The following is a 57,671-nucleotide window of genomic DNA, read 5'->3' as shown; positions in this document are numbered from 1 at the left end:
TCCACGGCAGCAGCGTCAGCTCCTGGAACACGGTCCAGACGCCGTGGCGATGCGCGGCGTCGGGACTGTCGAGTTCGACAGTCCCTCCCGCTAGCCGCACTTCGCCGGCGTCCGCGCGCAGCCGTCCGCCGAGGATCTTGATCAGCGTGCTCTTGCCCGCGCCATTCTCCCCGACAAGGGCATGCACTTCGCCGCGCCTCGCAGAGAACGAGGCGCCGGCCAGGGCCTGGACCCCGCCGAAGGCCCTGGACAGCTTGATGCCTTCGATCGCCGGAGCGGTGGGCCCGCTTGCGGTGGCAGGCCCTTCGCTCATGCCGACGGCAGGTTCACATTGAGTTCACCCGAGCACGCCTTTCCGTCGGTGGCGGCTTCCACGCACAGTTTCACCGTCGCGTTGGGGCCGGCGTCGGTAAAATCGGTAAAGAAACTGTCGGGAAGTTTTTCGAACACCGTCTCGCCCTGCTTGACCGTATCGTTGGTCACGAACGGGAAGGGGATCGTGATGTCCTTCTTCGGATACTTGTTGGCGAGGATGCGCCGCGCCAGCTCCAGCGAGATCACGGACAGGAAAGGCGGCTGGCCGATGGAAAGCCCGTCTACCTTGTGGTCCATGTAGCCGAGCATGAACTTGCGGAATCCGTTCTCCGCTTCGCCTGCCGTGGGCGGCAAGGGCCGCTTGGCGGAGATGAAAGCCTTCAGCACGCCGTCGGTTCCGCCCTGGCACCAGATGCCATCGATCTGCGGCAGAGACGGCAGGATCGCGGCGGTGTTTCTTTCGGCGGTCGCCGAGTCCCACATGCCGGTGTAGCGGTTGACGACCTTGATATCGGGGTGCTGTGCCCACACCGCTTCGGCGCCCTTGTTGCGGTCCTCGTCGACGGTCGTGCCGGCGACGCCGGTGACCATGATGACGTTGCCTTTTCCGTTCATCTTTTTCACGAGAAATTCGGCGAGCTGCTTGCCGAAGGCGACCTGATCGGTGTTGACCTTCAGCACCGAAGGCGCGGTAACGACGTTGTCGAACGAGACGACAACGATGCCGCGCTCGGTCGCTTGCGTCAGGATGCCATTGAGCCCGGTCGGGGATGCCGCGTTGACCACGATCGCATCGACCTTCTTGGCGATCAGGTTCGAAATCTGCTGCGACTGCTTGCTGACGTCGTTGCCCGAGTTGAACCACGAACCCTCGACCTCGGACTTGAACGGCTCCATCTGGAGAGCGGCCTTGAACACGTTCTCCATTTCGATGCGCCACTTGTTCCCGATGAAGGAATTGGAAAGCGCGATCTTGAATTTCTTGTCCGGAGCTGCCGATGCCAACCGCGGCGACAGCAGCACGCCGCCTGCCGCCCCGGCGCTGATAAGACCTGCCGCGCCGAGGCCAAGGGCCCCGCGTCTGGTGAATTGTCCAGTCATTGTTTTCTCCCTTTTGCGTTCGCTCGATTTTTTTCTGTCCGCCCGTGAAAGCGGGCCTGGATCGCCATCGGCTTCCGGGATCGCTTTCGCGCGCGGTCTTGAGCACTCAACACGCTAGTGCGGTGAATTTGAAGTTCCTGTCAGTTTTGCGGTAACCTCGTCATAGGAACTTCAAATTCCAAACCGCACTAGAATCATGTAATCGGCTAGTGCTCCTTTGATTCCGAAGTTCGTAAACGTGGAGCCGCAATATGATACGAACTTCGGAATCGGAGCACCAGCCGCGCCTTGTCGGCGCGCAAATTTGTCCCGGCAAGACCGTCGCCAATCGTTTCATTTGGCGAAATGGCGATTGGGAGCTTGCCGAGGACGACGCAATTCTGCGCCCAATTAGGTGAGGGCGCCACCCCAAAGACGGCGAACTCCTTAGGAACAAATCGTGCGCTGCGATCACGAAATCGCGCGCGTCGTGGCGAAGGCCCGCCCATCGTCCGTCGGCCTCTTCCGTCGTGCCGGCTCGAGGCCGGGACGACAGTTCAGGACACGCCTCCACGTTCCCGCGCCGCAAACGCGGCCGGATCGTGCGCTCATCTCGCGCCCAAGGAGGGCGTGGGGAATGCCGGGTGCTCAGCGCACCCACGGCCTCGTGTGTAAAAAAGTAGAACACACGAGTTAGTCACCGCAGGTCGCCGGTGCAGTCCGGCATTCCCGCACACGAATGGTTTTAACGGCTTGCTTCGTGATCTCCCCGGTGATCGGGCTTTCTTGCCACCGTCACTCCTGAGAAGCGTTAGCTTCCCAAGAGCTTGAGACCAGCGTCGAGGTCTCAGGACCACACGACTTCGCCGTCCGCCTTGTGCGCGCTTCGTCCATCGCGCCAAGGCGTCCATCGCATCCCCGCCCAACGTTCGTGACGATCGCGAAACGCCCCTGATGCGGGCGGGAACGGCGCGGCTTATGCCGCTGATTTTAGCGAAGTGGAAAGGGGATTATTTTTGCGGAGTGGGCTGGACAGGATTTTGATGATTTGCCCGTCGGGCAAATCAGCGGGTCGATGTCCGCTCAGGCATCACTTCGATGATGGGCCGGAAGCTGTCGTCTTGATGCTTTGGCCTGCTGCAGCATATCGCTCTATCATGTATCCAGCCCAATGGAGATTCGAACATGTTTCTGAGATTGCGGCAGTTGTGTCTGGTTGCTCACGATCTGGAGCCGGTGGTCGAAGATCTAATGGCGGTTTTCGATATCGAGGTATGCCATCGCGATCCTGCGGTCGCCAAGTACGGTCTCCGCAACGCGCTGCTTCCGATCGGCAATTCGTTCGTCGAGATCGTGGCGCCGACGAAGGACAAAACGGCAGCGGGTCGTTATCTCGATCGTCGGAAGGGGAATGGCGGATACATGGTCATTCTCGATACGGACGAACTGGACCGATGGCAAAAGCATGTTGACGCTATCGACGTTCGCATCGCGACGCGCCTGGCGTCGGACGGGTATCGTGGATTGCAACTGCATCCCCGCGATACGGGCGGCACGCTTCTCGAAATCAATTGGTCGGACGGAGGCGCCGGCGTCAACGCTGCCTATCATCCTGCCGGTCCTGGTTGGCACGCTTACGTGCGGACGACGGTCGTCAAAGCCATCATCGGCGCCGAACTGCAAAGCGATCATCCGGAGAGGCTCGCCGCGAAGTGGAGCGTGATATTAAGAAAGCCGGCTCGGCCGATCGACGGTCAGTGGCGGATCGACGTCGATAATGCCGGTCTTCGGTTTGTCCCGGCACGGGACGGTCGAGGCGAGGGACTGAGTGGCATCGATCTCCGGGTCACTGAACGGGCTCGGGTGCGGGATATGGCCAGGAGGCGTGGACTTGCCGTTACCGACGGGGCAGTCCTCATCGGCGGTGTTCGGTTCAATCTGACCGAAACCAAAGGCTAAGCCACCTGGATGCCAGATGGCATCGGTCGTAGCCAGGCCCCGGTCGCCTTGGGCCCGGAAGTCGTTTCGGAAGGATAAAAGGGCGCCTTTTGACGAAGGTCGAATGATGGCACTGGCGTTTCGGTTCGCAAGCGGCGGCGGAATCGGTATGCTGCCGGCCGACAAGCGGTCTCGGATTTCACCCGAGGAGAGAACCGCCGGGCAGGGTTGAGGCAGTGGACGTTCGTGCGCTACGGTCTTTAACTCCCAGCCTTGGGGAATGCGCCGGCCCTAGTACCGCCGATCTGAAGTCCCTGCACCACAAGGGACGAATTCGATCAGGGACTTCAGATCGATAAAGCGGTACTAGAATCAATAGGGATTACTGGCAAATATTAGATTCTAGTGAAGTTTAGGATTTGACATTCGCGTTGCGAGATCACGGCCGGATGGGGGAGCGAATGTCAAGCCCACTTCACTAGTGCGGTGAATTTGAAGTTCCTATCAGTTTCGCGGTGACCTCGTCATAGGAACTTCAAATTCTAAACCGCACTAGAATCAAATAATTGGCTAGTGCTCCTTTGATTCCGAAGTTCGTAAACGTGGAGCCGCAATATGGTACGAACTTCGGAATCGGAGCACTGGTGTAGCGACTCTGACGTTCCTTTCAGTGTTGCAGCGAGTTCTCCGAAGGAACGTCAGAGTCAAAGCCACACTAGAATCATATGGTTGCTAGTGTCCCTTTGGTTCTGACATTCGTAAACGAACCCGCCGCGATATGATACGAATGTCAGAACCGGGACACTAGCGAGATCTGGCATGATTGAAGGCATATCGGCGCCCTTTATCCGCTTTCCGATCGGCACGTCGTTGCTGATGGCGGGCATCCTGTTCATCGGTCTTGTCTCCTACCCGCTGCTGCCTGTCGCGCCGCTGCCGCAGGTCGACTTCCCGACCATCCAGGTCAATGCGAGCCTGCCCGGCGCGAGCCCCGAAACCATGGCCTCGTCGGTGGCGCAGCCGCTGGAACGGCAGCTGGCGCAGATACCCGGGATCGCGCAAATGACCTCGACGAGCTCGCTCGGGTCGACCGCGATTACCATCCAGTTCGACCTCAACCGCAGCATCGATGCCGCCGCCAACGACATCCTCGGCGCGATCAATGCCGCGAGCGGCCAGCTGCCGAAGAATCTGCCGTCGCCCCCAACCTATCGCAAGGTCAACCCGTCCGACGCGCCGATCATGCTGTTGTCGGCGACCTCGGACACGGTGCCGCTGATCCACCTGAGCGATGCGATCGACATCCAGCTCGGACAGCAGATCAGCCAGATCTCCGGGGTCGCGCAAGTGTATATCGGCGGTCAGCAGAAGCCGTCGATCCGGATCCAGGTCGATCCCGCCAAACTGGTCGCGAAGGGCCTGTCGCTCGAGGACGTGCGCATCCAGCTCGCGGCCAATACCGTCGACAGCCCGAAGGGCAACATCGACGGACCGAAGCGGGCCTTTACGATCTACGCCAACGACCAGCTGCTCGACGCCGACAAGTGGAACGACACCATCATCGCGTACCGCAATGGCGGGCCGTTGCGGGTTCGCGATATTGGCCAGGCCGTCGCGGCGCCCGAGGACATGAAGCAGGCTGCATGGGCGGACGGCAAGCGCGGCGTCTTCCTCGTCATCTTCAAGCAGCCCGGCGCCAATGTCATCGACACCGTCGACAAGATCAAGGCGCAGTTGCCGCGCCTGGTGGCGGCTATACCGCCCGCGATCAAGATCAAGATCATCAGCGACCGCACGCTGACGATCCGTGCCGCGGTCGAAGACGTGCAGATCACGCTCCTGATCACGATCTTCCTGGTGATCATGGTGATCTTCATCTTCCTGCGCAGCTTCTGGGCGACGGTGATTCCCGCGGTCACCGTGCCCCTGGCGCTGCTCGGCGCCTGCGCGCTGATGTGGGTGTTCGGCTATACGATCGACAATCTGTCGCTGATGGCGCTGACGATCGCGGTAGGTTTCGTGGTCGACGACGCCATCGTGATGCTGGAGAACATCACCCGCTACGTCGAGCATGGTGAAAAGCCGCTCGCGGCGGCATTCAAGGGCGCAAGCGAGATCGGCTTCACCATCGTCTCGATCAGCGTGTCGCTGGTCGCGGTCCTGATCCCGCTGCTGCTGATGGGGGGCGTCATCGGCCGGCTGTTCCGCGAATTCGCGGTGACGCTGGCGATGGCCATCTTCGTGTCGATGATGGTGTCGCTGACGTTGACGCCGATGATGGCCTCGCGCTTTCTGCGCGCCCACAGCGAGACCCGGCACGGGCGGTTCTACCAATGGAGCGAACGCCTGTTCGATCGGATGCTGCATGCCTACGAGCGTGGCCTCGATCTCGCCCTCGGCTGGCGCAGGACAACGCTTGCCATATTCTTCGTCACCGTCGGGCTTTCCGTCTACCTCTTCACGATCATTCCGAAGGGTTTTTTTCCGCAACAGGACAATGGCTTTCTGACCGGAGTTTCCCAAGCGTCGCAGGATATCTCCTTTGAGGCGATGAAGCAGCACCAGGAGCAGCTCAACAAGATCGTTCAGGAAGATCCTGCCGTCGAAGGCATAGCGATGTTCATTGGTGGCGGCGGCACGGCGCTCAATTCGGGGAGGTTGTACATCACGCTCAAGCCGCACGACGAGCGTGACGCCGACGCCCAGCACATCATCGCGCGGCTGAGGCCGAAGCTTGCGAAGGTCGAGGGAGCGACACTCTATATGCAAGCCACGCAGGACGTGCGCCTCGGCGGCCGCGCCACGCGAACCCAGTTCGAATTCACGCTACAGGACGCCAACCTCGACGAGTTGAACCAGTGGGGGCCGAAAATCCTGGCCAGGATGGAGACCCTGCCGCAATTGCGCGATGTCGCGACCGACCAGCAGACCGAGGGAACGACCCTGCAATTGGAAATCAATCGCGACACCGCAGCACGCTACGGCATCACCCCGCAGCTGATCGACGACACCCTCTACGACGCGTTCGGCCAGCGCCAGATCACGCAATATTTCACCCAGCTCAACAGCTATCACGTGATCGAGGAAATCCTGCCCGAGCTGCAGGGCAGGATCGACACGCTGGACAAGCTTTATATCCGTTCCCCGATCAGCAATGCTGAGGTGCCGCTATCGGTCTTCTGCAAATGGACCAGCGTGCCGGTGCGGCCGCTCGCCATCGCCCACCAGGGACAGTTTCCCGCCGTCACCATCAGCTTCAATCTCGCCCAGGGGGTTGCGCTCGGACAAGCGACCGGCGCCGTGCAGGCCGCGATGGATACAATGGGCGCGCCGGCGACGCTGAGCTCGAGCTTCCAGGGAACGGCGCAGGCATTCCAGCAGTCGCTCGGCACGGTGCCGCTGCTGATCCTCGCTGCACTGGTGGTGGTCTATCTGATCCTTGGCATACTCTATGAGAGCTACATCCATCCGCTGACGATTCTTTCGACGCTGCCGTCAGCCGGCGTCGGCGCGCTGATGATCCTGATGGCCTTCGGCTTCGATTTCAGCCTTATTGCGCTCATTGGAATCATTCTGCTGATCGGCATCGTCAAGAAGAACGGCATCATGATGGTCGACTTCGCGATTGCCGCGGAGCGGGACCAGCATCTCACGCCGCAGCAGTCGATCCGGCAGGCCGCCATCCTGCGCTTCCGTCCCATCATGATGACCACGATGGCGGCACTGCTCGGCGGCGTACCGTTGATGCTCGGCACCGGCACCGGATCGGAGATCCGCCAGCCGCTTGGCTATGCCATGGTCGGCGGCCTGGTCGTCAGCCAGGCGCTGACACTGTTCACGACGCCGGTGGTCTATCTCTATCTCGATACGTTCTCCAACGCGCTGTCGCGCTGGACCCGGAGCAGGAGGCCCGATGACTCCGGAGCGGAGGATGACATCGAACACGCCGCGGAGTAGCGGCGCCGCAGGCCCCACACCGGTCAGCAGGAAATGCGCTGAAGTTCACAAGCGAGCAGCCGATGCGCCAGCCGCCGGCGCCTGCACGCCGACACGTTCGCCCGCGCTGAACGCGATCTCCTGATAGCCCTTCTCGGCGACGTCGTTGGCGATCGCGCGAAATTTCGGCGTGCCGCCGTTGTAGAGGAAGTAGCGGATGGTGCCTTCCTCGTGGCCGGCGACGTTGGAGTTGTAGCCGGTGAACCACGACTTGGCCTTGCGCATCAGCATGATCTCGTAGGTCTTGGCGACGTAGGCGGTCCAGCGCGCCTCGGCCTCGCGGCTGGCGTCGGCGCGGGTGTAGCCGCGATCGCGCATATATTGCAGCAGGTCCGTGCACCAGTTGACGTTGTTCTCGATTCCGCGCGGGAAATTCGTCGAAGCGGATGCGCTTTGCGGACCCGTCGGCATCAAGAGGTTCGGAAAGCCGTGGATCAGCAGACCAAGGAAAGTCGACGGCGCATCCTTCCATTTTGCCGCCAGCCGTTCGCCGCCGACGCCGCGGATATCGATCAGATCGAAGGCGCCGGTGATGGCATCAAATCCGGTGGCGTAGACGATGATGTCGAATTCGTAGTCGCGTTCCGTCGTGCGCAAGCCGTTCCCGGTGACGCGAACGAGCGGTGTTTCGCTGAGATCGACGAGGTGTACGTTGTCGCGGTTATAGGCCTCGAGATACTTCGTCTCCAGCGGAAGGCGCTGCACGCCAAAGCCGTGATCCTTCGGAATCAGCTTTTCGGCAACCCTGGGATCCCTGACCCGGCGGCGGATGCGGTCGGCGATATAGTCCGACAGTTCGGCGTTGGCGGCTTCATCCATGAAGATATCGCGGAAATTCGCAAGCCAGATGCCGAAGCCGCGCTCGTCATAGAGTTTGTCCCATAGCTTGAGCCGCTCCTCGCGGCTCACCTCGTAGAAGCCTCGATCCTGAGGTGCATGCAGAAAGCTGCCCGGCGTCAGCGCGCAAGCGGCAAAGATCTCGTCATAGCGCGCGCGAATGCCGGCCATTTCATCGGCGGAGATCGCGCTGTTGTTGAGCGGCGCACTCCAGTTTGGCCGGCGCTGGAATACGGTGAGTTGGCCTACCTTGTCGGCGATTTCGCCGATCAACTGAATGGCGGTGGCGCCGGTGCCGATCACGGCCACTCGCTTGCCGGCGAGATCGACACCCTCGTGCGGCCAATAGAAGGTGTGGAATGAGCGGCCCTTGAAGTCAGCGATGCCTTCCAGCTTCGGCATGGTCGGCGCGGACAGCAGGCCGATCGCAAGGCTCACGAAGCGGCACGTCAGCGTGCGACCGTCTGAAATCTTCAGTTGCCAGAGGTCGCGCGCCTCATCGAACTGCATCGCCTCGACCTTGCAGTTGAACTGCATATGTCTGCGGAGATCGAATTTGTCGGCGACGTAATTAAGGTAGCGCAAATTCTCGCCTTGGCTGGAGAAGTGCTCCTTCCAGTGCCACTCGTCGAGCAGTTCGCGGGAGAACGAGAAGCCGTAGGTGTAGCTCTCGGAATCGAACCGGCAGCCGGGATAACGATTCCAATACCAGGTGCCGCCGAGATCGGGCGCCGATTCGAGAACGGTGGCGTCGATGCCGAGATCGACCAGCCGCTTGATCTGGTAAATGCCCGCCACGCCGGCGCCGACGACAATCACCTCGTAATCGGTTTTGGCCTCGCCCATCATCTCCTCGGGATACGCTGTTACGCGGATTACGCGAGCAAGTCTATGCTTGCCGTTTGGAAGTTGAAAGCGCCAACGGGCGGCGACTGCGCGGCCCTTCCGCAACACCCCCAGGCGACACCCGGCGCAGGCTTATCGCAGACCAAGGTCGAATTTACGGGGCGCACCGCGGGGCTAGATTTCCGGAGTTGTAGGACCGTGTCCCTTGAGGGTTGTTCGCTCCCGTGATGGCGAACGGTTGGCGCCGCTCGCCATCTAGTGCTCCGATTCCGAAGTTCGTACCATATTGCGGTTCCACGTTTACGAACTTCGGAATCAAAGGAGCACTAGCCAATTGTGTGATTCTAGTGCGGGTTCGAATTTGAAGTTCCTATGACGAGGTTACCGCGAAACTGATAGGAACTTCAAATTCACCGCACTAGGATCGGCTTTCGAAAGCCGACACGGGTGGCATGCGCCGTGACGCTGCCGCCCCGGCCAAACAAGAAAATAGCAGTCGATGCCAGCATCCACCTTCTTGGGTGGAGATGAAACGCCTTCCAGCAGGTGCCCGCCTGATGGGTGCCAAGGAGATTCATATGACGACGTTGGACATCACAGCCGCCCCATTGCCGGAAGCCGACCACCGGGCGCAACTGCGTCGCGCCATGATCGCCAGCACGGTGGGCACCACCATCGAATGGTACGATTTCCTGCTCTACAGCACGGTAACCGGTCTGGTCTTCGGCAAGCTTTTCTTTCCCAAGTCAGATCCCCTCGTTGGCGTGCTCGAGGCGTTCGCCGTCTACACCGTCGGATTCATTGCCCGGCCGATCGGTGCCGCGATCTTCGGTCATTATGGCGACCGCATCGGCCGCAAGGCAGCGCTGATTGCCACCTTGCTGCTGACCGGAATTGCCACCGCCGCGGTCGGCCTCGTCCCGACCTATAGCCAGGTCGGCATCTGGGGCGCCGTCATCCTGACCGTCATCCGCTTTGTCCAGGGCATCGGTGTCGGCGGCGAGTGGGGCGGGTCGGTGTTGCTCTCGATGGAGTGGGCGCGGACCAACAAGCACCGCGGCTTCATCGCTTCCTGGCCGCAGTTCGGCGCTCCCGCCGGGCTGTTGCTCGCCAACATCGCGGTGCTCGTGTTCAGCCGCATTTCCGGCGATCAATTTTTGGTCTGGGGCTGGCGGATTCCGTTCCTGCTCTCGATCGTGATGATCGCGATCGGGCTTTACATCCGCCTCGGCATCATGGAGACGCCGACGTTCCGGCGGATCGTGGCCGAAAACCGTGTCGAACGCGTACCGGTCCTCGAGGTGATCAAGCGTCAACCGCGATCGATCATTCTCGCGGCGCTGGCGCGGATGGCCGAGCAGGCGCCGGCCTATATCTATCTCGCCTTTGTCTTCGCCTACGGCACCCAGGTCATCCATCAGGATCGCGACTTCCTTCTCATCTGCCTGATCTGCGCGGGCGTCATCTCGCTCTTCACCGTTCCGTTCGCCGGATACCTGTCGGATCGCATCGGCCGCAAGCGCATGTATCTGATCGGTTCGGTCCTGACCGGGCTGTTCGGCTTTGTCTATTTCACCATGATGAATACGGCGGCGCCAGTGTTGGTCTTCTTCGCGATCGTGCTTTCATTCGTGCCGCACGACCTGATGTATGGCCCGCAGGCGGCGCTGATCGCCGAGTGCTTCACCCCGCGGCTGCGCTACAGCGGCAGCTCAATCGGCTACCAGCTCTCCTCGATCATCTCCGGCGGGCCGGCGCCGTTGATCGCGACCGCCTTGTTCGCGGCTACCGGATCCGGCTACACGATCGCGTTCTATATTCTGTTCTGCGCGATCGTAAGCATCATCGCGACCTCGTTGATGCCCGACTACACCAACAAGGACATTTCCGAGGAGCACGACAGGCCTTGATCGGAGTGCCCCGTGGCCGCTGGATCGTGACGACCCGGCGGCCATCGCGCGTCACTGGGCGACGCGCGCCTCGTCCTTCTTGGACACATGCCAGATCACGAAATGGTAGTGCGGCATGTCCATGCCGGGATGGCCCGGGTTGAAGTAGAAGCTCACGTGATCGACGGGACCGGAAACCCCGGCCGCATCGAGCGCCTTGTGATCGTCGATGTCGTTGATCGAGACCATGTACACGGTCGCGACCAACTGGTCCTTGCGGTCGAAGCACAGATACGGCCCCGTCGGCAACGTGTCCGGCTTGACGTAGATAATACCCAGCCCAGGGAAAAATTTCGGAAAATTCACGAGATCGCTGACCCGCTTGTATCCGTTTTTCGCGGCGGCCTCGCGCTGGTTTTCGACTGGCTTGACAGGCGTCCTCTGGCTCGCTGCTCGCCTGACCTTCCTCTCGTTTCTCCCGACATTCCTCCCGCTTCTCGAAACGTTTCCTCTTTCGGCGACCGCCCGCTTTCCCGGAACGAGTTCGCGCGGTTTCCGGTGCAGCCGGCCGACGCGACGTCGGGTATCGGCGCGCTCCACCCTCCCTCGCGTTACGGCAGGCTCCGCCACCTGGCCTGGAGGCTGTGTTGCATATGGATATGGCGGGTAAGTCGGGTAGGGCGGCCGCTGAGGGGGCGCCATCGGAACATATTGCGCGTTGGCCTGATGCACATCGGCGAATGAGCCGAGCGCAACGATCAACGCCGCGGCGATCATTATCGTCCGGCAGCGCGCGCAGCCCTGTTTGCCCGCGCTCACTTGCCCTGCTGCTGCCGATCTCGCCATTGCAGGAACTCCCTGAACAGTTGGTCTCTTTGCTCGGACGAATTGGCGGCCGGATTAGGCGCGCTACCCGCATTACCGCTGCCGTTGCGGGCGGCGTCGGCTCCCATCGATTGCAGATTGAGCCAGTGCTCGGCGGGGCCGAAGCGCTGCCACCCCGGCAGCCGTGCCGCGAGATTCACCTCGCGCCATTTCGCGGCATGGCCGTCGCCGAGAAATTCGGAAAAGCGCGAAAAGAAGCTGCGGGTGAAGTTCTCCAGCAAGTCGTACCGCGGGCTCCCCGCCGGCCAGTTGTAGGCGAAGAGCGCGGACTGGATCGCGATCGTCTCGACCTTTTGGCCATCCGCGATGATGTTCGGATAGTCGGCGTGATCGAGCGTCGACGGCAGGAATTCGCGCTGCAGCGACTGCGAATACGGAATCGGCAGCAAGCGGAGATTGTCGAGCCGCGTGTTGAGCGCGAGCAGCGGTTTGATCGGCTTTCCCGACAACAGCAGCACCGCCGATGCCTGCCCGCGCCGCATCCGCTCGAGCGCGGCGTCGAGGCCGAGATTCACGGCGTTGACCTTCACGCCCAGGGTGTCGAAAGCTTCGCGCCCGAGCACGTCTTCGGTGCTGTCCGCCTCGCCCAGACTGACCGTCTTGCCGGCGAGGTCGTCAAGGCTTTTGATTTCCGGCCGGACGAGAAGATGGAACTCTTCGGTGTGAAGCAGGGTGATATAGACGAGCTTGTGGTTGATATCCCCGAACGTCTTTGCGTCGCGTAGCCGGTCGACCAGAACCACCGGCGCGATGGCCATGTCCGCGCCCGCCAAGGTAAGCAGGTCCGATATGTTGCGGACCCCGCCGGTTCCCACCATCGGAAGCACCCGCAGCGCGACCTCGCCGTGCGGACCGGTTTTCTGGCCGCTCGCCAGCACGGTCGCGATGTCCTGCACCATCGCGAATTCGGTACTGTAAGGCGGCCCCGTGATGAATCCGGCGGTGTACCGATTCTCCGATACCTGTTTCCGGGGAACCGCTTCGTTGTGCGCGCTCGCCGCGCCGGCGCGCGCGGATTGCGCCAGCGCATCGACCGGTGCGGCAAACAATACCGCAGCCAGGATGCCCCAAGCGATCCGCCGGCGCGTTGGCGTCTTCAAGCTGTTCCGGCAACCGGCCCGTTCCTGGCGTGACATGCTTTCAGGAGAATCCTTCAGCCGACGGGTCGTGGTCGGCATTTGGTGAACACGACGTGGAGCTCCGATTCCGAAGTTCGCAAACCACTGCGGCACCTCCGATGCGAACTTCGGAATCAAAGGAGCGCTAGCAACTGATTGATTTGAGCAGCCCCTTTGAATTTGAAGTTCCTATGACGAACTTGCGGCTGAACCGCCACACTGGCGGATGACGGTTGACCGCTTCCAACGCACTCGAAGAGCCGGGGTTCCACCGCGATCAGGTTTGGCGGTCAGAAATCCCCACGCATGGCGGGGCTCTTCGGCAAGGCTCAATTCGCCTTCGCGCTCGCTGCCGGCGCCTTGTCCGACGGCGCATTGGCGGGCATCGCGCTGTCCGGCACCTTGGCGCCGGTCAGCCGCTCGATCACGGAGCGTACGGCATCGCGGGCCTTCGGATCTTTCACCGCATTGAGCAGCGGTGCGGTCGCCGGCGAACGGCGGAGCAGGGCGTCGGGATCGGGGAAGATCAGGGGATCGTCCCACGGGCCCTGCACCACGAACGGCAATTCGAAGCCGGGTTTGCCATCGCCGGTGATCAGGCTCGCCGTGCCCTTCATGTCGAATTCGCGCTGGGGGACCGAGGCGGTGCCGGTCAGCGTGATATGCGCCGGCCCTTCGATCTGGACATCGTCGAGCGTGGCGACGCCGTCGGCGAATTTCAGTGCGACATTGAGATTGGTGTACGGCGTCGAGCCCGAGCGGAAATTGCCGGTGCCCGACAGCGGCCGGCGCTCGAGCCGCTTGAGCAATTGCTCGGCGTTGAACCCGGCGATGGCGCCGTCATGCCCAGTCAGCGTCGCGGTACCGTCGAGCGACTGCGCGAGCCCGAACGGGCTGGAGCCGGCGGCGGAGAGCGAGACGCCGAGATTGCCGCGGCCGGATAGCTTGCTGAAGCCGAATAGCTCGCTGGCACAGGCCTGCAGATCGACATCGGTGAACTGGAATTGCGCCTTCACGTCGGCGAACGAGTCGGCGCGCGCGAGCGCGAACGAACCGCGGGCGATGCCGCCATAGATCTGCGCCTCGCCGACGCTTAGCGCCAGCGCGCCGTTGCGCAAGTTGGCGCCGATCGCCGTGCGCCCGAGCTTCGAGGGGCCGATCGTGACCTTGGCCGCGGAGAGGCGGATATCGAGATCGGTCGCCGACAGCGAATTCAGATCGAACAGCTGCCGGTTCCAGTCGTGCGCGCCGCTCGCGAGCAGGCGAAAGGTCGAGATGTAGGGCGTGAAGTCGAGGTTGTCCGCGGCGAGTGTCGCCTGCAGCGACTGCCGGCCGTTATTGGTGTAGGTCATCACGCCTTCGGCAACGTTGCCGTCGAGCTCGACATTGACATTGGTGAGCGCGATCGCGCCGCCGACGACATTGGCGCGGGCCTTCAGCGCGAAACGGCCGAACCCGCCATTGCCCGGCGGGATCTGTCCGGTCCATCGCAGCGCGTTGCGCAACGAGGCCGAATCGACCGTCATCGTGCCGTCCATCATCAGGCTGGTCTTGTTGGCGGCCGTGCCGTCAAAGGCGAGTTTCAACGGCGCGCTGGAGAGCCGCGCCTTGACGGTCGAACGGTCGCCGGACAGCGCAGCGAGGAAATCGCCGATCGAGATGCTGCCGTCGACGCGCTCGCCGCGCCAGTCGAATTGCCCGGTTGCGCCGAAGGAACGCGAAATCGACGGCCACGCCAGCGACAGGTCGATGTCGTCAAGTTTCTCGTTGACCTGGCGAACCGGGTCCTCATAGGTCAGGATGCCGTCCTGGATGCGGATCTCCGAGAACGACAGCTGGTTCTCCGCGCCGGGTTTCATGGTGCGGGTGATGGTGCCGACGAATGGCGTCCAGTTGCTGTCGCCGGTGATGTCGCGGACCACCCGGATGCGCGGCCGCAGCATCATCACGTCGGCGATCTCGAAACGCTGCAACAAAAGCGGCAATAGCCGCAAGTTCGCCGTCAGCACGTCGACGGTGAGCGCGGGATCGGCGCCGGCGCCACCCTTCAAGCCGACGTCATGGAAGGAGACATAGCTCGCCGGGAATACCGAGATATCGGTGTTGCCCGCGACCACCAGGTCGAGCCCGGTGACGGCGCGGATCTGCGCCTCGACCGCCTTGCGCAGGGCGTCGCGGTTGAGCAGCCAGCTCGAGGCGATCATCGCGACCACCGCCAGGCCGATCAGAGCCGCGACCGGCATCGCGAGGCGCCTCGTTCTCTGGGCCATCGTCAATGGAAAATCCAATAAATGTCCAAATCCGGTTAGCCTCGTTGGAACCGAAAGCGTTAAATCGGTACGAGGTCGAATGGGCCGCCGCCTGCGGAAGCGGGCAGGACACCGCCTGCCACCCCTCCAAGAAGCGGCAACTTGCTGTTTTTTCTTGACGCTTTCAAGGCCGTTGGGAGGGCTCTCCCTCTCCCCGCTTGCGGGGAGCGTCGGCGAGCAAGAGCGAGCCGGGGGTGGGCGCTCTTCTGCACCCCCACCCCGATGCTCGTTTCACTCGCATCGACCCTCCCCACCACTCGCTTACGCTCGCGGGGGAGGGAGAAAAAGCTACGCGTCAAACGCGTCGTCCTACCACGCGCGAGGCCGCCCAAGGCCTCATTGACGCACTGCGAAGATTTCGCCTAATAGTCGTCAGCGGCTCGCACATCGAGCGCATTTCCTCCATCAGGTCGTAACGCATGAAAAAGGTTTATCCCGACGCCAAATCGGCACTCGACGGCATCCTCAAGGACGGCATGATGATCATGTCCGGAGGTTTCGGCCTCTGCGGCATCGCCGAGACCTTGTCGGACGCGATCCGCGATAGCGGCGTGAAAAATCTGACAGTCGTCTCCAACAATGTCGGCGTCGACGGTATCGGCTTGTCGCGCCTGCTCGAGACGCACCAGATCAAGAAGATGATCTCGTCCTATGTTGGCGAGAACAAGCTGTTCGCCCAGCAATTCCTCGCCGGCGAACTCGAGCTCGAATTCAATCCGCAAGGCACGCTCGCCGAGCGCATCCGCGCCGGCGGCGCCGGCATTCCAGCCTTCTACACCAAGACCGGCGTCGGCACGCTAATCGCCGAAGGCAAGGAAGTGAAGGAATTCGACGGTGAGAAATATCTGATGGAGCGCGGCTTGGTCGCCGACCTCGCCATCGTCCACGCCTGGAAGGGCGATACCGCCGGCAACCTGGTCTACCGCAAGACGGCGCGGAATTTTAATCCAATGATGGCGACCGCAGCGAAGGTCACGGTGGCCGAAGTCGAACAGCTGGTGCCCGCCGGCCAGCTCAATCCGGACCACATCCATACGCCCGGCATCTTCGTCAAGCGCATCATCGAGGTCGGCACCGCCAACAAGCGCATCGAATTCCGCAACACCCGCCCGCGGCCAGCGGCATGATCGGGAAAAGTGGGAACCGGTTTTCCCCGCGACAAACGCGTCGCGTTTGCGCGAAGATCATGCGCAAAATAAAGCTACCGCGATAGGAGAAGAGCCAATGGCCTGGACCCGTGAACAGATGGCTGCCCGCGCCGCCAAGGAGCTGCGTGACGGCTATTACGTCAATCTCGGCATCGGCATTCCGACGCTGGTTTCCAACTACATTCCCGACGGCATCGACGTCTCGCTGCAGAGCGAGAACGGCATGCTCGGCATGGGGCCGTTCCCGTATGAAGGCGAGGAAGATCCCGATCTCATCAATGCCGGCAAGCAGACGGTGAGCGAATTGCCCTCGACCGCCTACTTCTCCTCGGCCGATTCCTTCGGCATGGTGCGCGGCGGCCATATTGATTTGTCCATTCTGGGAGCGATGCAGGTCGCGCAGAACGGCGACCTCGCCAACTGGATGATCCCCGGCAAGATGGTGAAGGGGATGGGCGGCGCGATGGACCTCGTCGCCGGCGTCAAGCGCGTCGTGGTGGTGATGGAGCATTCCGCCAAGGACGGCGCGAAGCTTCTGAAGAAGTGCACCCTGCCGCTCACCGGCGAACATGTGGTCGACATGGTGGTGACGGACCTCGCCGTCTTCACCATCGACAAGCACGGCAAGGACGGCATGGCGCTGATCGAGCTCGCCGACGGCGTCACGCTCGACGAGGTGAAGGCGAAGACCGAAGCCGAGTTTCGGGTTGCGCTGAAGAACGCGTAAGACGACAACAAATCTCTATCGTCGTCCCGGCCAAGCGAACGAAGTGAGTGCTGAGCCGGGACGGTGCACGAGCGCTATTCAAGCATGCATAACCACAGACGCATGTCGTTGACAAAGCTGGGGCTCCAGGTCGGTCCAAACCTCGATCAGTGATTATGGGTCCCGGCGTTCGCCGGGACGACCGACCTTGGTGCCTCACGCGTTCGCCTTGGCGACATCCTCCAGCCCGCGATTGCGCGGTTCGACGCCCCAGGCCCACACCACCAGGATCTGGATCACGACCAGACCGATCATCAGCCAGATCACGCCCGGCAACCTGTAGGACGCCATCAGGCTACCGACGATGAAGGGCGAGATCACCGTGGCGCCGCGGCCGAAAAAGTTGCAGATGCCGTTGGCGCGAAGCCGGATCTCGGTCGGAAACAATTCCGGCGGATAGACGCCGTAGAGAATCGCGGTCTGCACGTAGATCGCGACGACCAGCACGAAACCGACGGCGAGCACGATCGCAGGGTCGGAGGCCGCGTCGAACCGGGCATAGATATAGCCGGCGAAGATGGTGACGACCGAGGCTCCGATGATGCTCCAGCGCCGGCCGATCGCGTCGGACGACCATGCGCCGAGCAGGCAGCCGACCAGCGAGGCGGCCGACAGCACCAGCGTGTAGGCCAGCGAGTTCGTGATCGTCAGACCCTGACGCAGGAAGAACTGCGGCAGGAAGATCACGAAGCCGAAGATCAGCGTGTTGATCGAGATCAGCACCCAGGAGCCGACGACCATGCGCTGTAGCAGCGGCGGCTTGATCAGATCGCTGGCAGCGACCTGTGCGACCGGCGGCGGTATCACGACCGGCGGCAGCGGCTTTCCACCTGAAGCTTCCTTCTCGATCACCTGCATCAGCGTTTCGGCCTCCTCAAGCCGGCCTTGCGCTTCGAGCCAGCGCGGCGATTCCGGCAGATTCTTGCGCAGGTACCAGACGATCAGTGAGCCGATGCCGGCGATGACGAACATCGGCCGCCAGCCGAAACTCGGGATGATGAGATAGCCGAGCAGGGAGGTCATGGGGAAGCCGGCCACCACGATGAAGGCCATCATCGATTGCCAGCGCCCGCGCATTTTCGGCGGGACGAATTCGGTCATGGTCGAATAACCCACCACGATTTCGGCCCCTAACCCAAGTCCCTGCACAAAGCGGCAGGCGATGAGCTGGGTCATGTCCTGCGAGAAAGCCGCGGCCAGAGAGGCGAGGCCAAAGATCAGCAGGTTGATCTGGTAGGTGAAGCGGCGTCCGAATTTGTCGCCGACAAAGCCGGTGATCAGTGAGCCGATCGTCATGCCGACAAAGGTCAGCGAGATGAACTGGAGATTATGCGGCAGGGTCGAAAATTTCGACTGGATCAGCGAGGCCAGCACGCCGCCCGCCACATAGAGGTCGTAGCCATCGAAGAACATCCCGGCGGCGATCAGGGCGAAGATGCGATAGTGAAACGGCGAGATCGGCAGCCGGTCGAGACGCGCACCGGCGTTTACTGCTTGAGCCATGAAGTTTCCCCCTTCTTAAATGTCTTTTACTCTTTCACCTCTCCCCGCATTGCGGGGAGAGGTCGGATCGCGTTTTCGCGCGATCCGGGTGAGGGGCATTTTCGACAGTTCGCATATACGTCGACTCCCCCTCATCCCAACCTTCTCCCCGCAAGCGGGGAGAAGGGGTCAAGCTTCAGTTCAATCGGCGCTGTCCGGCCGTGTCGCGGTACCAGTCGAACGGCGCGTCGTTGGTTGCGACCATCACGCTCTTGACGCTGAAATGGTCGTCGAAGCTCTCGGTGCCGCATTCGCGGCCCACACCGGAATCGCCGACGCCGCCCCAGGGCGAGGCCGGATCGAGCCGGTGGTGATCGTTGATCCAGACGATGCCGCATTTTACGCGGCTGGCGACGCGATGGGCGCGCGCGACGTCGCGGGTGCGGATCGCAGCCGCAAGGCCAAAGGGTGAATCGTTGGCGAGCCGGAGCGCCTCGTCCTCGTCCTTGAATGGCGTCACGGACGTGAAGGGCCCGAACACTTCCTCCTGGAAGATGCGCATGTCGGACTTCACGTCCGCAAACACCGTCGGCTCGACGAAATAGCCATTCTCGAAGCCGGCGATTTTTGGCGCCACGCCGCCGGCGACGAGGCGCGCACCATCTTCATGGCCGAATTTGCAATAGGACAACACGCGATCGCGCTGGCGCGCCGAAATGACGGGACCGAGCTGCGTTGCGGGATCGGAGGGATCGCCGATCCGGATCGTCTCGGTCTTGGCCTTCAGCCTGGCGACGAATTCGTCATAGATCGAGGCCTGCACCAGATGGCGCGAGGCGCAGATGCAGGTCTGGCCGGCGCCGATGAACGCGCCGAACGCGGCATAGTTCACGGCGCGATCGATGTCGTAGTCGTCGAACACCATCACCGGCGTCTTGCCGCCAAGCTCCATGGTCTGGTGCGCGAACACCTTTGCCGCCGCACTTCCGGCGATGCGGCCGGCTTCGGTGCCGCCGGTCAGCACCAATTTGTCGATATCGCCGTGCTCGGCGAGCATCTTGCCGGCGCTCTGGCCGAGGCCGTTGACAATGTTGAACACGCCCGGCGGCAGGCCAGCCTCGCTGAAGATTTTCGCCAGCCGCAACGTCGTCAGCGGGGTGTATTCCGATGGCTTGACCACGGTGACGCAGCCGGACGCCAGCACGGCGGCGAGCGACTTGCACAGGATCATCAGCGGATGGTTGAACGGCGTGCAGTTGGCGACGACGCCGATCGGCGTGCGCAGGGTATAGTTCAGGTAGGAGCCCTCGACCGGGATCACCGCATCGCGCCGCGCCAGCGCCAGCCCGGCAAAATAGCGGAAGAAGTCCGGCAGGCGCGACAACTGCGCCCGCGTCTCGTTGACGGGACGGCCATTGTTGAGCGTTTCGAGCTTGTAGAGCTCGCCCAGATTGGCCTCGAATGCGTCGGCGAGCTTGTTGACGAGGCGCGCCCGGGCGCGCAGGTCCATGCCGCCCCATTCCTTGCCTTCGAACGCCGCGCGCGCGCTTTTCATGGCGCGGTCGATATCCTCGGCGGTCGAATTCGGGATCTGCGCGATCACCTCGCCGGTTGCGGGATTACGCACGTCGAGCATCGCGCCGGTGCCCGCCTCGACCTCGCGGCCGTCGACGAAATTGCCGTGGATTTCGACCGATGCGGAGCCCGGCTTGGCTGGGACATTCATGTGTTTTTCTCCTCGACGATCACCGCATTGCGCTTGAGCGCCGGCAGCACGCGTTTTTCGGTTTGACGGATGTGGGTTTTGATGAGGTGCGAGGCGCGCCGCCGGTCGCGCCGCTGCATCGCCTCGATCAACTCAATATGTTCGCCGACGAGCCGGGTCGGATCATGATCGCGGATATTGGCGAGGCTGACGCGCACCAGACGATCGGCCTGTCCGATCAGGTCGCACAAGGCGCCCGCCATGCGACGATTGCCGGAGGCGTAGGCCAGCGCCGAATGAAAGGCGCGGTTATAGGCGATGAAATCCTCATGATCGCCGGTGAAGCGCCGGTAGTCGTCGAGCGCCTTGAGGGTCTTGTCCGGCGCGTGCTCGATCGCCTCCGTGACGCAGGCCGGCTCCAGCGCCAGCCGAAACCGCAACAGGTCGCGCGCGTCCGAGAGCGAGATCGGATTGACGCGGTAGCCCTGGCGCGGCTGCACCGTAACAAGGTGCTCGCGCTCCAACCGCAGCAGCGCCTCGCGGACCGGCTGGCGGCTGACCGCATAGCGCAAGGCCAAGTCCTGCTCGCGCATGTCGTCGCCCGGCGCGAGCCGGCAACTCAATATATCACCACGAAGGCTTTCGTAGACATTGTCGCGCAAGAGCATGGCGAAATCCGCGGAAATTCTGGCCCTTCTTTGCATTCGTGAAATATCACGTCAAGCAATCTTGGCTTGAAAAGTGTGTGCTTTGTTCTATCAATCGGTTCCACCGACGGCCCGCCAGACCCCGAACACAAAAAGAGAGCTCCGCATGGATCGATTGTTTGCCAACGGCACGGTGAATGCGGCGGTGTCCGGCGAGGGGGCGCCGCTGTTTCTGTTTCACTCGCTGCTGTCGGACCGGGCGAGTTTTGCCGCGATCGAGCCCGAGCTGATGCGCTCGCACCGCGTGATCGTGCCGGAACTGCCGGGCTTTGGCGGCTCAAAGGCGGTCGAGGGCGGGCTTGCAGCCGTGGCCGACCGGATGGCGGACGCGGTCAGGGATGCGGCCGACGGAGGCAAGGCCATCGTGCTCGGCAACGGCTATGGCGGCTTCGTCGCGCTGCAGATGGCGATCCGCCATCCCGGCCTCGCCAGCAAGCTCATTCTCGCCGATTGCGGCGCGGCTTTCTCGGAAGCCGGACGCGAAGCCTTCCGCAACATGGCGGCGGCGTCCAAGGCCAAGGGCCTTGCCGCGATCACCGACGTCGCGATGCGCCGGCTGTTTGCGCCGGAATTCCAGGCCGCCCATCCCGACCTGATGCACGACCGCCGGGAAGCCTTTTTGAAAACCGATCCGCAAGTGCTGCAGGCCGCGTGTGGCCAACTCGCCGAACTCGACCTTCGTGCGGAGTTGTCGAAGGTGAAAGTGCCCGTGCTGGTGCTGGTCGGCGAACATGACGAGGCAACACCGCCGCCGATGTCGCATGAACTGGCGGTATTATTGCCGAACGCGCGGCTTAAAATCCTCGCCGGTTGCGCGCACGTCCCGCAATTGCAGGCGCCGCGCGCCTTCCTCGATGCGATCGCGGATGTTCTTTAAGGCCGCTTAAGCCGGCCGAGACGGCTTAAGCCCGTGTGCCGCGCTTCAAGCCTTCGCCATCGCCCGCGAAAACACCACTTCGACCAGGGTGCCGGAACGCGCGCCGGTCTTGATGTTGAACTGCGCGCGGTTGGCTTCGACCAGCGCCTTGGTCAACGACAGGCTGACCGCGGCCTCCTGCGATTGATCGAGCGGGGCTTGGGCGCGGAACGGCTCCATCGCCGCCGCCACTTCGTTGTCGTTGAGCCCCTGGCCGGTATCGCGAATGCGCAAGGCGACCTCGCCGAAGTCGGTCAGCGCGGTGGATACGATCACCTGGCCGCCGGTATTGGCGAGATGGATCGAATTGCCGATCAGGTTCATCGTGATCTGGCGCAGCGCAGGACCGTCGGCCATCACCGGCGGCAGCATCTGCGCCAGCGAGGTGCGGATGATGATGCGCTCGCGGTTGGCACGCGGTTGCATCATCGCGACGCAGCTTTCGACCATGTCGTTGAGGTTCTGGTTGGTGAAAGCAAGGTCGAGCTTGCCGGTCTCGATGCGGCTGAGGTTGGTGAGATCGTCGATGACCGCGACCACGCGCTGGCCGGAGGCGCGCACGTCTTTCATGTATTCGACATAACGTTCGTTGCCGAGGTTGCCGAAACGCTCGCCGATCATCACTTCGGCAAAGCCGATGATGGCGTTGAGCGGCGCGCGGATATCGTGGCTGATCCGTGCCAGAAGATCGGCCTTCACGTTGGCGGCGCCATCGGCAAGCCGCCGCGCTTCGCGTAGCTCGCTCTCGCTGTTCTTGAGCTCCGACAGATCGCGGAACACCGCGAAGAAGTTCGGACCGTGCGCTTGCGTGCGGCCCATGGTCATCGACATCGGAATGAGACCGCCGCCGCTGACGCGGCCCAGCACTTCGCGGCCATGTTCGAGCAGGCTCGCCACGCCATCGCCGCTGATGCTGTCGAGATAATTCCGGACCACGCTCTCGTTCTCCGGCGCAAACAGCGCGGTCAGATTCCGCTGCACCAGCTCTTCGCCGTCATAACCGAACAGCGCTTCCGCGCTGCGGTTGCAGGAACTGATGTTGCCTTCGGCGTCGAACATCAAAATGCCGTCGGCGGTGGTGTCGAGAATGGCGGCGAGTTCTTCCGCATTGGCGTGCCCGACCGCGGATGGCTCCTCCGGGGCTGGCGCTTCAGCTATCGGCGGTTCGACCGCAGGGCGCACGGGAGCAGGGTGTTCGATCGCGGCGACGCCGCCGAAGATCAGTGCAAGCGCGCTGTCGTTGTCCCAGTCGATGGTATGAAGCCGTCCTTCGATGGCACCCCTGGAAGGCGCTTCGGGCGACGAGATTTTCACTGGCGTGCCGGTATCCGACGTGCTGCTGGCGTTGGAGACACCTGGCTCGACATAGAGCGCATCGACGCCACCGGCCTGCTCCAGCGCGTGCAGGCTCGGATATCCCATGCGGTCAAGGAAAGCGTGGTTGGCGTAAAGCAGACGATCGAGCCGATAGATCAGCACGCCGGTCGGCAACAGGTCGAGCAGCGTCCGATCGCGCTTGCTCTCCGCGCGTGCCGGCGGTTCGGGCTCGGCGAGCCACGTCGGCGGCTCGGCGGCTGCGTTCGAAGGTGTGGCTTCCGCGGGCGGCGAGGCGGCCGCATCCCGAGCCGCTTCCGATGGCCCGGCCGTTTCGTGCGCGCCCTCGCCCTCGAGCCGCGCCGACAATTGCCGGGCGAGTTCGTTGAAGGCGCTGTTTTCAACCGGCGTCAGGACCGGTGGGCGCGCCTCGGTGAGGGGGAACGGCACCACGTTCGGCGAGGCCTGCTCCGGCGCTTCCTGGCTTTCGTTGGATGGTTCCACCGGCGCTTCCAGATCGGTTGGTTGGGTTGTCTCAGGCGAAGGTGCAGTCAAAGGGGCAGGTTCGGTCGAATCAGCGCTTGTGTCGGGAATGTGAGGCAGAGGCGGCCAGGTTCCCGCAAGCGCGAGGCCAATTTCGGGCGACATCATGTCCGCTGATGGCGGATCGTTGAAGAATTCCTGACTGCGCAGCGCTTCCAGCCGCGCCAGGCAATCGGGATCCCGGCACACGCCAAAGCCGCGATAGCCGATAAAATTGCCCTGCGTATCGTCGATCGGCAGGCCGGACATTTCGACCGCCAAGCGGCTGCCGTCGTCGACCGGCCAGTTCAAGGTGATGCCGCTCCAGGTTTCGCGCGTGGCGATCGCCTTGACGACGAGTCCCTCCGGATCGAGGTCGAAGACCTCCGCGATCTCTTGCCACGGACGGCCAAAGCCGGCGGCGGCGCGCACGCCGATCAGGCGGGTGAAGGCGTCGGAGCCAAGCGAGAAGCGGCCGTCTGCATCCATCTGCCACATGAAGCGCAGCGGATAGCGCCGTGGCTGCGCCGTCGTCGGTCCTTCGGCCTCGGACGAAGAAGGCCTTTCAAGCGCCGGCGGCGCGGCGTTGGGAGTTTCATTTCGTGGAAGCTCGTCGAGGCGCTCGCCGGCATGCAAATCCGTCGCCGTTTCAGCCGCGGCTTGGGCTGGAATCGCCGCCGGTTCGGAACTGGCGTCGAGCCAATCGACCATTTCGAATTCGGCGTCGTCCGGCGTGGCAGGAATCGCAGCGGCAACGATCATGGCAAACAGGCCGACCTCGGCGCGGTTGCCGACGCGCACCAATCTCATCTGTCCGTCGCCAAACGGCACCTCGGCGCGGCCTTCGTTCAAGGCGATTTGGCGCGCCTCGTCGAGGCCGACGCTCGAAAGATGATCGAGGCCGGCGAAGCCAGCCGCATGGCTGGCGGCAACCAGCGTGCCGTCAGCCTCGAAAGCCGCGACCGGCTCGTCCATGTCCTCGACCAGCCGCAGCAAGCGCTCCCGCAGCGGCATCGCGCGGCCCACGGGCTCGATCGCCGTGATCAGAATGCCCGCGTTGCCGTCGGCAAATTCGAGCCGTGCACAGGCGCAGGTGACGAGTGTAAGGACAGAGCCGAAACCGCGCAGCCGCTCCAGGCGGATGGCGCCGTTCGGCGGAAGCCGATGCGCGAGTTGCGCGACCTGACGGCGATGGGCATCCGCCGGGCCAAAAACCCTAGCGGCGAGGCGGGCGCTGTTCGCGGCGCCAAACACCTGCGCGCCAACCGGATTGGCCCACAAAACCCTGATGCCGTCGGCCGACCACAGCCAGGCGGGCAGGGCGCTTATGGCATGCACCGCCAGCCGCGAATCGTCAGGGCCTCGCACCTTGAGTTCGAAAGTCTGCATCGCACCGGTGGCGTCGGGTTCAGCTGCCGAACATGACAGCGTTAACAGATCGTTAGTATCGCCTCCTGGCTCTGGCAGGTCCACGGCCAGGGCATGCGATCAGCCTCGAAAGGCTGGATAACCTTAACTAGCGGTCCGATTCTCACATTCGCATCCCTTCTCAGCGGCCACCTTTGCGAATGTTAGAATCTCGGGACCGCTAGCAGATCTAAGACTTGGGTGGAGTTTGGGATTTGACATTCGCTTTCCAGGCTCGCTGTCGTGCGGTGGGCGAATGTCAAATCCACTCCACCGCCGCTGAACCTTCTCGCGAGAGTCGCGTTGCCGCCTGATGGCAATCAAGTGCCAACCGGGAGGTCCATCATGAACTCAACCATGAACGAGAACGGGCATTTCGATATTCCGAAGAACATCCGGTCGATGGCGGAAGCGAGTGTCGCCCAGGCGCGCCAGGCCTTCGAGAAATTCATCTCCAGCGCGCAAACGGCCAGCGATTCACTTTCGGCGCGCACGGCAAGCGTTGGCGCCGGAGCCAAGGACGCCAGCGCGATGGCGCTTTCATACGCTGAGAAAAACGTCCAGGCTTCGCTCGACCATGCCGAGGCCCTGCTGCATGCCAAAGACCTCAGCGAGGTCATGCGGTTGCAGCGCGAATACGTGCAGGCGCAGATGCGGGCATTGGGCGAGCAGGCGAGCGAAATGGGCCAGATCGTCAGCCGCACCGCCATGGACGCGGCGAGACCGAAAACGTAAACCCCATAATGGCTTAGTTCCACATCTCGCCGGCGTCCATTGTTCCGGGCGCCGGCGTTGAGTTTTATTTGCGGCATTTTGCAGCAATTTAGGTGCGTTGCACAAATTTGCCATGATAATGTGCTTATCTCTTAAGCGCCCCGAGTGGGCATTTCCGTCTCAGTGATCCTGCCGTCGTTTTCCGGAAGGCTGCCGGAGGCGCACGAGATCACCCCCGCGTTCACCCCCCAGATGCGAAGGATACGTGCCATGGCCAGTTCCAACGATCCATTCTCTGCTTCCATCATTCCGTTCGAGGTCCCCGAGCAAGTTCGCGCTTTCGCGGAGAAAGGCGTTTCCCAGGCGCGCGACAACTATGCCCGCTTCAAGGACGTTGCCGAGAGCAACAACTCGACGATGGAAGCGGTGTTCTCCAATGCCAGCAGGGGCTTCAGCGAGTACTCGGCCAAGATGATGGAAATCCTCAAGGCCAACACCTCTTCTTCGCTCGATTTCGCGCAGGAGCTGGTTGGCGTGAAGACCCCGTCTGAGGCGCTCGAGCTCTGGACCACCCACGCCAAGAAGCAGTTCGAGACGTTCTCGGCCTGGAGCAAGGAGCTCACCGAATTGTCGCAGAAGGTCGCCTCTGAGACTGTCGAGCCGATCAAGGCCAACGCCAACAAGCTGTTCAAGCCCGCTGCCTGATTGGCAACGCGACCAGCTCAAAAAACCCGGGCCGAAGGGCCCGGGTTTTTTATCGGGTGGGTGCGAGGAATGAGGTAGAGAACCGCCTGCCGGACTGCCTTTGCGAGCCCTTGCTCAGGTCTTGCCAAAGCCCAGGCTTGCATCTAAAGCGCGATATCTGCGGCAACCATGATCGCGCTTTGGATGGTTGTTTGAGCGTGATCCCCCGGGTCAAGCCCAAGGGCAAGCTTTTCGGAAAACCGGCTTCCACTTTTCCGGATCATGCTCTAGTTTCCCGCCCGTCTCGCCCCCCATTTTGGGGCCGATCAGGATGCAGTTGTAGCTCAGTTGGTTAGAGCGCCTGTCTGTGGAACAGGAGGTCGGTGGTTCGAGCCCACCCAACTGTACCAAGAATTTCAGATGGTTAGCAAAAATCGCGGGATTTGTGAACCGGGGTAGCTACCACGTAGCTACCATCGCGCAGCGCATTGCTTGTAAATTGAGATGACACTCGATTGTGATGGCTGGTCGATCGCGAGTGCCAGGTTGATATGACGTCGTCGGCCGGCGCTGTGTTTGATAAGCCTCGTTAGACCGCATCGAACTCTTGCTTCGAACGCCATCCGATTGGATCGGCAATCCAGCAGTTGACGTCCGACTCATGCCAGCCGGTCCCGTTGGTGCTGATCTTGAGTTGCGGCGGGAACGTTCCCTCGGCAATCTTGCGGTAGATGGTGGAGCGGGACAGTCCGGTCCGGGCGAGGACGCTTTTCAAGCGGATGATACGGTCTGGTTCGTGCATGGCCGCGTTGCCTTCTGCTGGTTGCGTCTGACTGTTGCTGACCCAGACAGGGAGGGTCGTTGCTGGCGCGCAAGAGAGATTTTCGCGTCCTCGTACTGTGGCGTAGAGCCGGCCGCAAATCGGATGGATTCATGGGGTTTGGGCATGCCATCCTCGGCCATGTCCCACATTGAGATCGGCGATCATGCCTCGACCCACGAATTCGCCCCGAACGAAGTCGCGGGCGAGTTCGATGCCCTGAGCCTGTGTCATCTCTCGTGGAATGGCGAATTCGACCTCGCGGGCGAGCTGGGCATCTTTTCGGACCTCGAAGGCTTCGACATTTTTCCAGAGCCGTTCGCGGCCGCGCCACGCCTCGGGCGCATTCTCTGGCAACATCACCTCGGAATGGACGACGCCGCGCTTTCCGGAAAAGTAGTGGCTCCGCTCAAGGCGCTCGTCGCGCAGCCGCGAGGCGGAGCGGTAGGCGGCCGCCGCCACCGCGCTTGACCCGGACTTGCGGCCAATGACCTTGACGTGAAGATGATAGATCGCCATCGCGATCGGATTAGTGGCACAGCGAAGCGCACGTCGGAACGACGTATAAGCGCGCCCTCCCTCGAAAAATTCTCGGGCGGGACTACCGCGTCCCAGGCCGTCCTGACGACCTTACAGCATTGTGCCGGACGCTCGACTATCATTTCTCCATCAACGCTTATGGAGACGATTATGCGGAAGCCACGGGATTTCGACGGAGAACTGAAGCACTTCAGGACAAGGCGCGCGATCTCAAGAGCCGGAAGGTGCAGCAGCTCGGTGAACTGGTCATCGCCACCGGGGCAGACGCGCTTAACGCCAACGAACTGGCGGGCGCGCTGATCTTACTGGCCGAGACAACCGCTGCTTTCTCGACTGTATTTTTTTTCAGTATCGCAGCACGAGGTGGCCAAATAGTTCAGCTAACAGAATGGTGCCGAGATCCGCTTGGGCATCTAATTCACCGGATCGAACGGCTCCAACAAGCTCAGACGGTGTAACAAATCCCACCGCGACGCCTTCCTCGGGCCTGAATCCTGCGATTTGATCACCGGCACGAACGAAGTAGGAGTATACCCGGTTACTCAGGCGACCGGCGTCGGTTTTGTTGATGCCAAGAAGATGAACGGCCTTGCTCGGGAGGCCAGTTTCCTCCAGTAACTCGCGAATTGCCGTTGCCGCGGGATCTTCGCCGGTATCGACAGTTCCGGCTGGTAGCTCCAGTGTCATACCCTCCACAGCAGGTCGATATTGGCGAACGAGGGGAATTCGGCCGTCCGGCGTGACAGCCAGCACGATCACATAATCAAACGTCGCGACGGAATGATACGTTTGCGACCCGGTTCGTGGTGAGAATTCAACCTCACGTGCAACGAGATCGACCCAAGGGGAAATTTTAGCCACCAAGCGCTTTGTGATCCTGGGCCAGGAATCGCCGGCGGGCGATGAACTATCTTCGATCCATTTCAAGGAGGAAGCCGCCACCCTCTTTGCGACCGTCGCCGCAATCGTCTTAGCTAAAAAGTCGATGCCGCGCTTGGCGTTCTCCGTTAGCCAAATTCGCCATTCGTTTGCGTCGTCTTCCAATTGGATTGGTCCTCTCATGGCCCTTCCGTTATCTCGTAAATATCGGCTGGGCCGACGCGGCTTGGGAGATAGGTCGTCCGCAGCGGCACTCAATTACAAAGATGCGCGATGCGGGCGCTTGTCCAGGTGCTTTGCCAGGATACCGCCGGTGACACCCACACCAAGTACGTAGAGCCAGCCTTCCAAGAAGTCGAATAGATGGGAGTTAAATAGCGAGCCAACCACGTTCTGAGCAACCACCAAGAAGCCTATCTCCGCGATCAATCCTACGCCCAGGAACATTCGTAGATGAACAAGCCAGAGAACGTAAAGGACTATCAAGCCTGGAATGCCCCACTGTACCGCGACGTTGAGAGTCTGGTTATGGGGATTGGCAATGACTTCTGCCGAGGTCCCAGAGCGGCCGATCGCGTCCGATTGGAACAGTGCGTGGATTGATCCCGTTCCGTGACCGAACAGCGGAGCTTCGTCGAAGAATCGGACTGATTTGCGCCAGAACTCGATTCTCTTGCCAACCGAGGATGGAACATCGGCCTGACGATATTCGGTGTACTGCGATTGAACGGACATAATGCGTTCGCGCAGATGAGGAGAAGCGAACCAGGCTGCCGCAAGAACCAGGCTTCCGAAAATTGACGCCGCCAGAACGCCGCTCATCCTTCCATGCCTCCATGCGATTAGGAGCAGCAGCGGCGGAATACAGACGATGGCCGTCCTCGAAGTTACAACGAAGATAAGATTGGTCGCGAAAAGCAGCGTCCCGAGCGCAAGCGCGATGCATCGCTTCCAAAACCCGTTTTCGATGCTGTACAATGATGCCGAAATCAGCGCTAAGAGGCAGAGACTGAATTCCTGGCTCTGATCAATGTAGTTTCTTACGGGAACGCCGTAATCTTCACCGCAGCATCGGCCGGTTTTCAAAGCCCAAGTCGGCTCGACCGTAATGATCCAGGAATAGATCATGAGCAGCCCGCATGAGATGAAAAGCGCCCCGAGCACCCAGGTGCCACGCGCAGACCGTTCAAAATAGTAAAGGAAGAGCGGAAGCGCGGAGAATTTCACAAGCTGCCCTACGGCGTGGAAGCACTCGGACCACGTTGCTTCCGACCACAGCAGGCCCAGCAGAGCTAGAATCAGAAAGCCGATCGAGACCAACGATGGTGCTCGTTCGAAAGAGCGCCGGAATGTGGCGACGTCCACGCTCCCGCAGACCATCGCAACGAACGGAATCAAGAGGATCAGAAAAATTGAAGTTGACCAGGGCAGCACGGCCGCGAGCAGGATAGCGAGTGTGTCGGCGACGACAAACCAGACGTGGGATGTCCGGAAGGCATCCAGTCGCGGGAGCAAGTCTTTCACGGGTAGAAATTCGCCAAGACGCTTCGATCGCCTTTGAGTTGTGGCACGGGCCAGGATAAACAATAATGACAAAGCGATCGGGTCTCAAACAAAATTGGACGGAAGCATCATACCTTGACCCATCGCTTGCCCAGTTACCTCGTATTCTTCAAACGCTCGCTACCCACATGCGTAAGGTGCCAAAAGGCTCAATTATCCGCTATCAATCTAATGCTCGAGGAGACCAGCCTCGGCACGACAAATCCAAAAAGCTCGTCGACCGAGATGTAGCTGCGATCACGCAGGAAAAAACAGATATGGCAATGGAGACGAATTTAAACCTTTATGTCGGCAATCACGGCAAGCCGGATGGAATCGAGGACTATCTAGTGTTGATCACCAAGCTGATGGAGCAACGCGGCATCCGTGTGACGGTTTCCTCGGCTCTCGACCCCCTTGCCGTGAACCTTGTGATCGACGAATTCACGAATTACGTCGAGAATCATCGAATGGTGGCCTTCAAGAAGGCTTACCCGCACGGCAAGATCATTTTCATCCTGACCGAATTCGTCGTTCGCAAGTGGGGTGTGGAGTCCTTCAATCATTTCGGCGGGCCGGCAGAAGCTGCCGTGATCGCTCTGTTCGACGTTTACCTTCGAACGGTGCGCGACGACTTCGGCCCGATCGGGCTGCATCATGTCCTTAAGCTGTTGTGCTATTCGCCGCTACTGGGCTTGCACATTCTGCTGGATACCCTGCATTGGGGGGTAAAAAAGCTTGCAGGAAGGCGGACGCCTCACGGAATGACCACGTTCCTGAACCGCAATCAACGGACGGTCTACTTCCACATGCGCTATCTGGGCCTGAAAGCCTTTCTGCGCTATGCGGACGCCATCATCACCAGCCACGAGGGGATCGTAGGCGGATTATCCCCGGAACTCGGCTTTGACGGGAAGGCATTGCTGTGCTTGGGAGTGCTCTATCCAGAACTTGAAGAACGGGACGTCATCGATAATCTGATGGTGGGTAAGAAGCTATTTATCGAGATAACCGGGTCCGTCACTCGCTATCGCCAGTGGTGGATTGATCGACTTAACCGTCAACTCACCTCGTTGGGTTTGCATAACGTATTCGGCTCGTGCTTGTCGCTTCCCTTTGCCGCGCTTGCCTCCGGAAAACCGATCCAACGAGGTGCTTATTCGCTTCATCCGCCTCAGACGCGAACGTGGCCATATTCAAGCCCGACGCGAATCTTCCGAGCCTTGTCGGTCGATTACAATCTGCCGATCCTGACCCGTCACTATCGTCAGAACCCGATCGAGGACGTCTGTTTCGTCCTTGAAAACAAGATGTCCATCGTCGAGCTATACGAGATGTACGCCGACCGCACCCGGCTCAGACAATTCGTCGAGCCTAGAATGAAATCATACAACGAACGTGTCACCGTTCGTAACAACGCGTTGATCGAGCAGTTGCACCGTGTCATGAATAGTCTGGAGCAAGTCGGTTGATAGGACGCAATCTTCAGACCGCCGAGTTGCTCTATCTGTTGGTGCTCAAGGAGCTCAAGGTTCGCTACAAGCGCAGTGTACTCGGCTATCTCTGGGCGATCGCGAATCCCTTCGCGTTCGCATTCGTGTATTGGGTTGCCTTCAAGTTCATCATGCGTGTTCAGATGGAGAACTATACTGTCTTCATACTCACCGGTATGTTTCCCTGGGCTTGGTTGAGCCAGGCTGCGATCCAGGGAACGGGCAGCTTCACCAACAATCTCTCGCTAGTCCGCCATGTCAAATTGCCGAAATTGATCTTGCCCTGCAGCAACGTGCTGCAGGAAATGGCGCATTTCGTGCTAGCCATTCCGGTGGTATTCGTCTTCATCGCGCTTAGTAGTGAGCAGATTCACGCCGTCCCGCTGCTTTGGCAACTTCCCATGATGCTGGTGCTGCAAGCATTTTTCGTATTCCCGATTACCGTGATCGGCGCGGTACTCAACGTCTATGTGCGGGATATCCAGTATCTTGTCGGAATCATGTTCTCGGTCTTCTTCTTTGTAACACCGATGGTCTACCCCTTGAGTATGGTGCCGGTGGAATACCGGGCCTACTTCAAACTCAATCCAGCTTATTGGCTCATCGATAGCTGGCGCATCGTATTTGCCGGCGATGTTCTTCCACTGGGGCACATCGCCAGCGTGATTGGCTGGATCTTGGCATTCTCGCTCGTCGCCGCATGGGTCTATCGCCGTTTGGCAGGGCGCATTGCGGAGTTGATTTGATGCCTGTGATCGATGTTAATGGCGTGTGGAAGACCTACCACAATCACGCCAGGCTCGGAATCAAGGAGCGCTTGGTCGGGAGGCGGGTGTCGGCAGAGCGCGGACGCTTTGCACGAAACTGGGCTTTGCAAGACGTCAGCTTCACGATCGAGGCGGGGCGGTCGCTCGGCGTCGTCGGCCATAACGGAACAGGCAAGAGCACGCTGTTGAGCCTGATACTCGGTACGATCGAGCAGGACCGAGGTGAAATCAGGCGCAAAGGAAATATCGGCGGTATGCTCGCGCTTGGGGCTGGTTGCCACCCGGACCTCACCGGGCGGGAGAATATCTACCTGAACGGCTCGATCCTCGGTCTGCGCCTTGCCGAAATCCGGCAAAAATTCGATTCTATCGTCGACTTTTCCGAGCTCGAATCCGCGATTGATCTGCCGTTGCGCACCTATTCGTCCGGTATGTCCGCCCGGCTGGCTTTCTCGGTGCTTGCGCATGCACACCGCGACGTGATGCTTATCGACGAGGTTCTTGCGGTTGGCGACGCCAGCTTCCAGGCCAAATGCGCGACCTATTTTGCCGACTATCAGGCACAGGGTGGCACGTTGATCGTGGTTTCGCATGATTTGATCAGTTTGCAGGAGCTGTGTGCCGAGGGCATCTGGCTGCACGAGGGTAAGGTGGTCCATCAGGGACCGATCGCAGCGACAATCGAATGCTACCGGAAGTTTATCGTCGAAACTATCGGTGCATGATGGAGAACTAACATTCGCCAAGACTGCGTCCTAGGAGCGCGAGCTGCAATGCTCGCGTGGCGTTGCTACTTTTTTCGTAGAGTATACAAGGGACTTGCTCGCCTTCCGGGTGGTGTCGCAATGACAATGTTGTTGAGAAAGCTGGAGATCCGCTCGCACCGTTCGATGTCCGGTAGACCATGAAAAAGCGAATCTCGCTGCTTCTGCCAACGCGCGGCCGGCCGCAACTCGTCGAGCGCTTTCTTCAAAGTGTAGCTGCGCAAAGTGCCCATCCGGAACTCATCGAAGTAATCTTATGCGTCGATGACGACGATCCCGCAAGCCACTGCATTGCGTCGAGCCGGATTGCGCTGAAAACAATCATTGTGCCGCGACAGACGATGGGGGCATACAACGCGATATGTCTCGAGAACGCCACCGGCGAAATCACCATTGCCGTCAATGATGACATCATCATCCGAACCAAAGGATGGGATGAAAAAATCAGAGCCTTGGACAAGCGCTACGTTGATGGAATCTATCTCGGATATCCGAACGACCTCTTCAAGGGCGAAAAGGTTTGCACATTTCCTGTCCTCTCGCGGAAGACCTGCGAGGTTCTCGCGGAACCGTATCCAGGAATCTATAAGGGCGCATTTATCGACGTGCACCTAATGGACATATTCCGGCGCCTGGAGCGTCGCGGTTATCCCAGAATGATTTATGTCGAGGACATTGTCTTCGAGCACGTTCATTACCGGACAAATCCCGAACTTCTGGATGCGACGTACCGCGAGCGGGCAAGGTTTGGCGACGACGCCACCTTTATTGCGCTTGCTCCGGTAAGGCGGATGGAGGCTGATCGGCTGTTTGAATACGTTTCCCGGAAAATCGCTCGTGAGGGTTCCCGCCCGCTAGCGCCGGTTGTGACCCAAATGCGATTTTTCGGAATCGTGTCGCTTTGCTACCGCGCCTTTTTATGTGATTCCGATCTGCCGGCGACCTGGCGAACCTATCTGTTTGGCTACATGGTCGCGCGGCACTACGTCAATTGGTTTTCACACCTATTGAGTTGAGAGGCCCGCTTTGGCGCGCAAATGGATGGCTACCGAGGCCCTGGCGGACCCGAACTCTGCCCGCAATATATCGGAAAATAGTCCATACGTTTGCAAGAATTAGTTGTGGCCGATCTCGAAAGGAAATATAGGTCTGGTGGACAGGGTATGGACGCGCTCTTCGTAACACCAGATTCGTCGGCGAAGGCCTATCAGGATCTAGCCAAGACGTTCGCGGCGACGGAGCCGCCTACTTGGTCGTTGCTGCTCGCCGAGTCGTGTCGCGCCCAAGGCTTCGGCGTAGGAATCCTTGATACAGACGCCGAACGCTTGTCGCTGGAGGCGGCCGTCAAACGGGTCCAGGACGCAAAGCCGCGCGTCGTGGTGATGGTGCTGTACGGCCAGAATCCAAACTCCGGCACAACGAGCATGATTGGCGGGATTGAACTCGCTGGTGCGTTGAAAGCCGCGGGTATCTCAGCGCTGATCTGCTTCGTCGGCTCCCACACCAGCGCGTTACCGAAGCAGGTGCTAGCCTATCCCTGCGTTGACATCGTGCTGCTCAACGAGGGCGTCTACGCACTACAGAATCTTTTGCGGTCCAATCTCGGGGACGACCTGCGATCGATCAAGGGCATAGGCTACAAGATTCCAAATGGCGCTGCACCCGATCTCATATTGAACGCTCCCGAAAGCATCGTTCCGCAGTCACGTATGGACATCGATTTACCTGGCTATGCCTGGGATTTGCTGCCCTACCAGGAAAGACCGCTCGATCTCTATCGCGCGCATTTCTGGCACGCCGGTTTCGACCACAACAAGAGGACTCCTTTCGCCGCCATCTACACATCACTCGGGTGTCAGTTCGCCTGCAATTTCTGCATGATTAATATCGTCAATCGCGTCGATAACGATGATGCAACGAACGCGTCTCATTCGCGCGGCATGCGTTTCTGGAGCCCGGAGTGGGTGGCGAGGCAGATGCGAAAGCTGGCGAGTCTAGGTGTGAAAACACTTCGCATCAGCGATGAAATGTTCTTCCTCAATCGAAAATACTATCTTCCGATTCTCGACGACTGCATTCAATCCGAATACGGCTTCAATATGTGGACCTACTCGCGCATCGACACCGTGCGTGCTGATGCACTTGAGAAGTTCAAAAAGGCCGGCGTAAATTGGCTGGCGCTGGGAGTCGAGGCCGGAAATCAGACGGTTCGGCAGGAAGTGTCCAAGGGATCGTTTTGGGATGTCAATATTCGCGATATCTGCGAAACCATCCGTGGCGCCGACATAAACATTATCAGCAACTACATTTTCGGTTTTCCCGAAGACAGCCGCCAGACAATGGAGGAGACGCTCGATCTTGCGCTGGAGCTCAACACTGAGATGGCAAACATGTACCCTTGCCAGGCTTTGCCCGGTAGTCCGCTTTATCACACCGCTCTAAAGAACGGGTGGGAGTTGCCAGACAGTTTTGAGGCGTTCGCTTTCCTGTCGTACGAAAGCAAGCCGATGAGGACGAAGTACCTTTCCGCCGCAGAAGTTCTTAAATTTCGCGACGAGGCTTGGCTGACTTATTTCAGGAATCCGGCGTATCTCTCGCTTGTCGAGCGAAGATTCGGCGCAACAGAGCGGCGCAATGTCGAGCAGATGTCGGCGATCCGTTTGAAGCGGAAACTCTTGGGCGATTAGTTCCTAATGATATTGAGAAGAACGCAGTGATCATTACAAGGACGCCGTACCGGGTTTCGTTTTTCGGAGGCGGTACCGACTATCCGGGATGGTTCCGAGAGCACGGAGGCGCCGTGCTGGCGACCACGTTCGACAAATATTGCTACATCACGTGCCGCCGGCTCCCGCCGTTTTTTGAGCACAAGCACCGCATCGTCTATTCCAAGATCGAGAATGTTTCGCGCATCGACGAAATTCAGCACCCCGCTGTGCGGGCGACGCTTGAATGGGCCAAGATCGAAGACGGCCTGGAAATCCATCACGACGGCGATCTGCCTGCGCGATCTGGCCTTGGATCAAGTTCGTCCTTCACGGTCGGTCTGGTCCATGCATTGCAAGCCCTGCACGGGCGGATGACCAACCGGGATGATCTGGCCAAAACCGCAATTCACATCGAGCAGGACCTGATCAAGGAAAATGTCGGTTCGCAGGATCAGATACTGGCGGCCTATGGCGGTCTGAATGTCGTCGAGTTTCGCCATGATGGCTCGTTCGACGTCCGGCCGGTTATCGTGCCGACGGAGCGAAAGGATGAACTCGCTGCCCAGCTTATGCTATGTTTTACAGGATTTTCGCGTTTCGCTTCCGAGGTGGCCAGGTCGAAGCTGGACAATCTTCACGCGCGGCGTCAGCAGCTTGATCGAATCAGGGAAACTGTGGATGAAGGCTTGAATATTCTCACCGATCCATCTGTGCCCATCCAGGCCTTCGGCGAACTGCTGCACGAAGCCTGGCAAAACAAGCGCACGCTGTCGAACATGGTCACGACACCCGAGATCGATGAAATCTACAATGCAGCGCGCGATGCCGGTGCAATCGGCGGAAAGCTTCTTGGAGCAGGAGGCGGAGGTTTCATGCTGCTGTTCGCAAATCCGCGAGATCATGTCAGGATACGGGAGCGGCTCAACGGCTTGATCCATGTGCCTTTCAAGTTCGAGAACGGCGGCAGCCGGGTCGTTCTCTATCAGCCGAACGGTATATGATAATGCATATGAGCAAAGCCGGGTACGCACTTGGCTCACACCAGGGAAACCGCTGAGGCTCAAGGAACTTGTCTTGATCAGCAACTCTGTCGATCTGCAGGAAAGGGCGAAATGGGTCTGGCGGGAGACGCTGGCCATCCACCGCCGCGCTCCCGAGACAAGGATAGCGTCTTCGCTATCGGCCATCGAGATTTTTGTCGCGCTGTATTATGGGGGAATTCTCGAATTCAAGCCCACAGATCCCCGCTGGGAGCAGCGCGATCGATGCGTGATCAGCAAAGGCCACGGTTCGATATGCATGTACCCGATCCTCGCGGACCTTGGCTTTTTTCCGATGCAGGAACTGCAGATGGTCTGCAAGGCGGGCGGGATCCTCGGCGGTATTCCCGACCCGATCATTCCCGGTTACGAGACCGTCAACGGATCTCTCGGTCATGGCCTTGGCGTCGCCTCGGGCATGGCACTTGCCCTCAAGCGTAAGCGAAGCGGGCAAAGTGTCTTCGTGGTTTGCGGCGATGGCGAGCTGCACGAGGGCGCAAACTGGGAGGCCATAATGTTCGCGTGCCAGCACAAGCTGGATAACCTGCATCTGATCGTCGACAACAATGGCATCAGCATGCTCGGATATACCGATGAGATCGTGTCGCATCAGGGCTTGGCGGGTCGCCTCGAGTCATTCGGATGGAATTGCAGCGAGGTCGACGGTCACGATGCGCCGGCCATTCAGGACGCGCTCATGCGACTCAAAACCACAGCTGGCGGTCAGCCGAAAGCGCTCATCGCGCGCACGTTGAAGGGCAGAGGCGTGCCGGGCTTAGAAAACGAGCCATTGTCGCACATACTTGCGCCAAAGCCGGATTTGCTCGATTCGCTCCTGAAGGCGAACGACGATGTCGGCTAAACCAATTGCGATGCGCGATGCTCTATTGCGCAGGATTCACGACGCAATGGCGACAGACAAGTCGATATTCTTCGTATCGGCCGATTTTGGATCGCCTGTTCTCGATCGCATTCGAGCAGATTTCCCCGAGCGGTTTGTCAATGTGGGAATTGCGGAACAGAACTTGATCAATGTTTCCGCCGGCCTCGCCCTCGAAGGCTATACGGTGTTCGCCTACGCGATTGCTCCCTTCATCACCATGCGTTGTTTCGAGCAAATCCGGGTCAGCCTAGCGTTGCTGTCGACCGTTCGCCCCATGAATCTCAATCTTATCGGGGTGGGAGCGGGATACAGCTACGTCGTGTCCGGGCCAACGCACCAATGCTATGAAGATATCACCCTGATGCGGGCGCTCCCGAATTTTCAGGTGCTGTCGCCCGCAGACCATGTTGCGGCCGCCGCCCTGTTCGACCAGTGCGTTGGCGTGTTGGGCCCCAAATACCTGCGCCTTGACGCCCAGGTTCTGGCCGCAATCTATGCTGATGGCATCGCACCGAATCTGAAAGACGGCTTCAACGTCCATCGCCGGGAAAGCGGGATCTGTCTGGTGGCCACCGGATATATGCTGCACACGGCCTTTATCGTTGCCGATCGTTTATCGCGGCTGGGATTGGAGATCGGCGTCATCGACCTGTTCGACCTTGCTCGTTTCTCTGCCGAGAAGCTACGAACCGAGTTGATGCGCTATCAAACAGTGGTCAGCATGGAAGAGGGGTTCGCCGGCCGGGGGGGCGTTGACGCGTTGCTGGGCGACTTCATTCGGCGTACCGCGCTGGACGTCAAGCTGATCGGTATCGGTGTCGAAGGCGGATATCGTTTCGACCTCGGGACGAGGGCAGAGTTGCACGAGCAGGTAGGAATAGGGCCGGACGTAATAACGCAGCGTCTGCTCGACTTGTCGAACGGCAGGGGAAAAGCCGCAAGCGGTGCTCGGCGATGAAGTTTCCTCTGATGCGCAACAATATCGTTCGGGAAGACCTGGATGCTCTTATCGAGTACCTCAAACAGGACGATCCGATCCTCACCAACGGTCCCAATGTGAGGGCTTTCGAGCAAGAATGGAGCGATTGGCTTGGAACCAGGTACAGCGTCCTCGTCAATTCTGGTGCGTCGGCCAATTTGCTCACGCTCGCAATCCTGAAAATACGGCACCCTGACGGCGGTGAAGTCATTGTGCCTCCCTTGACGTGGGTCTCTGATATCGCGTCCGTCCTGCAAAACGGCTTCACGCCCGTGTTCGTCGATATCGATCCCAGGACTTTGGCGATGAATCCCGCCCGGGTCGTCGCCGCGCTGACTGATAAGACGCGGGCCGTCTTCATTACTCATGTGCAGGGGTTCGATGGACTGACGGATGATCTTCTGAAGCAACTCGAGCTTGCCAACGTGCCGCTGATCGAGGATGTCTGTGAATCTCACGGAGCCACCCACAACGGCAGGAAGCTTGGCACCTTCGGCTGGATCGCGAACTTTTCCTTCTACTATGCCCATCATATGACGACCATCGAAGGCGGGATGATTTCCACCAATGACCGTGACGTCTATGAAGCCGTGCGGATGTTCAGGTCGCACGGAATGGTGCGGGAGTCGAGCGATGCCGCTGTCAAGAGCGCCTATGTGGAGCGACACCCGGACCTCAACCCGGACTTCATCTTTGCCCATGCCGCCTACAACGTTCGGAACACAGAGCTCGGCGGGATACTCGGCCGCCGGCAGCTGCGGCGACTGGACACCAATGTCAGACGACGCACCGACAACCTGATGCACTTCCTTTCGCGCATCAATTCGGAGAAGTTTCGCACGGACTTCAAGACCGAGGGCTCGAGCAATTATGCATTCAATCTGGTGATCCGTAAGCCGGATTTTGAGTATGCCGAACGACTGATGGCTGCGCTTCGAAAGGCCGGAATTGAGTTTCGCAGAGGCAGCGCGGGCGGAGGCAATCAACTTCGCCAGCCATACCTGCGTCCGGTGATTCCACCCGATCATCACAAGGGTTTTCCTGAGGTCGACCACATCCACTTCTTCGGTTTTTATATCGGCAATTTTCCTGACCTCAGTCTCGGAGAAGTCGACGAAATCTGCGACGTTATCAACGCGGTCAATTGAGAACGAAAAATGCAAGCGGTCATTCTTGCGGGCGGAAAAGGTACGCGGCTTCGTGCCGAAGTCGCCGACCTGCCCAAGCCACTTGCGCCCGTCAATGGACGTCCTTTTCTCGCATACTTGATGTCTTATTGGGTCGGACAGGGCGTCGATCGGTTCGTCTTGTCCGTCGGCTACATGGCGGGGAAGGTGATCGAAGAGATCGGCGATCGTTTTGACGACGTGCCCGTCGACTACGCCGTGGAAGACCGGCCACTGGGAACAGGCGGCGGACTTTTTCTGGCGATGGGGCAATTGAGGATTGGCGAACCTTTTCTGGTGCTCAACGGCGATACGTTTTTCGACCTGCCGCTATCGGACTTGCGGAGCTTGCACGAGGCAAGGAGCTCCGATTGGACGCTCGGATTGTTTCGGACGAACGACACCAAACGCTATATGGGAGTGGGCCTCGACACCAACGATCGTCTGACGTCGCTCGTTGGTCCGGCAGGTGCAGGCGTCGTTTGGGCCAACGGCGGCGTCTATTTGATTTCACCGGGCGTGCTTGAGCCGATCGCTGGTCGCTTCAAAGGCGAGGTCTCGCTTGAGGGCGAGATTATTCCGGCGCTGCTTGATCGGAAATCTTCCTTGCATGGGTTCCGTCACGGCGGCGCATTTATCGACATTGGGCTGCCCGCTGATTATCGGCGCGCCGCTAACATTTTGGAACCGGCGGTGCTCCGATTTGGCGAAGCCACAAAGAGCATTCCCCATGGCTGAGGCGGCTTATCCAGGAGATTCGGCGAAATGCGTTACAATATTCTGGTAACCGGCGGAGCGGGCTACATCGGGTCGACGCTTGTGCCCCGATTGCTCGATGCCGGCCATCATGTGACTGTCGTCGACAACTTCTTGTTCAAGCAGACGAGCCTCAATAATTGCTGTCGCTACGACAATTTTGTCGTTACGAGAGGCGATATCCGCTCCGAGCAGACGATGCTGCCGCTATTGAAGAAGGCGGACGTGATCGTTCCGCTGGCGGCGCTCGTCGGGGCACCTCTCTGCAAGCAGGATCCGATCGGCGCGACAACGACCAACCACGACGCCATAACGCTGATGTTGAAGCACGTCTCGCGGGAGCAGCGCATCTTGATGCCGACGACGAACAGTGCTTACGGCTCTGGCGGCGAGAACAACTACTGCACCGAGGAATCGCCGCTGATGCCTATCTCGCAATATGCCATCGAAAAAGTGGCGGTCGAAAAGGAGCTGATGGCGCATGGGAACGCAATCAGCTTTCGTCTGGCAACGGTGTTCGGAATGTCGCCAAGGATGCGGCTCGACCTCCTGGTCAATGACTTCGCCTATCGCGCCGCCAACGATCGTTTCGTGGTGCTGTTCGAAAGCCACTTCAAGCGCAACTATATCCATGTCCAGGATGTAGCGCGGGTCTTTGAGCACGGTCTGGCGAACTTCGAGCGGTTGAACGGTCAGATTTACAACGTGGGCCTCTCCGACGCCAATGTCTCCAAGAGAGAGCTTTGCGAGCACATCCAGAAGTTCGTGCCGGAATTCGTCTTCGTCGATGCCCAGGTTGGCCGCGATCCCGATCAGCGGAACTATGTTGTGTCCAACGAAAAGATCGAAGCGACGGGCTATAAGCCGGAATATTCGCTTGACCGCGGCATTCAGGAGCTCCTGAAAGGCTTCGTCATGCTCAGGAACAGTGTGTACGGCAACGTATGATTTGACGGGATCGGTCGGACAGCTATGGCCGCCGACTTGATGACTTAGAGATGCCGTAGGGAGTGCAAAGGGCGCAAGGTCAGCAATGTACGATATCTTCATTACACATGCTTGGCGCTATCACGACGATTGGATCCGCTTGTCCAACCTCCTGGATGCCGAAAAATCGATCAAGTGGCGCAATTTCAGTGTTCCTTGGTACGATCCGGCGCTTGATCCAAATACGGAATTGGGTGCGAAAGCGGTTCGAAGCTGGATCGATGGGCAGATACGGCCAGTGATTGGTACGGTCTTGCTGGATGGCGTCTATGCTGTAAAAAGTGCTCGGGTCTGGCTAGAACTCGAGGTTGAGCTTTCAAGGGTACACATGAAACCTGTGGTCGCGCTTCCGGCCCATGGAACGGACACAGTTTCCGTAGTGGCCGCGGCTCTCGCAGACGCGATTGTCGGCTGGAATGCCGTCGACATTGTCAAGACGCTGGAGAGTTTGGCCGCATCGAGGAGCCCGGTCTAGCCGGCGGGCTCATCTGATAGTTGTACATTTTGGGTGTGCGTCCCTGTACGAAGATGATAAGTTCAATCGTCCTCCGGCCAAAAGACGAAACGGCCGGTGAGGCGTGCCTGAGAGAGCGAAATGACTGCATCAGTCCTGATCAAGGCTCGAAGCCGATCGCGATCTGCCCGTATCGACGGCACGCGTGTTCATTTCAGTGTGCATCAATGCTTCCGCTTTGATGACAGTCCCGAAGAGCGCGTGCTGGTTGAGACGCTGTGTGCGGTGCTGGTTTCAAAGCGGGGTCTGGCTGTCATGGCGCATGGCCCCCTCCTGGAGTACATGCTCAAGCATGCTCCCCAGCTCAAATCCCACATCAAGGCTGCAATTCCGTTTCGGAGTGCCGTGCCGGTCGCCGCCCAGGGCTTACCTCAGTTTCCGGTGGACGCGATTCCGGACGAAATCGACTGTGTGTTTGTTTGCGAGACGCTGTCGTTCGAGCGCATGCAGATGCGTCGCCAGCTCCCACCGGATCTTGAGACCGTCGATCCGAGCATATTGGGAGAGGTCGCACGCAAGATCGTCCCCCTGCGTGCGTGGACGCCGATCGAGCGCAATATCTATCCGCTCGAAATTCCGGATGTGAAATTGCCCGAGGGCAAGGATCTGCTTTTGCTCGACTGTCCGGCACGCAACTTGGCGCTTATGCCGAATGGGCTCGCTTACGTGAACAACGCGCTAAAGACGGCCGACGTGTCCTTTGCCGTTTTTGACCTCGATATCATAACGTACCACCGCTACCACGTGCGACGGCTGTTCGACGATGGCGGCCGAGTGGTGTTGCCGAGCGGGCGCGTGCTGCCGGTCGATCCATGGCAGGCTGAACACTACGATTTCTGGGCCATGCCCGAAGTGATCGATTATTTCATGCCGATCATCGTCGAGGCAGCCAATGAGATCGTGCGGGCCAAGCCAAAGGTCTTGGGCTTGTCCGTTCAACAATGCAGCGAGGCGTTTTCGAGCAAGCTTGTGAATCTGGTACGCGAGCAGCTTCCGGACCTCGTCGTCGTAGTCGGCGGATTTAGTTGTTACAACGCTGACATCGGCCTCAAGTCGTTTCCCCAGGCCGACTATATGTGTATCGGCGAGGCCGACCTCACGGTTGGGCCGTTGATCGAGGCTCTGGCCCGCGGCGAGCGGCCGCGAAATATTGCCGGCATCGTATCGCAGCATGATGATCCAAAAATCCCGTTCATTCCGGCTCCCATGCCGCACAACTTGTCGGCGCTCGAAGCGCCAAAGTATGAATGGTTTGATCTCAACCTTTACCGCAACTTCAACGGTTACCAGCTCACGCCCGTGATCGCCAGCCGGGGCTGTCGCTGGTCCCGCTGCACCTTTTGCGCGGAGCGATTCTATTGGCGGATCAGGGATCCCAAAGAATTTGTCGATGAGTTGGAATGGCTCGCGGGCCAGGGGTGCACGCTCTTTATGTTCAACGAGAGCGATCTCAATGGTATGCCTGAAAAAGTGTTGGAGATCTGTGACGAAATCATCCGGCGCGGCGTCAATGTCAAGCTGACGGGGCAGTTGCGGATTCACAAGAAGAGCGACCGGGCCTATTTCCAGAAACTGCGGCAGGCCGGTTTTGTCGCGCTCCGTTTCGGCGTGGACGCATTCTCGGCTAATACACTGCGTTTGCAGAAGAAGGGTTATACGCCGGACATGGTCTCGCAAAACCTCCGGGATTGCTGGGAAGCCGGTATCTTCACCGAGGTCAATTGGGTCATAGGCGTGCCGGGCGAAACCGATGCCGATGTGGACGAGGGTATCGAACTAATTCTCAAGAACCGGAACTACATCGGCCGGCTGGCGAATATCAATCCGCTCATTCTTGTCAACGGTGGCGTTTATTGGCTCGATCCCGAGAGTCACAACATTGTCTTCCGCGAGCCGAAGGAGGCACTTTACGCGAAACATCCCAAAGTGGTACCGGCTGACCTATGGTATTCGACGGGCCCCTACATTGACGCCCAGGTCCGCAAGGAGCGCTTCGAAAAGATCGTGCTTGCGCTGCACGAGGCCGGCTTCCCGGTCGGTGAGTGGGCGGCACGGGTGATCGAAGACGTCAAATATGCTCGTGACCGTAACCGGGCGGGTGGTGCGAAGTCTAGCGCTGGACGGTCGGCAGGTGAGACGAAGTCGAGCAAGCCCGCCAAAGAGGAGATCTCCGTCGTCGGCGGTGAAGTGCCGCGGCTGGTGCGCCAGCTTGGAACCCACAATGTCGTTTTCTATAAGGGACTTTATTACGCGCTGCCGCTTGGGCTCGGACCGATCGATCTGACGAAGGAGGATGTCGCCGGCCGATCTGGCGTCGTGATCGATCCTGATGAGCAGGCGGTGCTGGCGGAGATCGAACTGGTCGCCAAGTGGGCGGACTCTCGGGGTCACTTCGATGCCCAGGAAAAGCAACGAGCCGAGGGTAGCTACTTCAAGGCCGGCAGCACGCTTGGAGAAACGCCAGCGGCCGCAGCGGTGCTGGCTCCGATCATCGTCAGCTTCGAGGCGCAGGACTACGCGATCGCCAAGGACGAACTTGATCGAGCGTTTTCCGACAAGGCGACTGGTGCTGAGGCAGTGGCGGACAGGAATCACCTTTCCGGTCCGGCCCGTCCGCGTTCGCTCTGGCACCGCGCCTTCAACCTGTTGCCAAGTGCCGTGCGGGCTGAGATTCGCGAGACCGTCATGGTCGAGCGCTTGCTACCTATGTCGTCAAATGGCGGCAAGCTGGCCATTGCTGTGCTTCGTAGCCTCATCCGGCGAGCGCGGACCCAGGGCGTGGGATCGCTGTTCGGCAAGAACGCTGCCCGCGGGAACAGCGGAGAGGTCATCCCCGGTACCGATATCGTGGTGTTCTCTGTTGCCAGCAAGGATGCAACACCGGATCTCCTGCGCACTATCGAAAACTACAATCTGGTGCAATTCGATGGCCGCTTCTATGGGGTTCCGCACGGCGTTTATCTGGACTGGAATGACTTTGATGTAGAGGCCATACCGGGTCTCGTTGTTGCCAACACCGCCAAGGAAGCTACTTATCAGATCGAGGAGCAGATCGGCGGGCTTAGGCGTCGGGCTGTGAGCGAACAAGCCGAGAGGGGTACAGGTCCGGCCGAAGAGTTCTTTCCCGAACCGATCCTCCTTGAGTCGATGGGTGACTACAACGTGGTCGGCTACGAGGGTTGGGTTTACGGCATACCGATCGCCCTCGGTGCGCTCGACCTCACCGAAGTCGACGTGACCGAGATGCCTGGTGTTATCAAGGATGTCGCCCGTGACGTGGTGATCAACGAGATCAACTTCCTCAGCGAGCAGCGGAATGCAGTGGCCGCAGCCTAGAATGAACAAGCGGCCGGTGTTACGCTACGAGGCCCAACCGACGCGCATGTTCGGCAGCTATAGCGTAACCGCGCACTATGCCGACGGCTCAAGCGAGGCACTCGCATACGGAACGCCGACTTATTGTCTTTGCGAAGCCGAGCGGCGCAACGCCGAGCTTGCCGACGGTGATTCCCGGCGTAGTTGAACGCGGGAAAGTTCTCATGACCGCAACAGTCGGGCTTCTTGAATATTGCGACCCGCGCGACTGGTCGGTCCACCACTTCGGTCTACCCGCGGAACGCTGGAACGCGCTCGCTGGCAAGGTTTTTTGGGTGACGGGCGCTGGCACCGGTTTTGGAGCCGCGATAGCCACCATCTTGGCCGTTGCCGGTGGACGGCCCGTCCTGACGGGTCGTCGCCGCGAGAAGCTGGAAGAAACGAGGGAGGCCATGCGCGGCCTTGGTGTTGATCCGGCCTCCGTGACGGTTCTTTCATGTGACGTGCGTGACGAGGTCCAAGTTGCCGGTGCAGCCGACGAAATAGCTAACCGGTTCGGAATTCTATCCGGCCTTGTCGTCTGCGCCGCCTTGCCACAATCCCGATCGACACCCTGGCCACTTGCCGATTTGCGCAGGGAGAACTGGCAGTCGCTGCTCGACAGTAATCTGACGGCCCCGTGGCTGACCGCGCGGGCCGCGCTCCCCTTGATGCTGGGCACGGGACAAGCCCGGGTGCTGTTGCTTACCTCAGAAGCCGGTTGGGCGGGCACGCCCGGCTTCGGCCCGTACAATGTGAGTAAGGCTGCTCTCAATTCGCTTGGAGCCTCGCTCGCCGCGGAGACCGCCGCGCGTCATCCTGCGGCCGACGTCCAGATCAACGTTCTCAATCCAGGCGAGGCGAGAAGTGAGATGAACCAAGGCTCGACGGTCAGCCCTTACACCGCCGTTGCCGCGACGCTCGCGTTGCTTTCGCATCCGCCCGGTGGCCCGAACGGTCGCTTTTTCGCGCGTGACGGCCGCCATCTTGAGTTTGCTTATTCAAAAGCATGGGAGAAGTCACTGCTGCCGTGACCACCAAGAAGTTTCGTTTCTGTTCCGAATAGGAAATGCATGCATCGAGAGGATAGTCGATGGACTTAAGATCTGTGGCGTCAGTTGCCCATGTTGAACGCGCAAAGGTGCTGGCAATGCGCGGTTTGTTCAACTACCAACCATTTCAGCTTTCCGATGGATTTTACTGCGGTGCGGGATTGAGCATTGTGCAAGGCTTTCGCGCGGATCCGCCGACCGTCTATTGCCCCTCGCTCGATCCCGGTATCTCCGAATATGCCGCGTCCGCCCTCGTGAAGCCTGCCGAAGCGGACCAATTCCTGCATACAAACGAGATGCTTGCCGCCTTTTACGATAGCGTGATCGGGCAGATCACGACCCTTACGGGCGGGGTTGCGGGGCTTTCGGTGCTCGACGTAGGTTGCAATGCTGGGTACTTTCCAGTTTCTTTTTCCCGCGCCGGCGCGGTGCAGTCGGTGGGCTACGATAGGGTCGATTATGCGGAGACGCTTGATCTCTTAAACGAAATTTGCGGCACTCGTGCCGAGTTCAAGGTATGGGATTACAACGGTGAGCTGAAAGCCAGTGAGCAGCACGATCTCGTGTTATCGGTTGCCGTGCTGGTGCATCTCTCCGAGCCGTTGCGTCACCTGGCATGGCTTGGATCAGCAGCGAAGACAGCGCTCTTCGTCTTGACGCCGTGTCACAAGGACGACGATTTGTCGATCAGGTTTCACACGGTGAATCGATATTATCAGAACATGTTTCCAAACTGTTTCGACGTAACGACGTTGTCGCGTAAGCTGCTTTATCTCGCTTTTGAGCAAATGGGATTCTCGCGGGTAGTCGAGCTGTCGACAGAGCCGATGTCGCCGCACTGGCAGGATACGCATTTGGCATTGCTAGGGATTAGATAGCGCTTGCGCGCGAGCTTCGCGTGCAAATCGTACCGCCAGGGGTTCAGTATGATGAAAGTGCTCTATCTGAAAGATTATCCCTCGTTCGGTGATTTTGATCAGGCCTGTTTCCGTAACATCCTCGCCGAGTTGACGGTCGATTCTCCAACCATCGTCGAAGTTGGGAGCTGGCTCGGTTCGGGAAGTACTCAAATATTGATTGAGCATGTCAAGCGCTTTCGCGGGCGCCTACATTGTGTTGACACATGGGAGGGTTCGTCGAGTGTTCCTGAACACGCCGAGTTACTGGCGACGTATGACGTATATGAGTCGTTTTGGGAGAATGTCAGGCGAGCTGGTGGCGCCGACCGGGTCGAGGCGCACCGCATGCCGAGCACCATTGCCGCAGCCTGCTTTGCCGATCGCAGTGTCGACATGGTGTTCATCGATGCCGACCACGCCTATGACTGCGTACGCGCCGATATTCTGGCTTGGCGGCGAAAAGTGAGGCTTGGCGGGATACTCTGCGGCCACGATTGCGAAACGCGGGTCACGGAAGCGAACCGTGACTTGCTCTGGAAGGCCCGGAATGGGGATCACATACCAGGCGGACCTCTGTTTCGGGATTGGCACCCCGGCGTCATCCTCGCTGTTGATGAAGTGTTTGGGGGGGCGGCGCGGCTGTGGGCGGAGAAGGGGGTAACATTGCCCGATGGCAGACACGGCCCAGGGACGCTATGGGACCTTACCTCGACTTGAGACCTTAATTTCTTTTCTAACGCTGGCTGCGCTCGCAATTATCGCTTCTATTCGTAGCCATGTTGCGCCCGATCAATCGCGCGGCCGTGTTTGGTAAAATGAATTCGTCCGGTCGCTATGGCAATGCGCTTGACTGGACGCACGAGGCCTTGGCGAAACGCGATCCTACTGCAGCGGAATTGACCTGCTCGGCGCACTGCTTCCTGCGGGTGTAGTCCGGTTGTTACCTGCGCTCAGGACCGCCCCGTCAGTTGTAATGTTGAAATTCGTACCGTGGTTGTAGATGAGATTGTTAGATGCCGTACTGTGGAGCCTGAGGCAACCGCAAACGCGTTATTGTTGTTGACCAGTGTCGACGTGTCGACGGTGACTTGTTCGCCGGACGCCGACGCATTCACGCCAGCATTTGCGCTCGCAAGTCGCGAATTCGTGATCGTTGCAACGACGGGAGATGATGCAGTGCTCGACGGTCAGTTGGACACCGTTCAGGAACCGGACGCCGTTGAGGCCGGAACCTCCGCGGTTGATCGAAATCCCACGTAAGGTGGCGACAACATTTGCACAATTAACGACGGCGCCATTGGTGCCCGTCGCAAGAGCCGATCCAAAAGTCCCAGAGCAGTCATCGTCATCGACTTAGTGATCGTCACGGTGCCGAATCCGCCTGGGGTCTAGGGCAGTCGATCTCTCCGACAATGGCCGTCTCGGCGATAGCGCCCGCGAACGTCTTGCAAGGGGCCGTATGCCGCATGGGTTGACGTCATCGCCAACCCCCCGGGCGGACGAGAAATAGCGTTCGTCGAAACGATACCCGCGATTACCAAAACCCACATTGATAAAGATTTTGTAGACCGCTGATGCACCTCGTTTTGATCGCTTTGTAGCGAAACCACAAGTTTCATGACAAATACAACTGACGTTATACCCGAAAGGGTTGATGATCTGCTTGCGGAGCCTCGCAGCGTTCCAATTGCTTGAAAAAGGAAGCTTTTGCGGCATTTACGGGCGCGAGCCGAATCGCTCGCCTCTTCAGAAAGACGGCGCAAACTTTCGTGCGCTCCAGCCAAAATCGCTGATCGCCGCCGAAGAATCGAACGCCATGTCCTTCAACATCCGTTCCCCCATCACAGGCGTCACATCCGGGAAGAGAGGTTTCGCGACCGCAAAGGCCGACTTCCAGATCGACGGCGGAAGGTGCAACAGGCGTCGACGGCGCGACAGGCCGTCGAAAATACGGCCGACCATCTCGTAATAGGGGATCGTTTCGGCGCCTGTCGTGCAATAACTGCGGTTTGCGGCCTTCGATGATTCCGCAGCGGCGATGGCGCCGATCGCATAATCCTCGGCATGGACCGGCTGACGCAGGCCTGCGGCTGCGCCGTACAGGGGGGCGAAACCCAGCCGACGAATGATCCTCGCGATTTGCGTGATGTTATGATCCCGTCCCTCTCTGTAGAGCAGGGTAGGGCGGAGGATCGTCCATTCAACCCCTTGGGCCTTTGCCTGATCGATGATTCGCTTTTCTGCATCGATCAATTCCAGGATCGAAGTGCGCTCAGCTTCGTCCCTGGAATCGATCTTTGTAAAGACGTTGGTCGAGCTGATGACGACGATTCGTTTTGGCTCGGAGCGAAGTATTTTGTGCGCCGATTTCGCGAAAAGCCATGTCGGCGCAGCACTGAAAACCACGTCGACTTTCGGAAGTTGCAATGTGTCAGGCTGGGCCAGATCAGCCACCAGCCAATCTTCCTGCCTCTCCATGCGCCGGGAAATGCCGATGGCCTTGTTCCTCCCTGCGGCGAGATGTTCCAGGATCAGCTCGCCTACCATTCCTGATGCCCCGAAAACCAGAGCTTCCATCAACGAGTTCTCCCGGCCAGTCGTGAGCCTTGTTAGCACTGCAATCTGACCGGGAATAGGGAACAGACCCTCTGAGCCACTTCACGAATGCATAAGGACTCTATGCAAAAGGGCATCGGGTCAGATCAGAGAGCTAGCCGGGTCGCTAGGGATGCTTTCCTCTCTTACATCGGCTGACGGCCAAATCTTCCGACGAAAGCGATGTAACGAGGTCGACCGTGGAGGGCGGAATGATGAAAGCCTTAAAGCGCTGCTCGGCACCCGGATGGCCAATCAACGACGATTGCGCTGTGAATTCGCTCTCAACAGTTCGAGGTGCGCGGCTAGCTTTCACCCTGGTTCGAGAGATGCAACCTTCGTCAAGGGCGAAGCAGAGGGCCGCCCACCCTCGGCTGATCTTCGATTTCGGCAATTCATCCTTTTTCGGACAAACAAGCTCCCCTTCGTAGACAGGGTGATCCGGGCTGTAGAACGCGGTTGCCAGCGCCAGCCCTTCGTCGCCGCCGACGATCGGAAGCGGAACGTCAGATTCCTGATGCCATTGACGGGTAAGCTCTTTCGCCGCCAACCGATAAAAGTTGCGGCCTTCATTTAGCGGATGCGTGTTGCGGTAGAAGGCGTGAACTGGCGCTGCCACGAATGCGGCGACCAATGCGATGCTGGCGACGAAGACAACCAGATTGACGGTATAGTAGCATTCTATGGAATAGCTCGTGCTACAGACAGCAAGAACGCAAAACAGAAAGAGACCCTGTGCTGCCCAGATCGGGGGCATGTCGGTGCCCAGGACAGCGGCGGTGATAGCCGGAAGCGCGATTGTCCCGACCGCGACGAAAAACAGCAGGAGCAATCCTGGCCCCATTTTGCGAAAGTCGTGAGGAAGCATCCTCAAGCGCCTTCCTGCGATCGCGGCCCACACCAAAGCAGGTAGGGCTAGTCCGAGTCCCACGCCGAGGATGAAATGAAGCGCTTCGGTCAGTGCAGGGACGAGTGCCTTTCCTGCATGTTCCGTAAGAGCATATGAAAAGGGCGCCGCGCCCGTTGTCGCGAGCCAAAGCAGGTGCGGCCCCAGTACGACAAGACCGACCGCGGCAGAAGTCCAGGGGGCTGGCGATCCGAAATAACCGCGACGTTGAGGGTGACAGAGTGCGGCGAAGGCAAAGCTGCCGACCAGGAAAACCGAGTAGTATTTACCCAGCATAGCTAGCGCGGCCGTTGCGCCGGCGGCAATGGCCCACCTGATGTCGCGTGCCTCAAATGACCTCGAGAAGCAATACGTAGCGATAGGCCATACGGCCAAGAGAACCGTGTTGGCATTGAAGCGTTGCGCCAGGAGTTGATAGATCGGCGGCAGCATAAGAAGCAGCAGTACGATTATTCTTTTGTCTCCCTTTACAAAACGGCGCGAGATTAGGTCGACGGCCCACAACGCAATTGCGGAATTGGTCAAGGCCAGCAATTGAAGTGACCAGTTGGTAAGCGGAAAGATTGATGTCCATGCGCGCGCGACCCATCCCATCAGCGGCGGGTGCTTAGAGCTGCCCCACTCGAAGGTGCGCCCAAATGTCCAAGCTTCCAACACATCCGAATGCAAATCGCCAACCAGATAAGCGATCACAAGAAAAGCCATCCAAACGGCGGCAAATCCGACCAGAAGCAGCGGAATAGTCCAGCCCTCTTCAACCCCGTCAAGCAGGCGCAAAAACGGTTCTCGCCAACGCGCGGGCGAAATGTCCGAGCGGGTAGCCCTTTCCGGGGAATTTAAATCAAAGGGAAAAGTGTTCATTGCGGAAAAAAGCGAAGTCAGGTCTTTGTGTCGCGCCGCAAACCTATAACGAGGGACTGCCCAAGAGCAACTTGCTACAAGCGGATAGCGGCGGTATCGGGTAGAGGAAACCACGTGTTTATCTCTCGTCCTCCTCGCATAACGACTGTTGCTGCATCAACCACTAGGAAGCTTAGCATTCCTTCCGTCTGCAAGCGTCGTCCTCGCTGCTGCAAACACAAGGCTGCTGATCGCTTGCTGCTGGCCGCGCAGATGGTCCTCAAGTAATTCACCGCTAAAACGCTCGCGCTCCAGCCGCTGCATTTAGTGCCCCACAATCGCCATAACGTGGTCGGCCCAAGCGCATAGGGCAGCACGAATTTCCGCTTCGTACCGGGCGTGGTTGTAGATGTCGGCAACGCCCGCCCGATGTCCGCTAACGTGGTTCAGAACCGCTTCGACGATGTGCGGAAGAACCCCCAACCGATCAGCCATTACTGTGGCAGCCGTGCGCCGAAGATCGTGCACACACCAAGTGGGCAGAGGTTCCGTTTTTTCCCAAGCACCTGCCGCTTTCTGACGGACCGTCCGAATCCGCCCGTCGAGTGCAGCCTTGGATCCAAAACCCCGGACGGCCTCTTTGTGTCCGGCATCCCAAATCGTTTCGCCTGGCGCAAGCGATTGTACGGTCCGAATCGTTATGCCCAGCACAGCCATCGCTCGCCCCGCTAGCTACCATCTAGCAACCACCGTAACGGAAATTGGAGAGTAAGTAAGGCGGGCGCTGGCGGGAATCGACTACTGAAATCACATAGCTTTTCGTACTGGCGGCGGTCGTGGCGTACGCGTTTCGGAGGGGTCGGCCTGTCTGTGGAACAGGAGGTCGGTGGCTCGAGCCCACCCAACTGTACCAGCCCCTTCAGCGGTATGAATCTTGCCCGGGCGCACGAAGACGATCCGTCAAAGACTCAAGCCCGACATGGCAGCGCCAATAAGAGCCACAGCACGTTCGCTCTGGCGGGGCTACCGGCAAACCTGTTGCCACTGACAGTGTCCGAAACTGTCGCACACCCTTGCCTGACGACATTGCGACGTGCCGATCGGTGGAATGGTTGGAGGATTTATCGGAGCGATCGAGGGGGCCGTGATTGGACAAATCACGGCCGGACAAATCGGGGGCAAATCAATCGAGTTCTGGCAAAGCGGCTGCATTTGCCCATCGACACATTGGCAAATACATTCGGCATCGGCTCTTCCGATGCTGATTGCGAGGAAGAAAAGAGCAGCCAACCCCAAACCAATTCGATGGCTCATCGCAATCTCCGACTACATGCCGTCCATCTGATGCAACGGCACTGCACCGCCAAAGCTCGCCAGCTTGCGATAGCCGTCAATCTCCGCCCGTGTGGGGTGCAGCAGGTCGATCAGCCGGTCCTGACCATCGATCTTCAGCTTGAGGCTGACGAGCGACCATCTGCCGTTCGTTTTGGTCGCTTCGGCAAAAGCGCGACCCGCGCCCTTCGGGCCGCTCACCGCAAAGCTCAGGGCTGCCGCTCCGTTTGCGCCGTTTGTGCTGATCTTGCCGCTTGGAAAGCCCGTCATGATCGGGGTGCCGAGCAACGTGGCGACTTCCGCGCTCGCCTCGAGCTTTGATACGGCAAGCCCGTACGCCTCGGAGTGCTTGAGGAGATAGAAGGTGCCGCCGAAGATCGCGCCGAACAGAACGATCACACCGCAGTAGATGATCACGGCCCATTTCGCCCAGGCGCGCTGCACCCGTTTGAAATGGTCGATGCTTTCCCAATGCCGATTGCGCCACGCCCAGCGGCTGCCCTTGGCGCCGAGCACGAACGGCATGACCAGACCGAGGAGGGGAACGAAGACCAGCAGCGCAATGAACGTGTTGTTGCCGATGCCCCAGATCCAGTTCAGCAGGAACGCGCCCCAGTTCCAGCGATCGATTTCCGCCGGCACTTCCTTCGAATCGAGAGGCAAGGTCTGCTCGGTCATTTCATGTGCTTCAAGATTGAGTCGATTGCCGCGAGCGTAACCTGTTTGTTGCCGGCGCGACACGGCTGGAACGAGTCAGTCAGCCGGAAAAATTCCGGTCGCTGCACCGCAATCGACGCGCTCTGATTCGCCGATGCGTGCGAAATTTCCGGAGCTCGAAACGTTGTCGACGATGTCGCTCGATGAGTTCGAGAAACGGAACTCATGCTCATCTTGTGCTGCAATCTACGCTTTCCACCGATAGCTGATGCTTGGCCGATGTTTGTTGCGAAGGCTTGCTTGCCAACTTCATCGCGCTCGCTCACTATTTGCACGGGGTGGTGGTTTGGGGGAAACATGGGTGCCTTCTCGAGTCGAATAAAGCAGCTCGCGGTGGTCGCGACCATCGTTGCGGGGGCGTGGCCCGCCGCCGGATGGTCATACACCATGCAGGAGCAACAGGCCTGCATGGGCGATGCGTTCCGGTTGTGCGGTTCTGAGATTCCGGATGTCTCGCGGATTACGGCCTGCATGGTGAGGCGCCAGACCGAACTCAGTCCGAGTTGCCGGGTGTACTTCCATCCGCAGGAGACCTCTGTGAAGCCGAGACATCACCGGATTCGCATGCGCACGGTTGCGGAAGATTAGTGCGGCGCTTTTGCGAATGTCAGTGGCGCCGAACCAGGCGGCTACCCGTTACCGTTTTCGTCCGCTGAAATCCCCCGGTGTCATGCGGGGATCGGCAGTCGGGGGGTATGACCTGAAAAGCAACGTCGCCGGTTATTCGGTGGCTTCGCCACATTTGACGCCAAATTCTTCTTCCACGAATCAGCGTGCTGATTCATTTTCGCTTCCTGGGGTCAATCTGGAGGCGAAGAGTATGAACGTTATAGTTTTTGCGTCGCGTAAGGGTGGCTCGGGAAAAAGTACCCTTGCCGCTCACCTCGCTGCGCATGTCCATAAGACGACCAAGCCATGTCTGCTTGTCGATGCCGACCCGCAGGGATCGTTGACCCTGTGGCACAAGCTGCGTGGCACCAACGAACCGCAGATCAAGACCGCCGTCAATTCGGTCAGCGGTATCGTCGCTGCAGCCAAGCGCGACGGCTACGAATGGGTGTTCATCGACACGCCGCCGAATCTGTCGGCCGTGGTCGACGACGCGATCAAGAATGCCACCATGGTTGTGATTCCGGCGCGGCCCGGCGTCTTTGACGTCAACGCCGTGCAGGAAACGATTCACATGTGCCGTTCCGCGCGCAAGCCCTATGCAGTCGTTCTCAACGGTGCGCCGGCCCGGCGCGACGAGGTGGAAAGCCGCATCGTTACCATCGCACGCGAGCAGCTGGCCAAGTTCCGCGCGCCGGTGTGGGGCGGGCAGATCACCAACCGTGCCGACCTGCTGATGGCGCTCGGCAAGGGCGAAGGTGCCCGCGAGTATTTTGCCGAAGGCCGCGCGGCGGCGGAGATCGGCAGGCTGTGGGCGGCGATCGAACGTTCGGTGAAGGCAATTCGCGGCACGGCATCGGCGAGCGGCACGATGCACAAGCAGGCGGCCTGAGACGCGCTTGCACGGCAACGTCATCCCGCGTGGGCCCGGCAGGGGCGCTCACGCGGGATGATGTTGCCTGTAGGCAGCGCCGTGCGTGAAGATCAATTCACCATCAGCACGTAGAACATCACGACCGGCGACAAGGTCAGGATGACCGACCAGACGCCGACTGCCCAGACGATGTCCTGCGTGCAAAAGCCGCTTCGCTTGGAGTCGGAATCTTCCTGCGCTTCCAGAGTATCCATAACGCCCCCGCGTTTTCTTTTTGTTGTCGGGGAAACGTATTCGATCCGGGTTAAAAGGTCGGGCGCGAGCTCGTTCGCTTTGCAGATCGTTTCGCCATCGCCGGTTAACCAGCGCCGCCGCAAGCGGCGGCGTTGGCTCAACTTCCCATCAGGAAGTTGATGGCCAGCACCGGCGAAAAGCCGAGCAGCACCGCCCACAGTCCGAACGAGGAAACGATCAGGAAATCCTGCTTCCTCTCGGCCCATTTGGAATTGGCAAAGCGCGTGGCTGATCTGACGTCAGTCGTCATGGTGTCGCCCCCGTCCTGGTTGGACGAAACCAATAGCCGCGAAGTCCTAAGATTAAGGACTTGCGGATGAGGCGGACTTTAACGGGGCGCTTCAGCGGCGGTTAACCAAGCGGGAATGCGTAAACGCCCTCCACGGCTTATCGGTCGGCGCGGCCGATCACATCCATCAGCTCGGCGATCTTGCGGCGCTGGTCGACCTTGTCGCCGGACACGATGGCATGCTCGACGCAGTGGGCGACGTGGTCGCGCAGGATTTCCTCCTCGACGCGGCGAAGCGCCGCCTTGGCCGCTGCGATCTGGGTGACCACGTCGATGCAATAACGGTCGTCTTCGACCATCCCCGCAAGCCCGCGGACCTGGCCCTCGATACGTTTCAGTCTTTTCAGGCAGGAAGCCTTGATCTCTTCGCGCATAGGCCTCATATACCCCCCTAGGGTATGTAATTCAAGACCAGCGGAGTCAAAAGATGGCGCAGGACGAACAGGGGCATGGCGCGGGCGCCGGCCATCATCAGGGCCATGATCACCCCGTTCACGATCACGCCAAGGCATCTGGCAGTTCGTGCTGCGGCGCCAAGCATGAAAGCTCAGTCGGTCAGGAAGCTGAGGTCGCGATCGATCCCGTCTGCGGCATGGAGGTCAAGCGCGAGACCGCCAAACACCGCTTTGATTATCAGGGCCAGGAATATCTTTTTTGCAGCGGTCGCTGCCGCGAACGCTTCCAGGCCGATCCGGAATCTTTTCTCAACAAGCCGAAGCCATCTCAAGAGCGCGCCGCGCCGATGCAGGCCGCGCCAAAGAAGCCGGAGGGCGCATCCGCCGGCGTCATCTACACCTGCCCGATGCACCCCGAGGTGAGGCAGGCAGGGCCGGGAACATGCCCGATCTGCGGCATGGCGCTGGAGCCGGAGCAGGTGTCGCTCGATCAGGGGCCTGATCCCGAACTCATCGACATGAAGCGGCGCTTCTGGATCGCGCTGCCGCTCACGCTGCCGGTGTTCGTGCTCGAGATGAGCCGCCATCTCGGCGCGATGGACCTTGTCTCGCCCTCCTGGTCGAACTGGATTTCGTTTGCGCTGTCGACGCCGGTGGTGCTGTGGGCCGGGGCGCCATTTTTCGCGCGCGGCTGGCGCTCAGTCGCCTCACGCCACCTCAACATGTTCACCCTGATTGCGATGGGAACGGGCGTCGCGTATCTCTACAGCGTGATCGGCACGTTTGCGCCGCAGCTTTTCCCGGCTGGCTTCCGCGACATGCATGGCGCGGTCGCGGTCTACTTCGAGGCCGCCGCCGTGATCACCGTGCTCGTCCTTCTGGGACAGGTGCTGGAGCTGCGCGCCCGCGAGCAGACGGGAGGTGCCATCCGCGCCCTTTTGAATCTCGCGCCGAAGACGGCGCGGCGCCTGCGCAAGGACGACACCGACGAGGAAGTCCCGCTGGCCGAGGTGGCGGTCGGCGACCGGCTCCGAGTGAGACCGGGCGATGGTGTTCCGGTGGACGGGGTGGTGCTTGCCGGTCGCACCGCCATAGATG

47 protein-coding genes, 2 tRNA genes and 3 pseudogenes (1 of these 52 running past the window's edge) are annotated in these 57,671 nt (G+C 59.8%); 30 read left to right on the top strand and 22 right to left on the bottom strand.

Translation table 11 applies throughout. From position 1 onward, the window contains the following. On the bottom strand, nucleotides 1-313 hold the beginning of the coding sequence (locus M6D32_RS05465; protein WP_298254136.1) for a sugar ABC transporter ATP-binding protein. Its footprint begins 1,220 nt before the window's first position; only the first 313 of its 1,533 coding nucleotides appear in the window; the start codon lies at nucleotides 311-313; the stop codon falls past the left edge of the window. Beyond that, nucleotides 310-1,416, bottom strand: coding sequence for a sugar ABC transporter substrate-binding protein (locus M6D32_RS05460; RefSeq protein ID WP_298254134.1), 1,107 nt, complete (start codon nucleotides 1,414-1,416; stop codon nucleotides 310-312). The genes M6D32_RS05465 and M6D32_RS05460 overlap by 4 nt, the downstream gene beginning before the upstream one ends. A gap of 1,164 nt (nucleotides 1,417-2,580) precedes the next feature. On the opposite strand from M6D32_RS05460, the gene M6D32_RS05455 reads away from it, so the two are divergent. Next, on the top strand, nucleotides 2,581-3,354 hold the full coding sequence (locus tag M6D32_RS05455) for a VOC family protein (RefSeq protein ID WP_298254132.1): 774 nt from the start codon (nucleotides 2,581-2,583) through the stop codon (nucleotides 3,352-3,354). A gap of 798 nt (nucleotides 3,355-4,152) precedes the next feature. Further along, nucleotides 4,153-7,290 carry an efflux RND transporter permease subunit gene (locus tag M6D32_RS05450; protein ID WP_298254130.1) on the top strand — a complete coding sequence of 1,046 codons (3,138 nt, stop codon included), beginning with the start codon at nucleotides 4,153-4,155 and terminating at the stop codon, nucleotides 7,288-7,290. A gap of 45 nt (nucleotides 7,291-7,335) precedes the next feature. On the opposite strand, the gene M6D32_RS05445 is transcribed toward M6D32_RS05450, so the two are convergent. Further along, nucleotides 7,336-9,012: an NAD(P)/FAD-dependent oxidoreductase gene (locus M6D32_RS05445; RefSeq protein ID WP_298254128.1), complete on the bottom strand. Its 1,677-nt coding sequence runs from the start codon at nucleotides 9,010-9,012 to the stop codon at nucleotides 7,336-7,338. Nucleotides 9,013-9,590: 578 nt separating this feature from the next. Between M6D32_RS05445 and M6D32_RS05440 the strand changes: the two genes are divergently transcribed. Further along, a complete protein-coding gene (locus M6D32_RS05440) occupies nucleotides 9,591-10,922 on the top strand; it encodes an MFS transporter (RefSeq protein ID WP_298254127.1) in 1,332 nt (443 codons plus the stop codon). 51 nt (nucleotides 10,923-10,973) lie between these two features. Here the strand turns inward: M6D32_RS05440 and M6D32_RS05435 are convergent, their stop codons facing one another. The 3 genes from M6D32_RS05435 to M6D32_RS05425 form a co-directional block, all read right to left on the bottom strand. Beyond that, nucleotides 10,974-11,747 carry a hypothetical protein gene (locus M6D32_RS05435; protein ID WP_298254125.1) on the bottom strand — a complete coding sequence of 258 codons (774 nt, stop codon included), beginning with the start codon at nucleotides 11,745-11,747 and terminating at the stop codon, nucleotides 10,974-10,976. Next, nucleotides 11,717-12,886 (bottom strand): TAXI family TRAP transporter solute-binding subunit, encoded by a 1,170-nt coding sequence (locus tag M6D32_RS05430; RefSeq protein ID WP_298254123.1) that lies wholly within the window; start codon nucleotides 12,884-12,886, stop codon nucleotides 11,717-11,719. Before M6D32_RS05430 ends, M6D32_RS05435 begins: the two co-directional genes overlap by 31 nt. 347 nt (nucleotides 12,887-13,233) lie before the next feature. Next, nucleotides 13,234-15,174: an AsmA family protein gene (locus M6D32_RS05425; RefSeq protein WP_298254121.1), complete on the bottom strand. Its 1,941-nt coding sequence runs from the start codon at nucleotides 15,172-15,174 to the stop codon at nucleotides 13,234-13,236. A 458-nt stretch (nucleotides 15,175-15,632) separates the two neighbouring features. Between M6D32_RS05425 and M6D32_RS05420 the strand changes: the two genes are divergently transcribed. Continuing rightward, a complete protein-coding gene (locus M6D32_RS05420) occupies nucleotides 15,633-16,340 on the top strand; it encodes a CoA transferase subunit A (RefSeq protein ID WP_298254119.1) in 708 nt (235 codons plus the stop codon). A gap of 97 nt (nucleotides 16,341-16,437) precedes the next feature. Beyond that, nucleotides 16,438-17,088, top strand: coding sequence for a 3-oxoacid CoA-transferase subunit B (locus M6D32_RS05415; RefSeq protein WP_298254117.1), 651 nt, complete (start codon nucleotides 16,438-16,440; stop codon nucleotides 17,086-17,088). Nucleotides 17,089-17,283: 195 nt separating this feature from the next. Here M6D32_RS05415 and M6D32_RS05410 read toward each other — a convergent pair whose 3' ends face one another. The 3 genes from M6D32_RS05410 to M6D32_RS05400 form a co-directional block, all read right to left on the bottom strand. Next, complete coding sequence (locus M6D32_RS05410; RefSeq protein WP_298254115.1) at nucleotides 17,284-18,630, bottom strand: MFS transporter; 1,347 nt, start codon at nucleotides 18,628-18,630, stop codon at nucleotides 17,284-17,286. Between the two features lie 175 nt (nucleotides 18,631-18,805). Continuing rightward, nucleotides 18,806-20,335 carry an aldehyde dehydrogenase gene (locus tag M6D32_RS05405; protein WP_298254112.1) on the bottom strand — a complete coding sequence of 510 codons (1,530 nt, stop codon included), beginning with the start codon at nucleotides 20,333-20,335 and terminating at the stop codon, nucleotides 18,806-18,808. Next, nucleotides 20,332-20,982 (bottom strand): GntR family transcriptional regulator, encoded by a 651-nt coding sequence (locus tag M6D32_RS05400; protein ID WP_298254110.1) that lies wholly within the window; start codon nucleotides 20,980-20,982, stop codon nucleotides 20,332-20,334. Before M6D32_RS05400 ends, M6D32_RS05405 begins: the two co-directional genes overlap by 4 nt. 145 nt (nucleotides 20,983-21,127) lie before the next feature. Between M6D32_RS05400 and M6D32_RS05395 the strand changes: the two genes are divergently transcribed. Continuing rightward, nucleotides 21,128-21,898 (top strand): alpha/beta fold hydrolase, encoded by a 771-nt coding sequence (locus M6D32_RS05395; protein WP_298254108.1) that lies wholly within the window; start codon nucleotides 21,128-21,130, stop codon nucleotides 21,896-21,898. A 45-nt stretch (nucleotides 21,899-21,943) separates the two neighbouring features. Here M6D32_RS05395 and M6D32_RS05390 read toward each other — a convergent pair whose 3' ends face one another. Next, nucleotides 21,944-25,162 (bottom strand): PAS domain S-box protein, encoded by a 3,219-nt coding sequence (locus M6D32_RS05390; RefSeq protein WP_298254106.1) that lies wholly within the window; start codon nucleotides 25,160-25,162, stop codon nucleotides 21,944-21,946. 375 nt (nucleotides 25,163-25,537) lie between these two features. On the opposite strand from M6D32_RS05390, the gene M6D32_RS05385 reads away from it, so the two are divergent. From M6D32_RS05385 to M6D32_RS05375, 3 genes are all read left to right on the top strand, one after another. Next, on the top strand, nucleotides 25,538-25,915 hold the full coding sequence (locus tag M6D32_RS05385) for a phasin family protein (protein WP_298254177.1): 378 nt from the start codon (nucleotides 25,538-25,540) through the stop codon (nucleotides 25,913-25,915). A gap of 249 nt (nucleotides 25,916-26,164) precedes the next feature. Continuing rightward, a complete protein-coding gene (locus M6D32_RS05380) occupies nucleotides 26,165-26,599 on the top strand; it encodes a phasin (protein ID WP_298254104.1) in 435 nt (144 codons plus the stop codon). 312 nt (nucleotides 26,600-26,911) lie between these two features. Beyond that, nucleotides 26,912-26,988: transfer RNA gene (locus M6D32_RS05375), tRNA-His, on the top strand. 179 nt (nucleotides 26,989-27,167) lie between these two features. Here the strand turns inward: M6D32_RS05375 and M6D32_RS05370 are convergent. Together M6D32_RS05370 and M6D32_RS05365 are read right to left on the bottom strand one after the other, a co-directional pair. Further along, entirely contained in the window at nucleotides 27,168-27,380 is a 213-nt protein-coding gene (locus M6D32_RS05370; protein ID WP_298254102.1) for an AlpA family transcriptional regulator, read from the bottom strand. Between the two features lie 131 nt (nucleotides 27,381-27,511). Beyond that, a pseudogene (locus M6D32_RS05365) lies at nucleotides 27,512-27,917 on the bottom strand (MobA/MobL family protein); the annotation flags it as partial. A 171-nt stretch (nucleotides 27,918-28,088) separates the two neighbouring features. Between M6D32_RS05365 and M6D32_RS05360 the strand changes: the two are divergent. Then, nucleotides 28,089-28,396, top strand: a pseudogene (locus M6D32_RS05360) (conjugal transfer protein TraD). Here the strand turns inward: M6D32_RS05360 and M6D32_RS05355 are convergent. Beyond that, on the bottom strand, nucleotides 28,284-28,982 hold the full coding sequence (locus M6D32_RS05355) for an NUDIX hydrolase (RefSeq protein ID WP_298254100.1): 699 nt from the start codon (nucleotides 28,980-28,982) through the stop codon (nucleotides 28,284-28,286). The pseudogene M6D32_RS05360 and the gene M6D32_RS05355 sit on opposite strands and share 113 nt — an antisense overlap. A gap of 93 nt (nucleotides 28,983-29,075) precedes the next feature. Continuing rightward, entirely contained in the window at nucleotides 29,076-30,341 is a 1,266-nt protein-coding gene (locus M6D32_RS05350; RefSeq protein WP_298254098.1) for an O-antigen ligase family protein, read from the bottom strand. Nucleotides 30,342-30,406: 65 nt separating this feature from the next. Between M6D32_RS05350 and M6D32_RS05345 the strand changes: the two genes are divergently transcribed. The 17 genes from M6D32_RS05345 (at nucleotide 30,407) to M6D32_RS05265 (ending at nucleotide 48,438) form a co-directional block, all read left to right on the top strand. Beyond that, nucleotides 30,407-31,831: a hypothetical protein gene (locus M6D32_RS05345; RefSeq protein ID WP_298254096.1), complete on the top strand. Its 1,425-nt coding sequence runs from the start codon at nucleotides 30,407-30,409 to the stop codon at nucleotides 31,829-31,831. Next, entirely contained in the window at nucleotides 31,828-32,598 is a 771-nt protein-coding gene (locus M6D32_RS05340) for an ABC transporter permease (protein ID WP_298254094.1), read from the top strand. The genes M6D32_RS05345 and M6D32_RS05340 overlap by 4 nt, the downstream gene beginning before the upstream one ends. Next, nucleotides 32,598-33,344 carry an ABC transporter ATP-binding protein gene (locus M6D32_RS05335; protein WP_298254093.1) on the top strand — a complete coding sequence of 249 codons (747 nt, stop codon included), beginning with the start codon at nucleotides 32,598-32,600 and terminating at the stop codon, nucleotides 33,342-33,344. Before M6D32_RS05340 ends, M6D32_RS05335 begins: the two co-directional genes overlap by 1 nt. Nucleotides 33,345-33,523: 179 nt before the next feature. Next, nucleotides 33,524-34,399 carry a glycosyltransferase family 2 protein gene (locus M6D32_RS05330; RefSeq protein ID WP_298254091.1) on the top strand — a complete coding sequence of 292 codons (876 nt, stop codon included), beginning with the start codon at nucleotides 33,524-33,526 and terminating at the stop codon, nucleotides 34,397-34,399. 105 nt (nucleotides 34,400-34,504) lie between these two features. Continuing rightward, a complete protein-coding gene (locus M6D32_RS05325) occupies nucleotides 34,505-36,070 on the top strand; it encodes a radical SAM protein (RefSeq protein WP_298254089.1) in 1,566 nt (521 codons plus the stop codon). A gap of 26 nt (nucleotides 36,071-36,096) precedes the next feature. Next, nucleotides 36,097-37,092, top strand: a complete 996-nt coding sequence (locus M6D32_RS05320; RefSeq protein WP_298254087.1) for a galactokinase — start codon at nucleotides 36,097-36,099, stop codon at nucleotides 37,090-37,092. Beyond that, entirely contained in the window at nucleotides 37,028-37,993 is a 966-nt protein-coding gene (locus M6D32_RS05315) for a transketolase (RefSeq protein ID WP_298254085.1), read from the top strand. The genes M6D32_RS05320 and M6D32_RS05315 overlap by 65 nt, the downstream gene beginning before the upstream one ends. Then, nucleotides 37,983-38,972, top strand: a complete 990-nt coding sequence (locus M6D32_RS05310; protein WP_298254083.1) for a transketolase C-terminal domain-containing protein — start codon at nucleotides 37,983-37,985, stop codon at nucleotides 38,970-38,972. The genes M6D32_RS05315 and M6D32_RS05310 overlap by 11 nt, the downstream gene beginning before the upstream one ends. Continuing rightward, on the top strand, nucleotides 38,969-40,141 hold the full coding sequence (locus tag M6D32_RS05305) for a DegT/DnrJ/EryC1/StrS aminotransferase family protein (RefSeq protein ID WP_298254081.1): 1,173 nt from the start codon (nucleotides 38,969-38,971) through the stop codon (nucleotides 40,139-40,141). Before M6D32_RS05310 ends, M6D32_RS05305 begins: the two co-directional genes overlap by 4 nt. Nucleotides 40,142-40,150: 9 nt before the next feature. Next, on the top strand, nucleotides 40,151-40,897 hold the full coding sequence (locus tag M6D32_RS05300; RefSeq protein ID WP_298254079.1) for a sugar phosphate nucleotidyltransferase: 747 nt from the start codon (nucleotides 40,151-40,153) through the stop codon (nucleotides 40,895-40,897). 27 nt (nucleotides 40,898-40,924) lie between these two features. Further along, a complete protein-coding gene (locus M6D32_RS05295) occupies nucleotides 40,925-41,863 on the top strand; it encodes an NAD-dependent epimerase/dehydratase (protein ID WP_298254077.1) in 939 nt (312 codons plus the stop codon). An 85-nt stretch (nucleotides 41,864-41,948) separates the two neighbouring features. Beyond that, nucleotides 41,949-42,377 (top strand): TIR domain-containing protein, encoded by a 429-nt coding sequence (locus M6D32_RS05290; RefSeq protein ID WP_298254075.1) that lies wholly within the window; start codon nucleotides 41,949-41,951, stop codon nucleotides 42,375-42,377. Nucleotides 42,378-42,497: 120 nt separating this feature from the next. After that, on the top strand, nucleotides 42,498-45,752 hold the full coding sequence (locus M6D32_RS05285) for a radical SAM protein (RefSeq protein ID WP_298254073.1): 3,255 nt from the start codon (nucleotides 42,498-42,500) through the stop codon (nucleotides 45,750-45,752). 1 nt (nucleotide 45,753) lies between these two features. Next, on the top strand, nucleotides 45,754-45,939 hold the full coding sequence (locus M6D32_RS05280) for a hypothetical protein (protein WP_298254071.1): 186 nt from the start codon (nucleotides 45,754-45,756) through the stop codon (nucleotides 45,937-45,939). Nucleotides 45,940-45,955: 16 nt separating this feature from the next. Next, a complete protein-coding gene (locus M6D32_RS05275) occupies nucleotides 45,956-46,804 on the top strand; it encodes an SDR family oxidoreductase (RefSeq protein ID WP_298254069.1) in 849 nt (282 codons plus the stop codon). Between the two features lie 74 nt (nucleotides 46,805-46,878). Continuing rightward, nucleotides 46,879-47,700 (top strand): class I SAM-dependent methyltransferase, encoded by an 822-nt coding sequence (locus M6D32_RS05270; RefSeq protein ID WP_298254067.1) that lies wholly within the window; start codon nucleotides 46,879-46,881, stop codon nucleotides 47,698-47,700. Between the two features lie 51 nt (nucleotides 47,701-47,751). Beyond that, entirely contained in the window at nucleotides 47,752-48,438 is a 687-nt protein-coding gene (locus M6D32_RS05265) for a class I SAM-dependent methyltransferase (RefSeq protein WP_298254065.1), read from the top strand. A 1,029-nt stretch (nucleotides 48,439-49,467) separates the two neighbouring features. Here the strand turns inward: M6D32_RS05265 and M6D32_RS05260 are convergent. From M6D32_RS05260 to M6D32_RS05250, 3 genes and pseudogenes are all read right to left on the bottom strand, one after another. Beyond that, a complete protein-coding gene (locus M6D32_RS05260; RefSeq protein WP_298254063.1) occupies nucleotides 49,468-50,298 on the bottom strand; it encodes an NAD(P)-dependent oxidoreductase in 831 nt (276 codons plus the stop codon). A 145-nt stretch (nucleotides 50,299-50,443) separates the two neighbouring features. Further along, the gene (locus M6D32_RS05255) at nucleotides 50,444-52,084 is read right to left on the bottom strand and encodes a glycosyltransferase family 39 protein (RefSeq protein ID WP_298254061.1); all 1,641 of its coding nucleotides are present in this window, start codon (nucleotides 52,082-52,084) and stop codon (nucleotides 50,444-50,446) included. A gap of 303 nt (nucleotides 52,085-52,387) precedes the next feature. Further along, nucleotides 52,388-52,597, bottom strand: a pseudogene (locus tag M6D32_RS05250) (integrase); the annotation flags it as partial. Between the two features lie 296 nt (nucleotides 52,598-52,893). Here M6D32_RS05250 and M6D32_RS05245 point away from each other — a divergent pair. Continuing rightward, nucleotides 52,894-52,976 (top strand) — tRNA-Ser (locus tag M6D32_RS05245). Between the two features lie 413 nt (nucleotides 52,977-53,389). On the opposite strand, the gene M6D32_RS05240 is transcribed toward M6D32_RS05245, so the two are convergent. After that, nucleotides 53,390-54,073, bottom strand: a complete 684-nt coding sequence (locus M6D32_RS05240; protein WP_298254057.1) for a cytochrome c oxidase assembly factor Coa1 family protein — start codon at nucleotides 54,071-54,073, stop codon at nucleotides 53,390-53,392. Beyond that, complete coding sequence (locus tag M6D32_RS05235; RefSeq protein WP_298254055.1) at nucleotides 54,070-54,585, bottom strand: hypothetical protein; 516 nt, start codon at nucleotides 54,583-54,585, stop codon at nucleotides 54,070-54,072. Before M6D32_RS05235 ends, M6D32_RS05240 begins: the two co-directional genes overlap by 4 nt. A gap of 347 nt (nucleotides 54,586-54,932) precedes the next feature. Here M6D32_RS05235 and M6D32_RS05230 point away from each other — a divergent pair, with 347 nt between their 5' ends. Continuing rightward, a complete protein-coding gene (locus tag M6D32_RS05230) occupies nucleotides 54,933-55,613 on the top strand; it encodes a ParA family protein (RefSeq protein WP_298254176.1) in 681 nt (226 codons plus the stop codon). A gap of 92 nt (nucleotides 55,614-55,705) precedes the next feature. Here the strand turns inward: M6D32_RS05230 and M6D32_RS05225 are convergent, their stop codons facing one another. The 3 genes from M6D32_RS05225 to M6D32_RS05215 form a co-directional block, all read right to left on the bottom strand. After that, nucleotides 55,706-55,849 (bottom strand): hypothetical protein, encoded by a 144-nt coding sequence (locus M6D32_RS05225; protein WP_298254053.1) that lies wholly within the window; start codon nucleotides 55,847-55,849, stop codon nucleotides 55,706-55,708. 137 nt (nucleotides 55,850-55,986) lie between these two features. After that, nucleotides 55,987-56,139, bottom strand: coding sequence for a hypothetical protein (locus tag M6D32_RS05220; RefSeq protein ID WP_298254050.1), 153 nt, complete (start codon nucleotides 56,137-56,139; stop codon nucleotides 55,987-55,989). A gap of 137 nt (nucleotides 56,140-56,276) precedes the next feature. Next, a complete protein-coding gene (locus tag M6D32_RS05215; RefSeq protein WP_298254048.1) occupies nucleotides 56,277-56,552 on the bottom strand; it encodes a metal-sensitive transcriptional regulator in 276 nt (91 codons plus the stop codon). A gap of 218 nt (nucleotides 56,553-56,770) precedes the next feature. Here M6D32_RS05215 and M6D32_RS05210 point away from each other — a divergent pair. Continuing rightward, nucleotides 56,771-57,671, top strand: a 901-nt coding sequence (locus tag M6D32_RS05210) for a heavy metal-binding domain-containing protein (protein ID WP_298254175.1), incomplete at its 3' end; no start/stop codon positions are given.

The sequence above is a fragment of the Bradyrhizobium sp. genome (assembly GCF_027307225.1).
Classification (GTDB): Bacteria; Pseudomonadota; Alphaproteobacteria; order Rhizobiales; family Xanthobacteraceae; genus Bradyrhizobium.
Note: the sequence above shows the minus strand (reverse complement) of the source record. Positions and strands in the feature narration are given on the sequence as shown.

Bases quoted from the DNA above. Each gene is read 5' to 3' on its own strand.
- M6D32_RS05255 (WP_298254061.1), bottom strand. From the start codon at position 52,084: ATGAACACTTTTCCCTTTGATTTAAATTCCCCGGAAAGGGCTACCCGC.
- M6D32_RS05460 (WP_298254134.1), bottom strand. From the start codon at position 1,416: ATGACTGGACAATTCACCAGACGCGGGGCCCTTGGCCTCGGCGCGGCA.
- M6D32_RS05410 (WP_298254115.1), bottom strand. From the start codon at position 18,630: ATGGCTCAAGCAGTAAACGCCGGTGCGCGTCTCGACCGGCTGCCGATC.
- M6D32_RS05225 (WP_298254053.1), bottom strand. From the start codon at position 55,849: ATGGATACTCTGGAAGCGCAGGAAGATTCCGACTCCAAGCGAAGCGGC.
- M6D32_RS05370 (WP_298254102.1), bottom strand. From the start codon at position 27,380: ATGCACGAACCAGACCGTATCATCCGCTTGAAAAGCGTCCTCGCCCGG.
- M6D32_RS05440 (WP_298254127.1), top strand. From the start codon at position 9,591: ATGACGACGTTGGACATCACAGCCGCCCCATTGCCGGAAGCCGACCAC.
- M6D32_RS05335 (WP_298254093.1), top strand. From the start codon at position 32,598: ATGCCTGTGATCGATGTTAATGGCGTGTGGAAGACCTACCACAATCAC.
- M6D32_RS05240 (WP_298254057.1), bottom strand. From the start codon at position 54,073: ATGACCGAGCAGACCTTGCCTCTCGATTCGAAGGAAGTGCCGGCGGAA.
- M6D32_RS05215 (WP_298254048.1), bottom strand. From the start codon at position 56,552: ATGCGCGAAGAGATCAAGGCTTCCTGCCTGAAAAGACTGAAACGTATC.
- M6D32_RS05310 (WP_298254083.1), top strand. From the start codon at position 37,983: ATGTCGGCTAAACCAATTGCGATGCGCGATGCTCTATTGCGCAGGATT.
- M6D32_RS05395 (WP_298254108.1), top strand. From the start codon at position 21,128: ATGGATCGATTGTTTGCCAACGGCACGGTGAATGCGGCGGTGTCCGGC.
- M6D32_RS05315 (WP_298254085.1), top strand. From the start codon at position 37,028: ATGTGCCTTTCAAGTTCGAGAACGGCGGCAGCCGGGTCGTTCTCTATC.
- M6D32_RS05415 (WP_298254117.1), top strand. From the start codon at position 16,438: ATGGCCTGGACCCGTGAACAGATGGCTGCCCGCGCCGCCAAGGAGCTG.
- M6D32_RS05330 (WP_298254091.1), top strand. From the start codon at position 33,524: ATGAAAAAGCGAATCTCGCTGCTTCTGCCAACGCGCGGCCGGCCGCAA.
- M6D32_RS05290 (WP_298254075.1), top strand. From the start codon at position 41,949: ATGTACGATATCTTCATTACACATGCTTGGCGCTATCACGACGATTGG.
- M6D32_RS05380 (WP_298254104.1), top strand. From the start codon at position 26,165: ATGGCCAGTTCCAACGATCCATTCTCTGCTTCCATCATTCCGTTCGAG.
- M6D32_RS05425 (WP_298254121.1), bottom strand. From the start codon at position 15,174: ATGGCCCAGAGAACGAGGCGCCTCGCGATGCCGGTCGCGGCTCTGATC.
- M6D32_RS05445 (WP_298254128.1), bottom strand. From the start codon at position 9,012: ATGGGCGAGGCCAAAACCGATTACGAGGTGATTGTCGTCGGCGCCGGC.
- M6D32_RS05230 (WP_298254176.1), top strand. From the start codon at position 54,933: ATGAACGTTATAGTTTTTGCGTCGCGTAAGGGTGGCTCGGGAAAAAGT.
- M6D32_RS05275 (WP_298254069.1), top strand. From the start codon at position 45,956: ATGACCGCAACAGTCGGGCTTCTTGAATATTGCGACCCGCGCGACTGG.
- M6D32_RS05400 (WP_298254110.1), bottom strand. From the start codon at position 20,982: ATGCTCTTGCGCGACAATGTCTACGAAAGCCTTCGTGGTGATATATTG.
- M6D32_RS05455 (WP_298254132.1), top strand. From the start codon at position 2,581: ATGTTTCTGAGATTGCGGCAGTTGTGTCTGGTTGCTCACGATCTGGAG.
- M6D32_RS05300 (WP_298254079.1), top strand. From the start codon at position 40,151: ATGCAAGCGGTCATTCTTGCGGGCGGAAAAGGTACGCGGCTTCGTGCC.
- M6D32_RS05305 (WP_298254081.1), top strand. From the start codon at position 38,969: ATGAAGTTTCCTCTGATGCGCAACAATATCGTTCGGGAAGACCTGGAT.
- M6D32_RS05390 (WP_298254106.1), bottom strand. From the start codon at position 25,162: ATGCAGACTTTCGAACTCAAGGTGCGAGGCCCTGACGATTCGCGGCTG.
- M6D32_RS05280 (WP_298254071.1), top strand. From the start codon at position 45,754: ATGAACAAGCGGCCGGTGTTACGCTACGAGGCCCAACCGACGCGCATG.
- M6D32_RS05450 (WP_298254130.1), top strand. From the start codon at position 4,153: ATGATTGAAGGCATATCGGCGCCCTTTATCCGCTTTCCGATCGGCACG.
- M6D32_RS05235 (WP_298254055.1), bottom strand. From the start codon at position 54,585: ATGCAGGCCGTAATCCGCGAGACATCCGGAATCTCAGAACCGCACAAC.
- M6D32_RS05295 (WP_298254077.1), top strand. From the start codon at position 40,925: ATGCGTTACAATATTCTGGTAACCGGCGGAGCGGGCTACATCGGGTCG.
- M6D32_RS05345 (WP_298254096.1), top strand. From the start codon at position 30,407: ATGACAAAGCGATCGGGTCTCAAACAAAATTGGACGGAAGCATCATAC.
- M6D32_RS05420 (WP_298254119.1), top strand. From the start codon at position 15,633: ATGAAAAAGGTTTATCCCGACGCCAAATCGGCACTCGACGGCATCCTC.
- M6D32_RS05285 (WP_298254073.1), top strand. From the start codon at position 42,498: ATGACTGCATCAGTCCTGATCAAGGCTCGAAGCCGATCGCGATCTGCC.
- M6D32_RS05385 (WP_298254177.1), top strand. From the start codon at position 25,538: ATGAACGAGAACGGGCATTTCGATATTCCGAAGAACATCCGGTCGATG.
- M6D32_RS05265 (WP_298254065.1), top strand. From the start codon at position 47,752: ATGAAAGTGCTCTATCTGAAAGATTATCCCTCGTTCGGTGATTTTGAT.
- M6D32_RS05405 (WP_298254112.1), bottom strand. From the start codon at position 20,335: ATGAATGTCCCAGCCAAGCCGGGCTCCGCATCGGTCGAAATCCACGGC.
- M6D32_RS05220 (WP_298254050.1), bottom strand. From the start codon at position 56,139: ATGACGACTGACGTCAGATCAGCCACGCGCTTTGCCAATTCCAAATGG.
- M6D32_RS05260 (WP_298254063.1), bottom strand. From the start codon at position 50,298: ATGGAAGCTCTGGTTTTCGGGGCATCAGGAATGGTAGGCGAGCTGATC.
- M6D32_RS05435 (WP_298254125.1), bottom strand. From the start codon at position 11,747: ATGGCGAGATCGGCAGCAGCAGGGCAAGTGAGCGCGGGCAAACAGGGC.